This window comes from Trueperella sp. (genome assembly GCF_043424875.1).
GTDB lineage: Bacteria > Actinomycetota > Actinomycetes > Actinomycetales > Actinomycetaceae > Trueperella.
Window position 1 is genome coordinate 1 of the sequence record NZ_JBHWPL010000093.1, and the last position, 46,456, is coordinate 46,456.

Annotated in this window: 41 protein-coding genes and 1 tRNA gene; 5 read left to right on the forward strand and 37 right to left on the reverse strand. The window is 62.9% G+C overall.

The annotated features are described in order from the left end of the window. Nucleotides 1-62: 62 nt before the first annotated feature. From ACHFFR_RS07985 to ACHFFR_RS07995, 3 genes are all read right to left on the reverse strand, one after another. Nucleotides 63-965, reverse strand: coding sequence for a sugar ABC transporter permease (locus ACHFFR_RS07985; protein ID WP_394263779.1), 903 nt, complete (start codon nt 963-965; stop codon nt 63-65). Nucleotides 966-1,012: 47 nt separating this feature from the next. Next, the gene (locus tag ACHFFR_RS07990) at nt 1,013-2,629 is read right to left on the reverse strand and encodes an ABC transporter permease subunit (RefSeq protein ID WP_394263740.1); all 1,617 of its coding nucleotides are present in this window, start codon (nt 2,627-2,629) and stop codon (nt 1,013-1,015) included. Nucleotides 2,630-2,716: 87 nt separating this feature from the next. Continuing rightward, nucleotides 2,717-3,985 (reverse strand): extracellular solute-binding protein, encoded by a 1,269-nt coding sequence (locus tag ACHFFR_RS07995; RefSeq protein WP_394263741.1) that lies wholly within the window; start codon nt 3,983-3,985, stop codon nt 2,717-2,719. Between the two features lie 292 nt (nt 3,986-4,277). On the opposite strand from ACHFFR_RS07995, the gene ACHFFR_RS08000 reads away from it, so the two are divergent. Together ACHFFR_RS08000 and ACHFFR_RS08005 are read left to right on the forward strand one after the other, a co-directional pair. Further along, nucleotides 4,278-5,288: a LacI family DNA-binding transcriptional regulator gene (locus tag ACHFFR_RS08000; RefSeq protein WP_394263742.1), complete on the forward strand. Its 1,011-nt coding sequence runs from the start codon at nt 4,278-4,280 to the stop codon at nt 5,286-5,288. 68 nt (nt 5,289-5,356) lie between these two features. Beyond that, nucleotides 5,357-7,054, forward strand: coding sequence for a glycoside hydrolase family 13 protein (locus tag ACHFFR_RS08005; RefSeq protein ID WP_394263743.1), 1,698 nt, complete (start codon nt 5,357-5,359; stop codon nt 7,052-7,054). A 47-nt stretch (nt 7,055-7,101) separates the two neighbouring features. On the opposite strand, the gene ACHFFR_RS08010 is transcribed toward ACHFFR_RS08005, so the two are convergent. Genes ACHFFR_RS08010 through ACHFFR_RS08020 form a run of 3 tightly spaced genes read right to left on the reverse strand, consistent with a single transcriptional unit; the run spans nt 7,102 to nt 10,264 of the window. Next, the gene (locus tag ACHFFR_RS08010) at nt 7,102-8,058 is read right to left on the reverse strand and encodes a co-chaperone YbbN (RefSeq protein ID WP_394263744.1); all 957 of its coding nucleotides are present in this window, start codon (nt 8,056-8,058) and stop codon (nt 7,102-7,104) included. Between the two features lie 18 nt (nt 8,059-8,076). Continuing rightward, a complete protein-coding gene (locus ACHFFR_RS08015) occupies nt 8,077-9,093 on the reverse strand; it encodes a hypothetical protein (RefSeq protein ID WP_394263745.1) in 1,017 nt (338 codons plus the stop codon). Continuing rightward, complete coding sequence (locus ACHFFR_RS08020) at nt 9,086-10,264, reverse strand: hypothetical protein (RefSeq protein WP_394263746.1); 1,179 nt, start codon at nt 10,262-10,264, stop codon at nt 9,086-9,088. The genes ACHFFR_RS08015 and ACHFFR_RS08020 overlap by 8 nt, the downstream gene beginning before the upstream one ends. A 146-nt stretch (nt 10,265-10,410) precedes the next feature. Here ACHFFR_RS08020 and ACHFFR_RS08025 point away from each other — a divergent pair, with 146 nt between their 5' ends. After that, complete coding sequence (locus tag ACHFFR_RS08025) at nt 10,411-11,538, forward strand: cell division protein DivIVA (protein ID WP_394263747.1); 1,128 nt, start codon at nt 10,411-10,413, stop codon at nt 11,536-11,538. Between the two features lie 41 nt (nt 11,539-11,579). Here the strand turns inward: ACHFFR_RS08025 and ACHFFR_RS08030 are convergent, their stop codons facing one another. The 26 genes from ACHFFR_RS08030 to ACHFFR_RS08155 all read right to left on the reverse strand — a co-directional run bounded on the left by ACHFFR_RS08030 (nt 11,580) and on the right by ACHFFR_RS08155 (nt 36,341). After that, a complete protein-coding gene (locus tag ACHFFR_RS08030; protein ID WP_394263748.1) occupies nt 11,580-12,374 on the reverse strand; it encodes an alpha/beta fold hydrolase in 795 nt (264 codons plus the stop codon). 15 nt (nt 12,375-12,389) lie between these two features. Continuing rightward, complete coding sequence (locus ACHFFR_RS08035; protein WP_394263749.1) at nt 12,390-12,701, reverse strand: ATP/GTP-binding protein; 312 nt, start codon at nt 12,699-12,701, stop codon at nt 12,390-12,392. After that, on the reverse strand, nt 12,701-13,393 hold the full coding sequence (gene nucS, locus ACHFFR_RS08040) for an endonuclease NucS (RefSeq protein WP_394263750.1): 693 nt from the start codon (nt 13,391-13,393) through the stop codon (nt 12,701-12,703). Before nucS ends, ACHFFR_RS08035 begins: the two co-directional genes overlap by 1 nt. A gap of 56 nt (nt 13,394-13,449) precedes the next feature. After that, the gene (locus ACHFFR_RS08045; RefSeq protein ID WP_394263751.1) at nt 13,450-13,851 is read right to left on the reverse strand and encodes a DUF2550 family protein; all 402 of its coding nucleotides are present in this window, start codon (nt 13,849-13,851) and stop codon (nt 13,450-13,452) included. 2 nt (nt 13,852-13,853) lie between these two features. Continuing rightward, nucleotides 13,854-14,171, reverse strand: a complete 318-nt coding sequence (gene atpC, locus ACHFFR_RS08050) for an ATP synthase F1 subunit epsilon (RefSeq protein WP_394263752.1) — start codon at nt 14,169-14,171, stop codon at nt 13,854-13,856. Continuing rightward, entirely contained in the window at nt 14,144-15,604 is a 1,461-nt protein-coding gene (atpD, locus tag ACHFFR_RS08055; RefSeq protein ID WP_394263753.1) for a F0F1 ATP synthase subunit beta, read from the reverse strand. The genes atpC and atpD overlap by 28 nt, the downstream gene beginning before the upstream one ends. A gap of 18 nt (nt 15,605-15,622) precedes the next feature. Continuing rightward, the gene (locus tag ACHFFR_RS08060; RefSeq protein ID WP_394263754.1) at nt 15,623-16,513 is read right to left on the reverse strand and encodes a F0F1 ATP synthase subunit gamma; all 891 of its coding nucleotides are present in this window, start codon (nt 16,511-16,513) and stop codon (nt 15,623-15,625) included. 2 nt (nt 16,514-16,515) lie between these two features. Beyond that, complete coding sequence (atpA, locus tag ACHFFR_RS08065) at nt 16,516-18,141, reverse strand: F0F1 ATP synthase subunit alpha (RefSeq protein ID WP_394263755.1); 1,626 nt, start codon at nt 18,139-18,141, stop codon at nt 16,516-16,518. A gap of 36 nt (nt 18,142-18,177) precedes the next feature. Then, nucleotides 18,178-18,987, reverse strand: coding sequence for a F0F1 ATP synthase subunit delta (locus tag ACHFFR_RS08070; RefSeq protein WP_394263756.1), 810 nt, complete (start codon nt 18,985-18,987; stop codon nt 18,178-18,180). Between the two features lies 1 nt (nt 18,988). Continuing rightward, the gene (gene atpF, locus ACHFFR_RS08075; protein ID WP_394263757.1) at nt 18,989-19,546 is read right to left on the reverse strand and encodes a F0F1 ATP synthase subunit B; all 558 of its coding nucleotides are present in this window, start codon (nt 19,544-19,546) and stop codon (nt 18,989-18,991) included. A 2-nt stretch (nt 19,547-19,548) separates the two neighbouring features. After that, nucleotides 19,549-19,758 carry an ATP synthase F0 subunit C gene (gene atpE / locus ACHFFR_RS08080; RefSeq protein ID WP_394263758.1) on the reverse strand — a complete coding sequence of 70 codons (210 nt, stop codon included), beginning with the start codon at nt 19,756-19,758 and terminating at the stop codon, nt 19,549-19,551. 18 nt (nt 19,759-19,776) lie between these two features. Beyond that, on the reverse strand, nt 19,777-20,475 hold the full coding sequence (gene atpB / locus ACHFFR_RS08085) for a F0F1 ATP synthase subunit A (protein ID WP_394263759.1): 699 nt from the start codon (nt 20,473-20,475) through the stop codon (nt 19,777-19,779). 304 nt (nt 20,476-20,779) lie between these two features. Further along, entirely contained in the window at nt 20,780-21,190 is a 411-nt protein-coding gene (locus ACHFFR_RS08090; RefSeq protein WP_394263760.1) for a hypothetical protein, read from the reverse strand. Continuing rightward, nucleotides 21,177-22,352: an MraY family glycosyltransferase gene (locus ACHFFR_RS08095; RefSeq protein ID WP_394263761.1), complete on the reverse strand. Its 1,176-nt coding sequence runs from the start codon at nt 22,350-22,352 to the stop codon at nt 21,177-21,179. The genes ACHFFR_RS08090 and ACHFFR_RS08095 overlap by 14 nt, the downstream gene beginning before the upstream one ends. Further along, nucleotides 22,349-22,972: an L-threonylcarbamoyladenylate synthase gene (locus ACHFFR_RS08100; RefSeq protein ID WP_394263762.1), complete on the reverse strand. Its 624-nt coding sequence runs from the start codon at nt 22,970-22,972 to the stop codon at nt 22,349-22,351. Before ACHFFR_RS08100 ends, ACHFFR_RS08095 begins: the two co-directional genes overlap by 4 nt. Continuing rightward, nucleotides 22,969-23,826 (reverse strand): peptide chain release factor N(5)-glutamine methyltransferase, encoded by an 858-nt coding sequence (prmC, locus tag ACHFFR_RS08105; RefSeq protein ID WP_394263763.1) that lies wholly within the window; start codon nt 23,824-23,826, stop codon nt 22,969-22,971. The genes ACHFFR_RS08100 and prmC overlap by 4 nt, the downstream gene beginning before the upstream one ends. Then, nucleotides 23,826-24,935 (reverse strand): peptide chain release factor 1, encoded by a 1,110-nt coding sequence (gene prfA, locus ACHFFR_RS08110; protein ID WP_394263764.1) that lies wholly within the window; start codon nt 24,933-24,935, stop codon nt 23,826-23,828. The genes prmC and prfA overlap by 1 nt, the downstream gene beginning before the upstream one ends. 281 nt (nt 24,936-25,216) lie before the next feature. Beyond that, complete coding sequence (gene rpmE / locus ACHFFR_RS08115) at nt 25,217-25,429, reverse strand: 50S ribosomal protein L31 (protein WP_394263765.1); 213 nt, start codon at nt 25,427-25,429, stop codon at nt 25,217-25,219. Nucleotides 25,430-26,165: 736 nt separating this feature from the next. Then, nucleotides 26,166-26,315, reverse strand: a complete 150-nt coding sequence (locus ACHFFR_RS08120) for a hypothetical protein (RefSeq protein ID WP_394263766.1) — start codon at nt 26,313-26,315, stop codon at nt 26,166-26,168. A 226-nt stretch (nt 26,316-26,541) separates the two neighbouring features. Further along, nucleotides 26,542-28,284, reverse strand: a complete 1,743-nt coding sequence (gene rho / locus ACHFFR_RS08125; RefSeq protein WP_394263780.1) for a transcription termination factor Rho — start codon at nt 28,282-28,284, stop codon at nt 26,542-26,544. A gap of 410 nt (nt 28,285-28,694) precedes the next feature. Next, the gene (thrB, locus tag ACHFFR_RS08130; RefSeq protein WP_394263767.1) at nt 28,695-29,588 is read right to left on the reverse strand and encodes a homoserine kinase; all 894 of its coding nucleotides are present in this window, start codon (nt 29,586-29,588) and stop codon (nt 28,695-28,697) included. Beyond that, the gene (thrC, locus tag ACHFFR_RS08135; protein ID WP_394263768.1) at nt 29,585-30,685 is read right to left on the reverse strand and encodes a threonine synthase; all 1,101 of its coding nucleotides are present in this window, start codon (nt 30,683-30,685) and stop codon (nt 29,585-29,587) included. The genes thrB and thrC overlap by 4 nt, the downstream gene beginning before the upstream one ends. Next, nucleotides 30,685-31,962 carry a homoserine dehydrogenase gene (locus tag ACHFFR_RS08140; protein WP_394263769.1) on the reverse strand — a complete coding sequence of 426 codons (1,278 nt, stop codon included), beginning with the start codon at nt 31,960-31,962 and terminating at the stop codon, nt 30,685-30,687. Before ACHFFR_RS08140 ends, thrC begins: the two co-directional genes overlap by 1 nt. A 31-nt stretch (nt 31,963-31,993) precedes the next feature. Beyond that, the gene (lysA, locus tag ACHFFR_RS08145) at nt 31,994-33,358 is read right to left on the reverse strand and encodes a diaminopimelate decarboxylase (protein WP_394263770.1); all 1,365 of its coding nucleotides are present in this window, start codon (nt 33,356-33,358) and stop codon (nt 31,994-31,996) included. Further along, nucleotides 33,358-35,037, reverse strand: coding sequence for an arginine--tRNA ligase (argS, locus tag ACHFFR_RS08150; protein ID WP_394263771.1), 1,680 nt, complete (start codon nt 35,035-35,037; stop codon nt 33,358-33,360). The genes lysA and argS overlap by 1 nt, the downstream gene beginning before the upstream one ends. Then, nucleotides 35,034-36,341: a hypothetical protein gene (locus tag ACHFFR_RS08155; RefSeq protein WP_394263772.1), complete on the reverse strand. Its 1,308-nt coding sequence runs from the start codon at nt 36,339-36,341 to the stop codon at nt 35,034-35,036. The genes argS and ACHFFR_RS08155 overlap by 4 nt, the downstream gene beginning before the upstream one ends. Nucleotides 36,342-36,508: 167 nt before the next feature. Here ACHFFR_RS08155 and ACHFFR_RS08160 point away from each other — a divergent pair. Beyond that, nucleotides 36,509-36,581, forward strand: a tRNA-Arg gene (locus ACHFFR_RS08160). A 400-nt stretch (nt 36,582-36,981) separates the two neighbouring features. On the opposite strand, the gene ACHFFR_RS08165 is transcribed toward ACHFFR_RS08160, so the two are convergent. From ACHFFR_RS08165 to ACHFFR_RS08185, 5 genes are all read right to left on the reverse strand, one after another. Further along, nucleotides 36,982-37,911, reverse strand: coding sequence for an NAD(P)-dependent oxidoreductase (locus tag ACHFFR_RS08165; protein ID WP_394263773.1), 930 nt, complete (start codon nt 37,909-37,911; stop codon nt 36,982-36,984). Continuing rightward, nucleotides 37,908-38,696, reverse strand: coding sequence for a glycerophosphodiester phosphodiesterase (locus tag ACHFFR_RS08170; protein WP_394263774.1), 789 nt, complete (start codon nt 38,694-38,696; stop codon nt 37,908-37,910). The genes ACHFFR_RS08165 and ACHFFR_RS08170 overlap by 4 nt, the downstream gene beginning before the upstream one ends. A gap of 78 nt (nt 38,697-38,774) precedes the next feature. Continuing rightward, the gene (locus ACHFFR_RS08175; RefSeq protein WP_394263775.1) at nt 38,775-39,869 is read right to left on the reverse strand and encodes a M23 family metallopeptidase; all 1,095 of its coding nucleotides are present in this window, start codon (nt 39,867-39,869) and stop codon (nt 38,775-38,777) included. Nucleotides 39,870-40,115: 246 nt separating this feature from the next. Further along, nucleotides 40,116-41,144: a hemolysin family protein gene (locus ACHFFR_RS08180; RefSeq protein ID WP_394263776.1), complete on the reverse strand. Its 1,029-nt coding sequence runs from the start codon at nt 41,142-41,144 to the stop codon at nt 40,116-40,118. Continuing rightward, nucleotides 41,141-42,451: a hemolysin family protein gene (locus ACHFFR_RS08185; protein WP_394263777.1), complete on the reverse strand. Its 1,311-nt coding sequence runs from the start codon at nt 42,449-42,451 to the stop codon at nt 41,141-41,143. The genes ACHFFR_RS08180 and ACHFFR_RS08185 overlap by 4 nt, the downstream gene beginning before the upstream one ends. 222 nt (nt 42,452-42,673) lie before the next feature. Between ACHFFR_RS08185 and ACHFFR_RS08190 the strand changes: the two genes are divergently transcribed. Continuing rightward, a complete protein-coding gene (locus ACHFFR_RS08190; RefSeq protein ID WP_394263778.1) occupies nt 42,674-46,396 on the forward strand; it encodes a multifunctional oxoglutarate decarboxylase/oxoglutarate dehydrogenase thiamine pyrophosphate-binding subunit/dihydrolipoyllysine-residue succinyltransferase subunit in 3,723 nt (1,240 codons plus the stop codon). Nucleotides 46,397-46,456: the final 60 nt, after the last annotated feature.

Sequence of the window (46,456 nt, forward strand, 5' to 3'; positions counted from 1 at the left end):
GCGTGTCCCGCCTGGCGGTACGCCAGGCGGAACCGTGGGCTAGGGCGAGGAAAGATCGAACCTTAGCCCTTGACAGCACCTCCGGTGAGACCGGAGACGATGTACTTCTGCAGGAAGAGGAACAGCAACAGAATCGGCAGCGCCGAGATCACAGATCCGGCAGCGAACCAGTCCCAGTGCTTGTCGTTTCCACCAACCCAGAGGTTCATGCCGACCGCCAGCGTCCAGTTCTGCTGGCTGGTCAGGATAGTCCTCGACAGGATGAAGTCGTTGAATGCCGAAATGAAGGACAAGAGTCCAACGACTGCGAGAATCGGGATAACCAGCGGCATGATGATTCCCCAGTAGACCTGGGCGTGGCTCGCGCCATCAATCTTTGCTGCCTCATCCAACTCGATCGGGATCGAGTTGAAGAAGCCGTACATCAGGAAGGTATTCGCACCGAGTGCGCCTCCCAAGTACACGCTGATAAGAGCAATCTTCGAATCGATACCGAGCCACGGGATGACGTCACCGAGCGTGGTCAGGAGGAGGAAGATTGCAACGAAGGTCAGCAGCTGCGGGAACATCTGGATGACCATGAGGGACATGAGCGTGACCTTGCGGCCCTGGAAGCGGTAACGCGAGAACGCGAATGCCGCAGCGGCGCCCATGAGAACGGTTCCGATCGCGGTGACGACGCCGATGATCAGCGTATTCTTCAGCCACGTCCAGAACATCGTGTCGTTCAGCTCGGTGAAGTTTTGCACCGAGACGTCCGAGAACATCTCGTTTGCACCGGTCAGGGTGGTGGAGATGTTGGGATTCAACGCGGCCGAAAGGATGTAGACGATCGGGAACGCTGCATAGACGACGGCAATGACGCCGACGACGTGCCGGAACCCGAGCTCGCGGAACCAGCGGCCAAAGGGCATCTTGTTCTCGCGAACCTTGAGCTGACCAGCGTCCACTCCGCCTGCATCCATGACGCCCGTGTGGTCCACGCTGACGTTCGCATCGACTTGCTTCTGTGTCATGATCCCAACCCTTCAAACGCGTTCGACTTCCTGAACGAGTACAGCGAGACGCTGCCCACGATGAGGAAGATGACCAGCGACATGGCGGCGGCGAGACCGTAGTTCGGTAGCGCTTCGCCCGTCAGGCCAGCGATCTTGTAGACCATCGAAATCAGGATGTCCGTGTGTCCAACTGGCACCGAGGCGTCCGCCATTGACGGCCCACCTCCGTTCAACATGTAAATCAGGTTGAAGTTGTTGAAGTTGAACGCGAAGGACGAAATCAGCAGCGGCGTCAGGGAAATCATGAGCTGCGGCAACGTGACGTTTCGCCACACCTGGAAGGTGGACGCACCGTCGATTTTCGCCGCTTCTACGATGTCACCAGGAATGGACTGCAGTGCGCCCGTGACGATGAGGAACATGTAGGGGAAGCCCATCCACAGGTTCACCAAGATCACGGAGACCTTCGCCATCGTGGGATCTGTGAGCCACGGAATCGCTGTCCCTAACATTTCGTTGAAGAAGCCGTATCTCGCGTTCATCAGACCTGCGAACAGGAAGGCCGTCATGAATGACGGGAACGCGTATGGCAACAGCATGATTGTTCGGTAGATCCGGCGGCCCTTCATGCGCTCGTCGTTCATCACCATCGCGAGGACCATACCGAGGATGAACGTCGTCAGCACCGACATCGCGGCGAAGATGACGTTCCAGATCAGCACGCTGAAGAACGGCTGCGCATAGCGCGAATCGGAGAAGCCCTGCACGAAGTTGTCGAAGCCGACGTTCACGCGCCAGCCAACTCCGAGATTTGTGCCCTCTTCCGTTTCAAAGAAGCCGGTCTCGTCGTTGGCATAGTAGATGTCGCCAGTATCGTTATTGATCATGGCGTCGCGCTCGTCGTCGTACGTGAGCGAGGACGTGAACTGGAATGCCGTCGTACCCGTTTGGGTACCGATCGAGCCGTCCTCTGGATCGTCTGTGAGCGGTACTCGTAGCTGGATGATCTCCTGCTGGCGAGCCGTAATATCCGCTCCCGTGAGCGAATCCCAGCCGTCAACAGAAACGATGCGGCCGTCTGCGACCTCCCCGTCGGCGGGCTCAAGCGGCTGCTCGGCAGTGCCAACCTGCAGCTCGTCGTCGGCGATCACGGCAAAGCCAAGTTCGCCGTCCTTCTGGACGAGCATGAGCGGGTACTGGGGCGAACCCTCGACTCGCTTAAAGTTGTTCTGGAGAAGAAGGGCGTTGATGGCCTTCGGCTTATCCAGCGTGTGCTGGTGGCCGTAATTCGTGAAGGCAATGTAGCCCGTGTACACGATTGTGAACGCCTGGAAGACCAGCAGGAACACGAGTCCCGGCGTCAGGTACTTCAGCGCGAGCGTGCGCTTGGAGAAGTACACCCAATCAATGAAAAGTAAAAGAACGACCATGAGGCCGCCGAGTAGCCAAGAACCCTGGCCAAACGCGGTGAAGATAATATAGATTCCGAGGGCATTCACCAATGCCATGAGAATGAGTTTGACAACGAAGCCGGGTCTCCAGCTCGTCGCGTGGGAATCCTTCTTGCGATTCTCTTGGCGGCGCCGTTGCCTTTTCTTACTCCCCTCGGACTGAACCGTCATCGACGACATGGTTCCTCCTCAAGTTGTGTGCTGCTGTTATTGTATAAGTGCCGGCCGGTGAAAAGACCGGCCGGCACTCATACGCTACTCAATGGTTTAGTTACCCATCTCGGTTTCGATGTCCGAGATCATCTTCTCCCAGACGCCTGCCGGATCGGCATCGCCTGCGATGATCTGTGCTTCGGTCTTGCCCCAGAAGCCCCAGACAGCACCCATCTCGGGGAGCGCCGGCATCGGGAGTGCATCTTCGCCAGCAGCGGCGAAGCCAGCCATGAGCGGATCCTGCTCGGCCGTTTCAGCCGACGCCGTCAGAGCCGGAAGACGCTGACCGATGTTGTACAGCTCGTCCTGGACTTCTTCGGAACCGACGTAGTTCACGAGGAAGTCGGTTGCGAGGAGCTGCTGAGCCGAACCACCGTTGATGAATCCGCCCTGAACGCCAAGGAACGGCGATGCCGGGTTGTCACCGGTGGTCGGGATCGGGTCAACAGCAATGTTCATGCCCTCGAAGTCGCCAATCATCCACGGGCCACCCAGGATGTAGGGGGACTGGCCGTTCTTGAATGCGTCAACTGCGATGTCGTAGGAGACGTTGGTGTCAAGAACACCGGTGCCTGCCTCGCCGTTGTCGGAGAGCCACTGCGCGAACGCGAGACCCTCTTCGCCACCGAGGTTGAGGTTGGCGGTGTAGTTGTTCTCGTCATCGAGCTCGAAGACCGGGCCCGAGAACGATGCCTCGAACGGGAACATCGTGTACGGATCGCCATCTGCACCAATCTGCATGATGAACGGGTACTCAACACCTGCGGTCTCGCCCATCGCGATCATCTCGTCGAAGGTTGCCGGGGTCTCATCAACGAGGTCGGCGTTGCGGAAAATTGCAAGGTTCTCAACTGCGTAAGGAACGCCGTAGGTGGTTCCCTCGTAGGTGAAGGCGTTGACTGCAAGCTCGTTGAAGTCGCCCGCGCGGTCGCCAAGCTCAACCGGCGCAACAAGGCCGTTGGTGACGAACTCGCCAAGCCAGTCGTGAGCGCCGAAGACGATGTCTGGGCCCTCTCCGGCGCCAGCCTGCGAAGCAAACTCAGAACGCATCTGGTCGTTTTCCTTGACGACGAGCTCGACAGTATTACCGGTGTCGGCCTCGTAGTTGTCTGCTGCAATCTGGAAGGCTGGCTCGCGGTTCGCGTCAGTCCAGATCACGAGGTTGCCGCCGCCAGCAGGTGCGTCGCCGGTATCCTCAGTAGTTCCTTCATCGGTCTGCTCAGCGGTGGTTTCGCCCGAGGTGGTCTCGGTGCCCTCATCCGAGCAGGCTGCCAACGTAAGTGCCAGACCTGCCGATGCAATAAGCGCAATGCTCCGTCGCATTTTCTCTCCTCTATGTTTTCAGAAATTGCGGCACGCACGAGAATTCAGATCTCATAAAGCTTCAATGCTCATGCGGGGTCGCGTAGTTTCGATTATATGGTTTCGGCAATGCTATGCAATGCCTTACACGCATCTTGCAAGAATCGTGAGGTGGCATTTCGCGATTTACCGGTACAAACCCATCATTGCCGTGCACGAGCCCCGCACTGTTATGCAAATTTGGCGACATTCCGGTGTAAATCATTTAAGATTTAGAAAGGCCAATGACGACCTATATTCATGGAGGAGATCCATGGCTCGACAAATTCGACTCTCAGACATCGCCGCTCAGGCCGGAGTCTCTACGGCGACTGTCTCGCGCGTACTCAATGGCAAAGATTCTGTCGCCCCCGAAACGCGTCAGGCTGTCATCGCCGCACTCGATCTCCTCGGCTACGAGCGCCCCGAGCGTCTTCGCGAGCGCAACGGCGGCCTCATCGGCTTGATCGTCCCCGAGTTGACCAACCCCATTTTCCCGTATCTCACCCAGGCGATCGCCTCGGCAATGACGCTCCAGGGCTACACTCCCCTGCTCGGCACGCAGATGGCAGGCGGCGCCACCGAGGACGCGTACGTTGACGCGATGCTCAACCATCAGGTCGCAGGTTTCATCTTCGCATCCGGCCTGCACGCGGATTCCACGGCAAATATCGAACGCTACGAACGCATCTCCGCACGTAACATCCCGTTCGTCACGATCAACGGCGCCCACCCGGCACTGTCGAATCCCGATTTCTCGACGGACGCCACGTCGGCAATCCGCCAAGCCATCCGCCATCTTGCCGCGCTCGGCCATCGCCAGATTGGTTTCGCCTCCGGTCCCCTGCGCTTCATTCCATCACGTGACAAGACCGAGGCCTACATCGAGACGATGCGGCAGATCCTGCCGAACGAGAAGCCCCGCGTCGTCCACACTCTGTACACCGTCAACGGTGGCCAGTCGGCCGCGGCGCAGCTCATCACGTCTGGCTGTACGGCGATCATCTGCGGCTCGGATATCATGGCCTTCGGCGTGATCCGGCATTGCAAGGCGGCCGGGCTGTCTGTTCCCCACGACGTCTCGGTGGTCGGCTTCGACGATTCGCCTTTCACGGGCTTCGCGGATCCGCCGCTAACCACCTTGCGCCAGCCGGTCAAGAACATGTCCGAGGCCGCGGTGACCACACTACTTGCGATGATTCAGGGAGAGCCCGCCCACGTTGGCAAGATGCGTTTCGAGCCCGAGCTCATCGTTCGCGAGTCGACAGCGGTCAGGCGCACCTGACGGCGTCGCACGTGTACGCACCCAACTAACCGCCCACCGAACACGACGACGACTAAGAAAAGGACACAATGACGGTACTGCTCCACGCCGAGACTGAACCCAGCCACTGGTGGAGAGAGGCGGTGATTTACCAGATCTACCCGCGCTCGTTTGCCTCGTCAGCTGGCCCGATCGGTGATCTGCAGGGCATCATCTCCAAGCTTGGCTACCTGCGTGATCTCGGCGTCGACGCCGTGTGGCTCTCCCCGTTCTATCTGTCCCCGCAAAAGGACGCGGGCTACGACGTCACGAACTACCGGCAGGTTGACCCGATGTTCGGTACGAATGAGGACGCCGAAGAGCTCATCACCGCAGCCCACGAGCACGGCCTGAAGATCATCGTGGATCTCGTCCCAAACCACACCTCCGACCAGCACGAATGGTTCCAGCGCGCCCTCGCCGATCCGGCCGCTCCCGAGCGTGATCTCTATTGGTTCCGCGACGGCAATGACGGTGGCGCCATCCCACCAAACGACTGGCTGTCCATCTTCGGCGGCGCGGCCTGGACGCGCGTGTGTGACCGCCCCGATGCGCCGGGCTCGGCGTGGGAGAACGATCAGCAGTGGTATCTCCATCTCTTTGATTCCACCCAGCCAGACCTCAACTGGGATCACCCGACGGTCCACGAGGAGTTCCGCAACATCTTGCGCTTCTGGCTCGATCGCGGCGTTGATGGCTTCCGCGTTGACGTGGCGCACGGCCTAGCCAAGGACCCCGAGATTCCCGATTGGCAGTTCCATTACGACATGGTCTCCGGCGGCGGCGACGCCCCCGCGAACATTCCGCCTCCCCCGCAGTGGAACCGCCCCGAAGTGCACGACATCTTCCGCGAGTGGCGCGAGGTGCTCAACGAGTACGGCGAGGACCGCGCGATGGTCGCCGAGGCGTGGGTGGATGACATCGAGGACTTGGCCAAGTACGTGCGCTCCGATGAGATGCACCAGGCGTTCAACTTCGACTTCCTCGTCGCGCCCTTCGACGTCGACGCCTACCGCACCACCATCCGCGAATCGCTCGCTGCGATGGACTCCGTCGGCGCGCCGACCACGTGGGTGCTCTCCAATCACGACGTCGTCCGCGCGGTTTCCCGGTTCGGGTTGAGTGAAACCGGCAAGGGTCCCAACGGGATAAGAGTCGACGACGAACAGCCGGATGTCCAGCTCGGTTTCGACCGCGCGATCGCGGCTCACGTCCTCCAAGCGGCCCTCCCGGGCTCGGCCTACATCTATCAGGGTGAGGAACTTGGCCTGCCCGAGCACATGGCACTACCCGACGCCGTGCGCGAGGATCCCGCCTTCTTCCGCACGCGCGGGATCGAGGCCGGGCGCGATGGATGCCGTGTTCCCATGCCGTGGTCGGCACACGAGCCGAGCTACGGTTTCTCCGCGACGGGCGAGTCCTGGCTCCCCCAGCTCGACGAGTTCGGCAAACTCGCAGCCGACCAGCAGGAGACCGACGCGTCCTCGACCCTCCACACCTTCCGGCACCTCTTTGCCGAGCGGCGCCGCCTGCAGATGGCGCGGGCCGCACTCTATGACGTCGACGAACACGGCGACCACCTGCACTACGTCTCCCGCTTAGATGGGCGCGACGACGTCCACGTGGTCCTCACCTTCGATACCGGGGCTCAGCTCCCAGAGGGAGCCGAGGTTCTCGTGTGCTCACGCGAGCTCGGCACCGACGCCGTCATCCCGCCAAATACCGCCGTGTGGTACATGCGCGGCTGAGCGATCCGCGAGCGCAGGCCGCTCGAACGCGCGCCTAGAACGTTGCTCTAAAACAGGGCGTTGGTCAGCGCCTTGCGCGCCGCGACCACGATGTCCTGCGAGGGCCCGAGGATGTCAAAGTAGGCGATCAAGCGCTGGCGGGCGGCCTCGCGGTCATCACCCGAGGTTGCACGAACGACGTCGATGAGTCGCGCGAACGCCGCATCGGGGCGCTGGAACGAAAACTCGACGTCAGCCGCGCGCAGCTGCGCCTCCAGATCCGTGATCGGAGCGTCATGCGCCGCGAGCAACACCTTCTGCGGAGCCTCCGGATCGCCATCCGGGTTGATCTTCGCGATGCGCTGGAGCAGCTCCACCTGATGGAGCGCCGTCTGCGCCTCGTCGTCGCCGGGATTCTGGGAGATCGCCTTCGTGTAGGCGGCGTGGGCGGCCTCGAGGTCGCCGTTCTCGAGCGCCTCCAAGCCTTCCTTATGCAGCGGCGGAATCTCGGGCTCGGGCGGCGTCGCGTTGGCGTCACCGTCGAGCACCGCGTTCAAGCCGTACTGCTCGCCCGCCTGCAAAATCTTCTCGATCGTTTCCGTCAGCTGCGCCTCGTCGGGAAGCCCCTGGAATAGCGGCACCGGCTGACCCTGAAGCAGCGCGGCCGCCGAGGGGACGGCGTCGGTCCCGAAGGCCTGCGCGACATCCGCGTTCTCGTCAGTATCGACCTTCGCGAGCTGGAAGCGCCCCTGGTTCGCGATGGCCAGCCGCTCGAGCTGGGTGATGAGCTTCGCCGAGTTCTCCGAGCGCGCCGAATGGAATGCCACGATGACGGGCAGCTTGCTCGAGGTGGTAATCGCGCCCTGTAGATTCTTCGAGGTCAGTTCGACGACGTAGGGTCCGGGTACGACCGTGGCTCCGCCACCGTCCGCGCCGGTTTCGCCAACCAGGCCATCGTTGGTAGGGGTTTGCTTCTGGAACGCCGACAGGTCGTAGGCGCCACCAAGCGATCCGTTGATCGACATTGTTCCTCCTTGGACGGTTTAGTCGCCCGCCACGCTCTCCACACTAATCAGGGTGGGCTGGGAAGAGCCAATCACCTCAACCACGGGATCCGCGCCAGCCGGTGGCACATAGAAGGCCACGATGGTCGCGTAGTTCGCGATCCCCTGCTGGTCGATCTCGAGCATAGCGTTATCGCCCTCTTGCTCATGAATCGCGCCGATCTGGCCGCCGATGCGCAAGGTTGCGTCCTCGTTAGTCTTGGTGATTCGGACCTGATAGGTCATCTCGCCCACAACCACGAGGCCGCCGGAGGCAGTAGACACTCCGCGCAGCCCGCCCTCTCCCACGGCGAAATCGGTGGCGGCGGTGCCGAGGTCGCCCAGCGACTCGACGAACGAATCCTGCTGCTCGGCGATCTGCGTGTAGAGCGGGTCATCCGGGGAGAACTGAATCGACTGCTGCTCGCGCGTGCCGTTATAGCGGGCGTACTGCGCGAGCACCTCGGCCGGGTCCACGGCGTAATCGGCCGCGTCCACCTCGGGGAAGCCCGCGGTGTCACTGAGCTGCGAGACAATCTCGGGCAGGTTCGACGTACCGAACAGTTCGATATCCGCCCACAGGTGGTAGTTGCCGCGCGGCCCATTCTGGCTCCACACAGACAGGGTGGCGAGGTTCTTTCCATCGCGCGGAGGCACGGTGGTCATCATCGTGCGCGGGTAGGCGGTTCCGGATACGACCGGCGAGCCTTCCGTGGCAACCAGCATCGGATCCAGCTCGTACGCGTCACCAAGTAGCGACTCGAGCTGAAGCTGCGCCGCCCGGTACGTGCGCGCGGGACCGTTCACTCGGCCAGTGAGGTCGGCCGGGTCCAAGCTTTCGTTGGCGGCCGCGATTCCCGCCTCGGTTTCGGTGGCGATCTCCGCGTACTTTTCATCGGAGACAATCGCGTGCTCGTTATTTCCCGACGTCGGCTGCGGCACGTCCTCCTGCGAGGCACACGCGCTCAGCGTCAGCGCCAGGGCCGTGCTCATCGTCAGAGCTGCAAACTTACGCATTGTTGTCATCTCCCTTCGTCCACGGGGAACCCCACGAGAAGTTCCACAGCGATCGCCAGTCCTTATCCTCCGGATCAACGACGCCGTCCGGGTCCGTTGCGTCCGGGTGCGTTGCGTCCGGGTCCGTGGCCTCAGTCTGGTCAGCGTTGGCCTGGTGGTCCTGGTCAGGTTTAGGTTGTTCAGCTTCGGATACGACGAGGCGGTCGGACTCATCCAAGTCGCGTTCGCGAATCTCGGTGTTGGCACCCGGGAGGATGCCCACGCCGAGCGCTCCGCCCGTCGTCGCGATGGCATCCTCGACGTTGCGCTCAGACGCCTGATCGGCGTTGGCCTGCTCGGCGTCAGCCTCTGGCTCGGGCAGAATCAGGCGGTCGGATTCTTCAAGCTCGCGCTCGCGGATATCCGACTTCGCGCCCGGCATGATGCCCGCCCCGAGTGCGCCGCCCGTCGTCCGCGCGGCCTCCTCACGAGAATCCCCGATGCGAGACAAAACGGTGGTGTCGGCGTCCTGACGTTCGCGGCGCTCCGCGGCGTCCTTCTTATTGACCGAGGCATCCTGACGCGAGCTGATCAACAGCAAGCCGCCAATGAGAGCCAAGAGAACTCCGATCACGACGATCGGAACCGGGTTGGACGTCACGAGAGAGCGATCCCACGTCAGCGTCATGTCTGGAGCTTGGGCCGTCGTCGTCGACACAATAAGTGACTGCTGAACCGACTGATCCGGGTCAAGAGTGAACTCGACTGTTCCCGTTCCCGTGCCGGACTCAATCCACTGATCCATCTGGGAGATGTTCCATGCGCCATCGGCGCCGGGCGTAGCGACGGCGTCCACACCTTCGGGAGTTCCGGGAAGCTCCTCATAAGTGGGCGTATCCCAATCGCTCAGGCCGGTCACCTTCACAGCCGCGGCGTCCCCGATGAAGTCTTCAACGTCCTGCGTGGAGCCGACGCCCCAGTGGATCTCCCCCTCGGGGGCGGTCAGCGAGACCTCCACCGTGTCATTAACAAGGTGGAGAACGCCGGGCGCGGTGTACATCATCTGCGCCTCGCCCGCTGGGATGGTTACCTCAACGATCGTCGAATCCTCGTTCGTGGTGCCGCGCACAATGCCAAACGTGGCAAGCGCGACGCCCAGAAAGGCAAGAAATAGTCCGCCAATCCGTTTCATACCTATAATCCTTCTCCCAGGTGCCGGAGCATTCATAACAATTGTGTAACATTACCGGGTTTTGGTAATAAGATCATCGTAGTGTGAGTGAACCGACCTCACCGAGCAGTACGCTGAAGGAAGACGGAACTTCTCAAGGAGAACAAGTGAGCGAACAATTCCCTATCGTCATGCGCGGATATGATCGCGCGCAGGTCGATGAGCGCGTGGCACAACTCGAGTCCAACCTCGCCCAGACGAGGGACCACGTCTCGCGTCTGGACGCGCAGATCCTGCAGCTGTCAGCTGACCTCTCGGAGGCTCAGGTGGCGCTTGAGGAAAACGAGCGCCCCTCGTACTCCGGACTCGGCACCCGCGTTGAAAGGCTTCTTCGCTCCACGGAAGAACAGGCCCTTGACCTCATGACGCGCGCCCGCAAGGACGCCTCCAAACTGCTCGCAGACGCACAGGCTAAGGCCGACCAACTGCGATCCTCGGCCGAGTCCGACAGTCAAAAGACCCTCGCCCGAGCCGAGAAGGAGGCCACGACGATGCGTTCCGAAGCACAGTCCGAGGCGGCAGCCCTGTCCGAAACCACTCGCCGGACCTCCGAGGAAATGGTTTCCTCTGCCGAGCGCGAGGCCAAGCGCCTGCGTTCGCAGGCAGAGTCCGATTCGACGTCCCTGCGCTCGCAGGCAGAGCACGAGGCGGCCGAACTGCGCGCCTCCGTCGAGGCCGAGATGACGAAGCTGCGCTCCGAAGTTGAGCAAGAAGTTCAGCGGATGCGCTCCGAGGCAGACAACGAGATCGCCACCAAGTCCGAAGAATCGGCTCGCACGCTCGCCGAACGCGACGCCGAGCTTCGCGACCGCGCCAACGAGATGATCAAGAGCGCCGAATCCGAGGCGCAGGATGCCGAGGCCCGCATGGTCGAGGCCACCAAGCGAGCCGAGGAACTCACGAACTCCTCACACGAGGATGCACAGACGATCCTGCAGGAAGCTCGCGACGAGGCTGCAGCGATCCTTCAAGAGGCACGCGAGGAGGCCGCGCGGATTCGGGGCGAGGCGGATCAGGAAGCGGGCGACGCCCGCAAGTCCGCCGACGAGCACGTGGAATCCCTGCGCGAACAGCGCGAGTCGCTCCAGTCCTATCTCGAGGATATGCGCGCCATGCTGACCTCATCCAAGCACTCGATCGTGCTTGATGAGATCGTGGAATCGGCGGGCTCAAAGCAGACGCCAGAGCAGGCCGACGAGCCAGATCAAACCGATATGCCAGAGCGGACCGAGTAGGAACTCACGCCTGGGCGCGGCCGCGTGGCCGCGCCCGCCCATCAGTGGCGGGTCTCCTCCCAGCGCACAGCGTGAGCGTAGAAGTCCTTGAGGATCTTCGCTAATTCGTGCGGCTTTTCATCGGCCGCGAAGTGTCCCACGCCCTCGATCTCCTTGATGCGGGGCTGATCCGTGCGTAGCGCGAGCTTCATGTATGACTCGAGCGAGGCCGTCGGATCCTCCGTACCGCGGATGAAATAGACAGGGCCCTTCACCAGCGAGACCGAGCCGGAGCGATCCTCGCGGTTCGCCATCGCGCGCTGGATCCATGCCAGTCCCTCGTTCGGCAGCGCCTTGAAACGCTCATCGAGTGAATCGCGAATCTCCTTGGGCGTGTCCGTGCCGACCATCGTGGTCGTCCAATCCTTGACGGCCTCGTATCCTTCGCCGCGGTCGGCCTGCTCGGCCACGCCCCGGCGGAAAGCCTTGCGATCGTCGTCGTCGGAATCGATGTTCGTATCCATCAGCGCGAGTCCGGCCACCATGTCCGGGTGGGCGGCGGTGAAGTCGGCTGCCACGGAGCCGCCCATGGACAGGCCACCCAGCGCGATCATCTTGATGCCGAGCTCGTCAAGGCGAGCCTTGATCGCCTCAACGAAGGTTTTGGTATTCGGTTCCCCGTCGCTCAGCTCCTCGCCGCGAGGCGACTCGCCAAAGCCAGGGGCGTCGAAGGTCAGGACGTCGATGTCTGACAGGTCGGCGCGAACCGAGTCCCACATGGTCGAATCCAGCGGGAGCGCGTGCAAAAGCACGAGGGGAAGGTCAGATTCAGGGCCAGTTCTACGGTAAGCAATCATGGTTTAACGCTACCATCACCACCCCGTCGCTTGATGCCCTTTCGCCTTCCAGCAACTCGTGTGCCAATGCCTGCGAGCCCGTTGACCAGCCTCGGCGCCGAACCAGGAATCTTCCGTCCAGGCGACGACGTGTGCTTCGCCCACGAGGATCAGCCCCTGGCACGCGGGACACACGTATTCTTTGCGACCCGCGCGAACCTGATGGACCTTGAACTCCATGCCGTTATCGGCAGTCTCGTAGCTCGTGTAGTTCATGAGCCGACTCACGTCGAGGGGCTGGTACTCCCCCGAATGCTTGCGCCCGTGGGCGCGTCTGCGCCGGGCCACTAGAACAGCCGATCCTCGGGGTTATCCACGCCGCGCATGGCGTCGTAGTCGAGCACCACGCATTCGATCCCGCGATCCTCCGCGAGCACGCGTGCCTGCGGGCGGATCTCCTGCGCCGCGAAAATACCGCGGATGGGTTGGAGCGTCGAATCGCGCTCCAGCAACGTGAGGTAGCGGGTCAGCTGCTCCACGCCGTCGATCTCGCCGCGGCGCTTGACCTCCACCGCGATATGCCCCGATCCGTCCTTAACCAGCAGGTCAACCGGGCCGATCGCCGTGGGGTACTCGCGGCGAATGAGCCGCACGTCCTTGCCCAGAATGTCAGTCTGCTCGGACAGGAGCTTTTGGAGGTGATCCTCCACGCCGTCCTTAAACAGGCCGGGCTCTTGCCCGAGGTCGAGCGTCATCTCATCGTGAATCTCGTAAATCTGGATGAGGAGCGCGTCGTCAGTCTTGTCATGATCCACGCGCCAGACCTCGCTCACGCCGCTCTCGCGTTCCTCGTCGCTCGGCTCGTCCACAGTCATCGTGCACGGCGGGGACATCCAGTTCAGCGGCTTGTAGGACCCGCCATCGGCGTGCACGAGCACCGCGCCGTCCGCCTTGATCATCAGGGCGCGCTTGGCGGGTTCAAGGTGCGCGTCAAGCCGGCCAGAATAGTCGACTGCGCACGTAGCATAAACGATTCGCACGGATATCCTTTCACACGACGTCGCCCGAAGGCGCGAATCAGCCTATCAGAGGCACATCAGGCGAGGGTCGGTTCGGCTTCCGGTGCGCCCGAGTCGATCCATGACAGGAGCGCGGAGATTTCCCCGCCGCTCGAGGCAATATCCCACCGCTCGGTGGGCAAAATCAGCGTGACGATCTGGACGCCGTCGCGCTCGGATTTCAGCTCAAACTTCATCTCATCGCGGACGGCCTGCCATGACGGACCCCAGCTCAGGGAGCGCGTTGGGTACAGGTCGAGAGTGTCGTCGCTCAGCATTGCGATGCCATTGCGCCACGGTTCATCTTGGCGCCGCAGCGCAACCTGAATCGAGCCGGGGTGGTTGAGCAGGTAGCGGATGCGCAGCAGGTACACGACCCCGAACAGCAGAACAACAAAGAGCACCGCGGCAACGCCCCAGGCGATGTTGTCCCAGTTCACGGCTATTCCTGAATACTCGCAGCCGGGTTCGAGGGATGTTGCGGATCGCGGTCCTCGTCGTAGTTTTCGACGACGACGGTGACGTGGTCCTGATCAACGGTCAGGAAACCGTCACCCACCTCCACAGACTTCTTCTCGCCATTTTCCGTGAAGCGCACGACCCCCTGCCGGACGACCGCCATGACCGGCGCTCGCCTGGGCAGGATACCCATCTCTCCGTGGAAAGCAGGCACGACGACGTCGGAGACCTCTCCTTCGAAGAGGCTTCCGGCGCGCGCGACGATCTCTAGCTTCATGACTCGGCCTGAATCTTCTGCCATGCCCGCTCGATGTCGTCGATGCCGCCGATGTTGAAGAAGGCCTGCTCCGGAATGTGGTCGTACTCGCCGTCTGCAATGCGGCGGAACGCCTCAACAGTCTCGTCGATCGGAACAGTCGAGCCCTCGACGCCCGTGAACTTCACGGCCGTGTAGGTGTTCTGCGAGAGGTACTGCTCCATGCGGCGTGCGCGCGCAACGGTGATCTTGTCCTCTTCCGACAGCTCGTCCACACCGAGAATCGAGATGATGTCCTGAAGTTCCTTGTTCTTCTGCAGGATCTGCTTGACGCGGGTGGCCACCTCGTAGTGCGCCTGGCCAACGTACTGGGCGTCGAGGATTCGCGACGACGACGCGAGCGGATCCACAGCCGGGTACAGGCCGCGCGATGCGATGTCACGCGAGAGCTCCGTCGTCGCGTCCAAGTGGGCGAAGGTCGTTGCCGGGGCCGGATCGGTGTAATCGTCGGCTGGCACGTAGATGGCCTGCAGCGAGGTGATCGAGTGACCGCGCGTGGAGGTAATGCGCTCCTGCAGGGCGCCCATCTCGTCGGCAAGCGTGGGCTGGTAGCCCACTGCGGACGGCATGCGGCCAAGCAGCGTGGAGACCTCGGAGCCCGCCTGCGTGAAGCGGAAGATGTTGTCGATGAACAGCAGCACGTCCTGGTTCTGAACGTCGCGGAAGTACTCCGCCATCGTCAGACCGGACAGCGCGATGCGAAGGCGGACGCCCGGCGGCTCATCCATCTGGCCGAAGACGAGAGCCGTCTTGTCGAGAACACCAGCGTCTTCCATTTCGAAGATGAGGTCGTTGCCCTCGCGGGTGCGCTCGCCGACGCCGGCGAACACGGACACGCCGCCGTGGTCCTGAGCCACGCGCTGGATCATTTCTTGAATAAGAACGGTCTTGCCAACGCCCGCGCCGCCGAACAGACCGATCTTGCCGCCCTGCACGTAGGGGGTCAGGAGGTCGATGACCTTGATGCCGGTCTCGAACATGCGGGTCTCGGGCTCGAGCTGATCGAAGCTCGGCGCCTGGCGGTGGATGGGCCAGCGCTCCTCGACCTCGAGGGTCTCGCCCTCGGGCAGGTTGAGCGGCTCGCCGACGACGTTGAACACCTTACCGAGGGTGACGTTGCCGACCGGCACTGAGATCGGGGCGCCGGTGTTGGTGACCTTGGCGCCGCGCACGAGGCCGTCGGTGGGCTTCATCGCAATGGTGCGCACGATGTTCTCACCAAGGTGCTGGGCGACCTCGAGGGTCATCTTGGAGGCCAGTGGCTCGCCGTCCTTATCACCAGTGGGGAGCGTAACCTCAGTTTCAAGCGCAAAGTTGATCTCCGGAAGTGCGTCCGGTGGGAACTCAACGTCCACAACTGCGCCAACCACCTGGATGATGCGGCCAGTTGCCAGCTTCTCTGACGTCTCAACTGTCATTGTTATGTCCTTGTTCGGTTACTTTCCGAGGCTATCCGCGCCGGAGATGATTTCGGTAATTTCTGTCGTGATTTCGGCCTGGCGGGCATTGTTCGCCAAGCGGGTGTAATCCTCAATGAGTTCTTGAGCGTTCTCGCTTGCGGCGTGCATTGCCTGCTGACGCGAGGCGAGCTCGGAGGCTGCGGCCATGAGGAGGACCGAGTAGATTCGCTGGTCCACGTACATGGGCAACAGCGCGTCGAACAGCTCGTGGGGCGAGGGCTCGAATTCGTAAATCGGCGCCTCTTCCTGCATGGCGGCTTCGTCCTGATCGACGACGACGAGCGGCAGCATGCGCCGCACTTCGACCGTCTGTGTGATCATGTTTTCGAAGCGGGTATACACGACGTGGAGTTCGCTGACTCCCCCGTGTTCGGCGTCTGCGAGGAACAGGTCGAGGAACTCGCTCGCGATCTCGTGTGCCGTGTCGCTCTTCGGATTATCCGATTCGCCAGTCCAGCTGTTGGCCAGTTCAACGCCGCGGAACTTGTAGTGCGAGACGCCGCGGCGGCCGAACACGTAGAGCAGCGGTTCCTTACCCTGCTCTTCGAGCTCCTGGCGCAGGCGGTCTGCCTCGCGAAGCACCGAGGCCGAGTAGGCACCTGCCATGCCGCGGTCTGACGTGACGATCAGCAGGATCACCTTGTTGGTGTCCGTGCGCTCGTTGAGGAGCGGATGATCCTCGTCGGCGTGAGCTGCCACGGTGGCGATCGAATGGGTCAGAGCGCGCGTATAGGGATCTTGGCCAAGCGCACGTTCGCGCGCGCGGCCAACGCGAGAAGCTGCAATGAGCTCCATCGCGGAGAAGACCTTTTCGAGCGTCTGAGTCGCCCTGATCTTCTGCTTGTATATACGCTGTTCGCCGGCCATTACTAGCTCCTCTTCGCCCTAACGAGCGTCTCCTGCGTCTGCTCTGCAGGCTCAACCTCGTCGGTCGGCAGATCCTGAGTTTCGTAGGCGGACGTGAACGAATCGAGGAACTTCTCGGTCGCTTCCTTGAGGGACTCTTCCGTGTCGCCGTCAAGATTGCCGGTTTCCACGATCGTGTTCAGGATGTCGGTGTTGTGCTTGAGGTAGTCGATGTAGCCGCGCTCAAACTTGGCGACGTCGGCTACCTCGATCGTATCGAGGTAGCCGTTCGTACCTGCCCACACGGACACGACCTGCTCTTCAACCGGGTACGGGGTGTACTGCGGCTGCTTGAGGAGCTCCATGAGGCGCTCACCGCGGGTGAGCTGACGGCGCGTCGTGGCATCGAGATCGGATGCGAACATCGCGAAGGCCGCCTGGGATCGGTACTGAGCAAGCGTGATCTTCAGGGTGCCCGAGACCTTCTTCATGGCCTTGATCTGCGCGTCACCGCCGACTCGCGAAACCGAAATACCCACGTCGACTGCCGGGCGCTGGTTCGAGTTAAACAGGTCCGACTGCAGGAAGATCTGGCCGTCGGTAATCGAGATGACGTTGGTCGGAATGTATGCCGACACGTCGTTCGCCTTCGTCTCGATGAGCGGCAGGCCGGTCATCGAGCCTGCACCGTACTCGTCCGAGAGCTTGGCGCAGCGCTCGAGGAGGCGGCTGTGGAGGTAGAAGACGTCGCCCGGGTATGCTTCACGGCCCGGCGGGCGGCGCAGCAGGAGCGAGACGGATCGGTAGGCTTCGGCCTGTTTCGATAGGTCGTCGAAAATGATGAGGACGTGCTTGCCCTGGTACATCCAGTGCTGGCCGATGGCCGAGCCGGTGTAGGGCGCGAGGTACTTGAAGCCGGCCGAGTCGGACGCCGGAGCGGCGACGATCGTGGTGTATTCCAGGGCACCGTTGCGCTCGAGCGTTGCGCGAACGGATGCGATGGTCGAACCCTTTTGGCCAACTGCGACGTAAATGCAGCGCACCTGCTTGTTCGGATCGCCCGACTCCCAGTTGTCCTTCTGGTTGAGCACGGCGTCGATCGCAAGCGCGGTCTTACCGGTCTTGCGGTCGCCAATGATGAGCTGGCGCTGGCCGCGGCCGATCGGGATCATGGCGTCGATTGCCTTAATGCCGGTCTGCAGCGGCTCGTGCACCGACTTACGCATCATGACGCCGGGGGCCTGCAGCTCGAGTGCACGGCGACCTTCCAGATCATGGATGTCGCCGAGGCCATCGATTGGCTGGCCAAGCGGATCAACAGTGCGACCAAGGTAGCCGTCGCCAATCGGAACGGAAAGAACTTCCCCTGTTCGGCGCACCTCCATACCTTCTTGGATATGGGAGAAGTCGCCGAGGACAACCACGCCAATTTCGCGCTCTTCGAGGTTCATTGCGAGCCCCTGAGTGCCATCCTCAAACTCCAACAGCTCATTTGCCATCGCGCCCGGCAGTCCGTCGACTCGGGCAATGCCGTCTGCTGTGAGGGTTACGTGGCCAACCTCCTCGCTGGCCGCCTTCGCGGGTTCATATGAACTCACAAAGCTGTCCAGCGCAGCCCGGATCTCCTCCGGATTGATCAGTTCAGCCATTAATCTTCCTTCGCTCGATAGCGGCTCTCGCCGCCGTTAATTCCTAAAGGCAACGCGCACGCCGTTGAGCCGGCTGGCGATGGTGCCATCAATTACGTCGTCTTTGATGTGGATCCGCAAACCGCCCATGACGGCCGTATCGATCGATACGTGGACCTGCACATCAGAGTTGTACTTTGCGGACAGAATGGCGGTGAGCCGCTCTTCCTGTTCGCGCGTCAGTGGTAGCGCACTGGTAACGGCGGCAACCAGGTGGTCGCCCATGTCGGCTGCATCCGTAATGTAGCGGCGAAGAAGAGTCGCAATGGAGTGCTCTTCGACCGCAACTGCGCGGCGCAGCAGTGCAATGGTGTAGGGATTCGCTCCGGTAAAGACCTCGTTTACGAGGTTCATCCGGTTCTCGACCGATTGGGTCACCGAGTTGAATGCCAGGCGCAGATCACGCTCGTCCACGAGGACTCGTGAGGAGTGGTAGAGCTGCTCTTCGGTTTCCCCGAGCAGATCCTCCCGGCGCGCACCGTAAAGAATGGCGTGAATGCCAAGGCTTTCCAATGCAATGGCCAGATCCCCAACTTCGGACCAGCTGTCGCGAGCCAAGCCCATGGTCAGCTCGGTGACCTCGTCAGAGACTCGGCCGCCCAGAACTGCCTGAGCTAGCTGTGCACGTTCATCCTCGAGGCGCGTGTCATCTTCCAGCGCGTTTGACAGCGCGTGGGACTTCTTGAGGATGTCGACGACGGAGAAAATCTGGAGACCCAGATTCAGCTCCTCGCCCGGCCGGTTGGCCAACAGGCCATCCCACCGATCGCGTGCACGCTCCAAGGCTGTGCGGCTACCAGAACGCATTTTAGGCCTCCGCCTCCTTGGCGTACTCGGGGGTCGTCGCTGCGAGGTCGTCGAGGAAGCGGTCAATCACGCGATGCGCGAGCCCTTCATCTTGGATTGCCTCGCCAACGATGCGGCCAGCAAGCTCGGTTGCGAGCACGCCGACGTCGCCTTCAAGGGTGCGCATGGCCGATTCGGCGTCGGCATCGATGCGGCGCTGAGCCTTGGTCAGGATGTTGTCAGCTTCGCTGTTGGCGCGGTTTTGTGCCTCTGCGACGATTGCCTGCGCATTTTCCTGAGCGAGCTCACGGATGCCAGTCGCTTCGCGCTGAGCCTCCCTGATCTCGTCCTGGATCTGCGCCCTCTGGTCAGCGATCTCTGCACGTGCTTCCTCGGCTGCCCGCAGTCCCTCGTCGATCTTTTGGGCACGCTCGTCGAGCATGCTTCTAAACGACGGCCACGCAAACTTGTAGACCGCCGTCGCGACGATAAGGAAGGCGAGAGTACCCCAGATGAGATCCGGGAGTGCCGGGACAAGGAGGTGGTAGTCAACGTCCCACGCGAGAGTCGTCTCAGTCATTGTTACGAACCGAAGACGATGCCGGCACCGAATCCAATCAGGCCGAGTGCCTCAGCGAACGCCATGGCGATCAGCATGTTGACGCGGAGGAATCCGGAAACTTCTGGCTGACGAGCGGTTGCTTCCTGGTTCTTCGCACCGATCAGGCCGATGGCGATACCAGGACCAAGCGTTGCGATGCCATAGCCAATTGTGGCGATGTTACCGATCATGTGTTCTTTCCTTTGTTATTAGTGTTCCTTGGAGATGGACAGAGAAATGTAAATCGCGGAGAGCATGGCGAAGATGTACGCCTGGAGCGCTCCGACGAAAAGTTCGAAGACGAGGAAGGCAACTCCACCGATGATGGTGAGCGTTCCCGTTGCAATACCGACCACGCCGGATAGCTGGAAATAGAGGAAGTGCGTTCCGAGGAAGAACAGCACGAGGATCAGGTGGCCCGCCACCATGTTCATCAAAAGACGGACGGTGAGCGTGAGCGGGCGGATGACGAAGTTCGAGAGGAACTCGATCGGCGTCAAGATGAAGTAGATCGGCCACGGCACACCTGCCGGCATGAGCGAATCCTTGAAGAACCGGCCAGCGCCCTTTTCACGGATGCCTGCAAAGATAAAGCCGAAGTAGGCGAACAACGCGTAGATCAGCGGCATGCCGATCAGCGACGTTCCAGCAATCTGCAGGCCGGGCACCACGCCGGTGAGGTTCATGAACAGGATGCCTAAGAAGATAGTCATCAGCATGGGCTGATACTTCTCGGCCTGATCCTTGCCAATAATCTCGTGGCCAATCTGCACGCGAGGGAAGTCGAGCAGTGCTTCAACTGCGGCCTGGCGGCGGTTGGGAACGAGCTGCTTACGCTTCGCGTACCACACAAGAATGAGCGCGAGGATGACTGCTGCAATGAGACGAATCAGGATAATTCGGTTCATCTCGAAGGGAGTTCCAGCAAAAAAGAGCGCCGGTGGATCAAATTCGTGTTCCAGCGTCGGTGGAATGAAGCCCTCACCATCTCCTGCGTGGAAGATGGGCAACGAAGCAAGCGCGTAGAAATTCACTGGTCGTTTACACCCCAACTTGTGCATCGCTCAGTACGTCCAACGCCGGTGCTTCCTGAGCCTAACTGCGTTCACTCTACATGAGGATTTGTGTTCGTTCCAAAGAATTAGAAAGGTAAAAGTAAGGCGCTCGTCACATCGTATACGATCCGGCGAAGGCAACCGCCGACCTGCGGGTTCACTCCTCCCCGATGGTGGGTCCGGGGCCCGTCGCAAGAACGAGTGTTGTCACTGCTAACGAGATCGCGATGGCGAACACGAGCGTGGCTGCCACCACCTCCATCTGCACCTGCCCGCAAGCCCTCAGGGCAAGCAGTGCGCCAGCCAGTGCGATGATCTTCACAACGTAGGAGCCAAGCGAGATTCCGGTCTTGGCACGCGGGAATCGGCTGGCCAGCGCGGCAGACGCAAGCGAGACCAGGTGCACCACAACCATGACCGCTCCACCCGCGAGGATCGAGGCTCTGTGCTGGGAAAACACAAGCGCACCCACGGCAACCAGAGCGAGGCTCGCCCCAATCGAGCCGAGGATTCCCCTGGCGTAGAGCTCGTTCGCGGTGTAGCGCTCGCCCGGTCTACGACGACGCACGGTCGGCCTTCGTCTCGCCCGCGCTCACCCGCGCCGGCTCGCGATGCTCGCGCGGCCGATCGTCGTCGTTTCCGATGGGACGGGAGCCGAACTTGACCCACGTGACCACGATGCCCACCACAACCGCGGCCGCGGAACCGACGATCACGCCGGTGGACGGGAAGATCGTGTAGGCGACCGCCGCGAACGAGGCGATGGCCGTCCACATGTACAAGATGAGCACGGCAATGGTGTGCGAGTGGCCGCGCTTGAGGAGGCGGTGGTGGAGGTGGCCGGAGTCGGCGGAGAACGGTGAGCGCCCTTGGCGCAGGCGGCGGATGACCGCCCACGTCAAGTCAACGAGCGGGATCACGAGGATGAGCAGCGGGATGAACAGCGGCATGAACGCCGGGATCGCCTGGCGGGTCTCCACGGTGGCCGGATCGATCTGCCCGGTCACGAGGATGGTGGCGCCGGCAAGGACCGTGCCCAGCATGAGGGCGCCAGAATCCCCCATAAAGATTTTCGCGGGATGGAAATTATGCGGGAGGAAGCCAATGGAGGCGCCCACGAGGGCCGCCAGCACCGTCGTCGCCACGGAAGTGTAATCGCCGGGCGAGACCTCGCGCGTCAGATAATAGGCGTAAATGAAGAACGCGAACGCGGCGATGCCCACCACGCCGGCGGCCAGCCCATCGAGGCCATCCACGAAGTTCACCGCATTCGCCACGATCACCACCGCGATGATCGTGGCGAACAGTGTCAACCGCGTGGAGCCGACAGTCAGGCCAAAGAGCGGCATCGTGACGAGCTGGACGCCCTGCCACGCCATCACCCCGGCCGCGAGCACCTCGCCGGTGAGTTTGGTGTACCAATTGAGTTCCCAGATGTCGTCGATCGCGCCGAGCAGGCACATCAGCCCACCGCCGAGCATGATCGCCCACACCCCCGAGGCGCTGGCGAACACGTCGCGCAGGTATGGGATCTGGGACGCCAGCAGCAGTGCGCCCACGAATCCTGCGAACATGGCCACCCCGCCGAGGCGTGCCACCGGCGTGCGGTGGACGTCGCGCTTACGAATCTGCGTGATCGCGCCGAGCGAGAGTGCGAGGCGCAAAACGAATGGCACGAGGAGGTAGGTCAGCACCGCGGCCAGGACCATGATGAGCAGGTAGGTTCTCACAGGCTCACCCCGAGAACTCGCTCGATCATCTCCTGGCTGATGCCTCCCTGGCGCAGGATGCGAGGGGCGGCGGTGGTATCCACGATCGTCGACGCGATCCCTTCTCCCCCGCCCACGACCCCGCCGTCGAGGTAAAGCGTGACGGCGTCGCCGAGCTGGGCCTGCGCCTCGTCCACCGTGGTGGCCGGCGGCTGGCCGTGTTGGTTCGCGCTCGTTACGGCCAGCGGGCCGACGGTCGCGAGGAGGTCCAGGGTAAGCGCGGAGTCCGGCATACGCAGGGCGACCGTCCCGTTCGTCTCGCCCAGATCCCAGCCGATCTCCTCGTTGGCAGGCACGACGATCGTCAGCGCCCCCGGCCAGAACGCCTCCATGAGTTTGAGCGCGGCCTCGGGCAGCGACGCGCTAACCGAGCGTGCCTGATCAATGCCCGTCACGAGAACCGGGGACGGATTCGCGCGAGTGCGGGATTTCGCGGTCAGAAGCCGCGTGATCGCCGTCGGCGACATCGGATCTGCGCCAATGCCGTAGACCGTGTCCGTGGGCAGGCAAATGACCACGCCCCGGCCGATCGCTCTGGCCGCGAGGTCGACGGCGAAGGAGTCTGTTGCCAGTACCTTCATGCCTTACCCTTCTGTGCGCGGAGCCAGCGATCGCGTCCCGTGAGATCTTGGCCTGTGGAGACGTTGACGAAACCACGCTCGTTCGCGGCGTCGCGAAGTGGCGCACCTTGGCCATCGCCGTGTTCCATGATGAGGATACCCCCGTCGCGGAGCAAAACGCGCGCCCGATCGATAATACTGACGGGCATGTCCAGCCCCTCGTGGCCCCCGCCGAAGAGCGCCATCTGCGGATCCTGCGCGACTTCGGGCGAGATGTCCTCATCGTCGCGTACGTACGGCGGATTACTCACGACGACGTCGACCCGGCCCTCGAGCTCGGGCAGCGCCGTCAGTGCGTCCCCGTGGACGAGGCGGACCTTGTTGCCACATGCCGCATTGTTCCTGCTCGCGGACTCAAACGCGACGTCGGAGAGCTCCACCGCCGTGACCTCGGCAGCGGACTCCGTGGCGATCGCGATGGCGATGGCGCCCGAGCCAGTACACAGATCGACGACGATCGGCCGGCTCCCGGCGCCGGGCGGCGTGGCGTTCATGTTCTCGATCTCAGCGATCACGGCCTCCGCGACCAGCTCAGTCTCTGGTCGCACAACGAACACGCCGGGGAGCGATTCGAGCTCAAGATATCGGAAGTACATGGTGCCGACGATGTGCTGGAGGGGAACCCGCGCCTCGCGTTCGGCCACGACGCGCTCGAATGCCGCGAGATCGGCGTCGTTGATGACGTCGGTGGCGCTCGGAACGGCGCCGAACACGAAGTCTGCAAGCAGGCGGACCTCGGCGTCGGGTGAGGCGACTCCCGCCGACGCGAGCTTCGCGCGCGCGGTCTCACGTGCGCGCGCCCACTTCGTGCCCACTACGCCTCCGCGTCCTCCGCAGCTGCCTGCAGGCGCTCCTCTTCGTCCATTTCGCGAAGGGAGGTGATGACGTCGTCGAGGTCGCCTGCCAGCACCGCGTCAAGGTTGTGGGCCTTGTATCCGGTGCGGTGGTCGGCGATGCGGTTCTCCGGGAAGTTATATGTGCGCACGCGCTCCGAGCGGTCGACAGTGCGGACCTGGCTGCGGCGCTGATCGGCCTCCTTGGCTGCGAGCTCCTCGAGCTGAGCCTGGCGGATGCGTGCACGCAGGATGCGCATGGCGGCCTCGCGGTTCTTGATCTGCGATTTCTCATCCTGCATCGCGACCGTGATTCCTGTGGGCAGGTGGGTGATGCGCACGGCCGAATCGGTGGTGTTGACCGACTGGCCGCCGGGGCCGGATGACCTGTAGACGTCGATGCGTAGCTCGTTGTCGTTGAGCTCGACCTCTTCGGGCTCGTCGACTTCGGCGAACACGAGCACGCCGGCCGCGGAGGTGTGCACGCGCCCTTGCGATTCGGTGACGGGCACGCGCTGGACGCGATGCACGCCTGCCTCGTACTTGAGGTGAGCCCACACGCCCTCGGCCGGATCCTCCGGGACCGACTTCGCTTTGATGGCCATCTGGACGTCCTTGTAACCGCCCATATCCGTGTCCGTCTTCGACAGGATCTGAGTGGACCAGCCCTTGTTTTCGGCGTAGCGCTGGTACATGCGCAGGAGGTCGGAGGCAAAGAGCGCCGACTCCTCGCCGCCCTCACCGGCCTTGACCTCCAAAATCACGTCACGGCTGTCATCCGGATCGCGTGGTAGGAGGGCGTCGCGCAGTTCTGCGGATGCTTCCGCTTCCTCCTTTTCAAGGCGTGGGAGCTCGTCGGCGAAGAGCTCGCCATCCTCTCCCCCAAGCTCCACGATTTCACGGGCCTCGGCCAGATCTGTGGAGACGGCCAGCCAGCGGTCGTAGCGAGACACGACTCGGCGGAGCTCGGCATAGCGCCGGCCCAGCGAGCGCAGCTTTTCTGGCTTCGCCAGCACTTCGGGCGAGGCCATCTGCATCTCGATGTCCTTGTACTCTGCAGCTGCTGCTTCCGCTGCCGGGAATTCACTCATCTATATACCTTCGTGGGTTTGGCGTCTGCGTGGACGTTAGTTTGCCATGGACGTTGGTGGTGCCGCGGCCGTTGGTGGTGCCATTGGCGTTCATGGCGCCTTGGCCGTTGCCGACCGCCGTCGTTGGCGTTTGCCGCGTGCCGACCGCCGTCGTCGTTGGCGTTCACCTCGAGGCTACCGTTGCCGACCGCCGTCGTTGACTCATACCGTTGCCATGGTACTTAACGTCGTCGTATGGCAAACGCCGGTACAGAAAACTGTACCGGCGTTTGAAAGCTCAGTTACTTCTTGCGCTTACCGTAGCGTGCCTCGAAGCGGGCGACGCGGCCACCGGTGTCAAGAATCTTCTGCTTGCCGGTGTAGAACGGGTGGCATGCGCTGCAGACGTCAACGCGGAGCGTTTCGCCTTCAAGCGTGGAACGGGTCTCGAACTCGTTACCGCACGTGCATGTAACCTTGAGGTCCGAGTAGTCGGGATGAATTCCCTGCTTCATTGTGTCTCCTTGGATCGTTTTGCGCCCTGGGTCCCCTGCGGATGACAGAGGTGAACCAGAAGCCGACGATCAATTTAACCACACGTCGCCAGCGAGGCGATAGCCCGGGGCAGGCGCGGTTGCTCACAGTTGCCTGACCTCTCCTTCGACGGCCGGCCCTGATTTAGCGTCTTCGCCCAATCGCGAGCCTCCATCGGCAGCCACCCCTGATTTAGCGTCTTCGCCCAATCGCGAGCCTCCATCGGCAGCCACCCCTGATTTAGCGTCCTACATGGAGGACCATTTGATCTACGCAGCACCATAATTGGATCCGCCCACCAACATCCAACGAATCACCGACCTCCATTCGTCTAACCGACCTCCAACGAACGAAAGGTCCTCCAATGAGCGGGATTTCAACTATGAATGTGCACTCAGCTACGCCCCTCGGCCACGTCCCATTGCCGCTAGCCTCGATTCACCGTCCCCATGGCCTCCCAGTCGGCATGTTGATCTCGCCGTGGGCAGCCACCCCTGATTTAGCGTCCTCCATGGAGGACCATTTGATCTACGCAGCACCATAATTGAATCCGCCCACCAACATTCAACGAATCACCGACCTCCATTCGTCTAACCGACCTCCAACGAACGAAAGGTCCTCCATGGAGGACCATAAGGCGCTGCCCGAATCACTGACGCCTTCGCTGGCAGCGGTTTAGGCGCTGCCCGAATCCCTGACGCCTGCGCCGGCAGTGTTTTAGGCGCCCGCCGGATCGGCTTGAACGTCACCAGGCTCGAAATAGTACGGAACGCCCACATCGGGGATCGCGTCCAGTTCTTCTTGGGTCAGAGCGCCGCCGATCCAGACGGCGTCGGCGCGGGAATCGTCCCCAAACGCGACAGTCAACTTAGCGCTCTCGAAATGAGCGGTTAGATCATCGAGTGCTTGTAGGGCTGCGCGCACTGGCAGGTACATAACCCGCCCAAGCACACATGCCCCGCCCAAGCACACATGACCCGCCCAAGCACACATGACCCGCCCAAGCACACATGACCCGCCCAGACAAAGCAACGCCCGCTGGCGGAGAGTTCCGCCAGCGGGAGCCACAGTCAGAATGTGAGCAGTCGAGCCGTTAGTCGGCGCCTTGCATTCCTCGCACGACCGACATGAGGAACTCGCCGTTCGACTCCGTCTTGCGCATGCGGCCAAGCACGTAGTCGGACGATTCCTGAATGTCGAGGTTGCCGAGCGCACGGCGCAGGTGCCACACAATCTTGAGCTCCTCAGGGCTGAACAGCAGCTCTTCGCGGCGCGTGCCGGAGGCGTTGATGTCCACAGCCGGGAAGATGCGGCGATCGGCCAGCTGGCGCGAGAGGCGCAGCTCCATGTTGCCCGTGCCCTTGAACTCCTCGAAAATGACCTCGTCCATCTTCGAACCGGTCTCGACCAGCGCCGACGCAACAATCGTCAGCGAACCGCCATTTTCGATGTTGCGGGCGGCACCGAAGAACTTCTTCGGCGGGTAGAGCGCTCCCGCGTCCACGCCACCGGAGAGAATGCGGCCCGACGCCGGCGCGGCCAGGTTGTAGGCACGCGAGAGGCGGGTGAGGGAATCAAGAAGAATGACGACGTCCTGGCCCAGCTCCACGAGACGCTTCGCGCGCTCCACAGCCAGCTCGGCAACAATCGTGTGATCGGATGCCGGGCGGTCGAAGGTCGAGGCAATGACCTCGCCCTTGACTAGGCGCTGCATGTCCGTCACTTCCTCCGGGCGCTCGTCCACGAGCACCACCATGAGGTGAACATCCGGATCATTCTTCGCAATCGCCATCGCGATCTGCTGCATGACGATCGTCTTGCCGGCCTTCGGCGGGGAAACGATCAGACCACGCTGACCCTTACCAATCGGCGACACGAGGTCAATCACGCGAGTGGTCAAAGCCTTCTGCGTGGTCTCGAGACGCAGCATCTCGTTCGGGTAGAGCGGCGTGAGCTTGTTGAACTCGGGGCGCTCCTTCGCCTCCTCCGGCGTCATGCCGTTGATCGAGGTGACCTCCACGAGCGGGTTGTACTTATGCTGGCGTCCGCGGCGGTTCGTATTCTCCGATGCATCGCGCACAGCGCCCTGGATCGCGTCGCCACGGCGCAGGCCATAGCGGCGAATGATCTGGGTGGACACGTAGGCGTCATTTTTGCCGGGCAGGTAGCCGCCCGTGCGCAGGTAGTTGTTGTTGCCATCCACATCGATGATGCCAGCAACAGGAATCAATACTTCGCCGGAGTCTTCGTTCTGGTTGCCGCGGCGATTCTGGTTCCGATCATTGCGATCTCCCCGATCATCGCGGTTGCGATCGTTGCGGTCATTGCGATCCTGACGATCCCCGCGATCCTGGCGGTCGTCATCGTTACGACGGTTGCGGTCCTGACGATCGTTGCGATCATTCCGATCCTGCCGATCCCCACGCTCTTGGCGCTCCCCGCGATCCTGACGATCATCACGGTTGCGATTGCGGTTACGGCGGCTGCGGTTGCGGCGGCTGCCGCGGTTGTCATCGTCGGTGCGCTCTTCCGCGCGACGCTCGGCGGCATCGCCAAGTGCGTCGAGGGCTGCCTTCTTCTCGTCGTCAGAAAGCTCGCGACCCGAGTCCTTCTTCTTCGCCGCCGGAAGCTCCAGTTGTTCGGTGGGCTCGCCGTGCTGGTCAGTCTTGGTCTGCTCGTCCTTCGCCGACGACGCCGAGTCCGCGGCTTGTTCCGGTGCGGCTGACGTGCCGTCACGCGCCTCGCGAATCGCTGCAATGTAATCGGGGCGGCGCGACTTGGAGGGCAGTTCGAGGCCCATCGATGCCGCGAGCTCCTTGAGATCGGCAAGACGCATCGTCGAAATAGGGCCAGATGGTGGCGTTGAGTTTTCGCTCACGAGGTTCCTTCCTCGGTTCCGGATATGCCGGACTGGGTAAAATATGTTCGTCCGCAACTAGCGCGGTGCGCAAATGTGGATGATGACAGGAAGTGCGGATTGCACGCGATTCAACAACCGCTGTGCGCATTGGCTTTAAGCCGTACTGTCACAGGCCAGCATACACGCAAGCACTCACTTTTAAAACTCGGTGTGCGCCACCGTGCTCAATTAGACATCGACGACGACGGTGCCCGGCTCCGTCCAAGCGCTGGGTATAGCACGCCCGGCATTCGACGACGACGACGCCCCGGCTCGACGAGAGCTCCGGCCGACCATGCCCGGCCGAGCGCACCCAGCATAAAGCACCTGGCATAGCGCGCCAGGCGTCAGACCTCGATAGCGTGGGCGCCCTGCACCTGCTGGGAATCCACGGTACGGAACCCCTGCTGGGCCAAGATGTTCGCCATGGCCGGGTCGATCTCGGCGAACACGAGGATCGACGGCCCTGCTCCCGAGACGATGGCGGGCCAACCCGCCTCGCGAAGTGCCGCGAGGACGGCAGCCGTGTGCGCCATGGATTCGGCGCGGTACTGCTGATGCAGCCTGTCCTCGGTGGCCGCAAACAGGAGTTCGGGATCCTGCGTCAACGCATAGACCATCAGCGCCGATCGGGAGGCGTTAAACGCCGCGTCAACCAGCGGGACCTTCTCCGGCAAAACCCCGCGCGCCGTCGTCGTGAGCAAGACTTCGTCGGGCACAAGCAGGGTGGTCTTCACGCTCTTAAGCACGGGCAGCTGCGCCGTCTTGTAACCCTCGCCCTCGCGCCACGACACGGTGGCGCCGCCGTAGATCGCGGGCGCCGCGTTGTCCGGATGCCCCTCGTATCCCGCCACGATGTTGAGCACTTCTTCTTTGGTGAACGCCTCGGGGGCGCCGAGCAGCTCACGCACGAGCATGACGCCGGCCGTGAGCGCCGCGGCCGAGGAGCCCATGCCCTTGCCGTGTGGAATATTGTTGCGGCACACGAGGTCCACGCCGGGGGTCGGCGCGCCGAGGCGCTCGAGAGTCTCGTGCATCGTCTTGACGATGAGATGCGATTCGTCCTTGGGCAGAGTCTGGTTCCCCTCGCCAAGGATCACCACGCGCGAAGCGCCCGTGGTCAACGTTGCCGAGACTTCGTCCCACACGTCGTGGGCCATGCCCATCGAGTCGAAGCCAGGCCCGAGATTTCCCGACGACGCCGGAACCTTCACCCGCGCCGCATCTTTGACGATCCTCACAGCCCTAGAACCCCCGCTGCCGCCTCCAGCGTCGGGGCGATCGGCGTCAAGTCCACGTCCGCCTCTCCCAGCGCGGTGGCCGTATCCTTCAGCCCGTTGCCCGTCACGGTGCACACGATCGTCGCACCATCCGGAACCTTGCCCTGCTCGGCGGCCTGAATGAGCCCTGCCACCGACGCCGCCGATGCGGGCTCAACGAAGATGCCCACCTCGGTGGACAGCACCTTTTGAGCCTCGAGAATCTGCTCGTCGGTGACGCGATCGATCGAGCCCTTCGAATCGTCGCGGGCCGCCTCGGCGTACTTCCACGACGCCGGGTTGCCGATGCGGATCGCGGTGGCAATCGTCTCCGGGTTCTGCACGATCTCGCCCAGAACGAGTGGCGCCGCGCCCCACGCCTGCACGCCCCACATCTGCGGGACCTTCGTGGCAACCGGCTCCATGTGGAGGGCCGAATCGTCAATCGATGCGAGGGTCGTCTTGCCCGCATACTCGTTGTAGCCCATCCAGTAGGCGGTGATGTTGCCGGCGTTGCCGACGGGCAGCACGTGGATATCGGGCGCGTCTCCCAGCGCGTCCACGATTTCGAACGCGGCGGTCTTTTGCCCCTGGAGCCGGTACGGATTGACCGAGTTCACGAGCGCAACCGGGTAGGCGTCGGTGAGCTCGCGGACGATGCGCAGGCAGTCGTCGAAGTTGCCGTCCACGGCCACGAGTTGCGCGCCGTGCACGATGGCTTGGGCGAGCTTGCCGGCCGCGATCTTCCCGGCCGGCAAAATCACGGTGCTCTTCAGGCCCGCTGCCACCGCATACGCGGCCGCCGACGCCGAGGTGTTGCCCGTCGATGCCGCGGCCACCACCTGCACGTCCGTCTGCTTGACCTGGGAGACCGCCGTCGTCATGCCGCGGTCCTTGAACGAACCCGTGGGGTTCGCGCCCTCGACCTTGATGTGAACCTCGGCGCCCACGCGCTCGGAGATCGCCCGCGCGTAGACGAGTGGCGTGCCGCCCTCACCGAGCGTCACAATCTCGTCGCCCTCGCCAAACGGCAAGCGGTCGCGGTACTCGTGAATGATTCCCTGCCACTGATGCGCCATTACTCGTCCCCTACCCTCAAGACGCGCACAACCTCAGCAGTCTGCGCCTGATTAATACTGTCGATGGTAGCCGCCACGTCGGCCGCGCGGGCGCTGTGCGTGGTGACTGTCAGCGAGACGTCGCCGTCGGCGGCGATCTCCTCCTGATGGACCGATGAAATCGAGACGCCCGCGTCCGCGAAGTAGCGCGTCAGCTCAGCGAGCACGCCCACGTGGTCCTTGACCTTCATGCGGATGAAGTACTTCGAGCACGAATCGTCGGCCGAGACGAATTCTGATTCGCCGAGCACGATCTCCTGCGGGGCACGGCCACCGACCACGCGCTTGGCAGCAGCGGCGACGACGTCGGAGAGCACGGCGGACGCCGTCGGCGCGCCACCGGCGCCGCGACCGTAGAACATGAGGCGGTCTGCCGCTTCGGCCTCGATCACGACGGCGTTAAACGAGCCGCCGATTGATGCGAGCGGGTGAGCCTCGGGCACGAGGGTCGGATTGACTCGCACGTCGATCTTCCCAGTGTCGTCCTGAGTGGCCGTGGCAATGAGCTTGATGACGTACCCGCCGGTCGTTGCGGCCGCGATGTCCTCCGCGGTGATCGAGCGGATGCCCTCAACGTGGACGTCGTCGATGTGAACGCGCTTGTGGAAGGCGAGAGATGCCAGGATCGCAATCTTCGCAGCGGCGTCGTGGCCGTCCACGTCCGCCGTGGGGTCAGCCTCCGCATAGCCGAGATCCTGAGCCACCTTGAGAACGTCCTCGAAGGCGAGCCCCTTCGTCGTCATCTCATCCAAAATGTAGTTCGTCGTGCCGTTAAGAATGCCCTGAATCGCGCGCACGGTGTCTCCCGCGAGCGACTCGCGAACGGCGTACACGACCGGAACCGCGCCTGCCACGGCGGCTTCGTAGTAGACGTCCACGTTCTTCTCTTTGGCGAGGTCGTAGATCTCGGGCCCGTGCTCGGCAAGCAGCGCCTTGTTGCCCGTCACCACCGACTTGCCCGAGCGCAGCGCGTGCAGCACAAGCTTGCGCGGCAGGTCAACGCCGCCGATGAGCTCAATAACGATGTCGGCCTTCTCGATGAGCGCCGTCGAATCCGTGGTCAGCAGATCGCGGTCGATCCACGGATCGCGCTCGGCGTCGATATTCGACACCGAAATGCCAACGAGCTCGAGCGGCGCACCGGCGCGCGCCGAGAGCAGCTCGCTTTCTTCCTTGAGCAGGCGTGCCACCTGGCTACCCACAGTCCCCGCACCGAGCAGGGCAATCTTAATCGTCATCGTTCTCTTTCTTTCGGGCGCGTGGCCCTGATCAACCAACATCGAGCGCGAGCTGATCGGCGATCGTCTCGCGGCGGACAATTTCGTACGCTTTTCCGTCATGAACAGCTACGACGCCGGGGCGCGCGAGCATGTTGTAGTTCGAGCCCATCGAGCGTCCGTAGGCGCCCGTCACGGGAACGGCGAGTAGGTCACCTGACTCGACGCCACTGGGCAGCCCGACGCCGTGGACCACGATATCGCCGGATTCGCAGTGTTTGCCGACCACCCGCGAGCGCACAATCTCCCCGTTCGCCACGCGGGAGACGATCGCCGCCGTGTACTGCGCGTCGTAGAGCGCGGGGCGCAGGTTATCGGACATCCCGCCATCAACCGACACATACCGACGCCGGCCGGTATCGGTCTGGACGTCCTTAATCGCACCGACCTCGTAGAGGGTCATCATCGCGGGGGCCACGATCGAGCGGCCCGGCTCAATCGAGATGCGCGGCGCCGGCAGGCCCGTTTCTTGGCAGTGCTCACGCACAGCCTCGCGCAGGATTGCCGCGAAGTCCGAAGGCGCCGGCGGGACGTCGTCGTCGGATGTATAGCGCACGCCGTACCCACCGCCAAAGTCGACCTCGGGGATGTCAATCCCCTGCTCGGCGGCCCACTGCCGCACGGAGAGCACCACTTTCGCGGCTTTGCCGAAGCCGTCGGTGGACAGGATTTGCGAGCCGATGTGCGAGTGCAAGCCGAGGAAGTCAAGGGATTCGCGGCGGGTGATCTCCTCGATTGCCGCCTGGGCCGCGCCCGTGGTGACGGACAGGCCAAACTTCTGGTCTTCGTGGGCGGTTTGGATGAAATCGTGGCCGCCGGCGTGCACGCCGGTCGTCAGGCGCACGTAAACGGGGGCGCGCTTGCCGCGCGCGGCCGCCAGCCTAGCCACCTGGTCCACTTCGTAGAGCGAGTCGATGACGATGTGGGCGATTCCCTCATCGAGTGCGAGCTCGATTTCGGCGTCGGACTTGTTGTTGCCGTGCAGGCCGATGCGAGCCCCGGGCACGCCCGCCGCGAGCGCCGTGCGAAGCTCACCCTCGGAGGCCGCGTCAATGTTCAGGCCCTCCTCGGCCATCCACCGGGCAACCGCCTTCGACAGGAACGCCTTGCCGGCGTAGTAGACCTCGGCGCCCGCAAGATCGGCGAATGCGTCGTCCATCGCCGTCTTCCACGCGCGGGCGCGCCCGCGAATGTCCGCCTCGTCGAGCACGTAGGTGGGCGTGCCGAACTCCCGCGCGATGTCGAGTACGCGCACACCGGCCACCTCGACGTCGCCGGCGTCGGTTCTACGCGTGTTCAGTGACCAGATGCCCTCGGTGGTGCCGTCGGGTTCGGGCGCGGGAGTCGTCTCGAGCATTACATCCTCTCCGGGGCATCCACCCCGAGCAGGCCTAGGCCGTTCTTGAGCACCTGGCCGGTGGCGTCGTTGAGCCACAGGCGGGTGCGGTGCAGGTCGGTCACGGGTTCGTCCCCGCGCGGGGTCACGCGCGAGACGCCGTACCACGAGTGGTACTTACCGGCGAGCTCTTCGAGGTAGCGGGCCACGCGGTGCGGTTCGCGAAGCTGGGCGGACTGGGCGACGATGTCCGGGTACTGCGCGAGGGCCGCGATGAGATCGCCGTCGGCCTCGCCGTCGAGCAACGCAGGATCAAACGCGTCGCGCGCCACGCCATGCTCGGCCGCGTTGCGATCCACGGAGCGGGTGCGCGCGTGAGCGTATTGCACGTAGTAGACCGGGTTCTCGTTCGTCTTCGACGTGATGACGTCCAGATCCAGATCGATCTGCGAATCCATCGCCTGACGCACGAGCGAATAGCGCGAGGCATCGACGCCAGCCGCCTCGACGAGGTCTCCGAGCACGACGATCGATCCGGCGCGCTTGGACATCTTGACCGGGTTGCCATCGCGCACGAGGTTGACCAGCTGTCCGATGAGGATTTCCAGGTTTTCGCCGACGCCGGCCGTGTCGCCGAACGCACGAGCCATGGCATACATACGGCCCACGTACCCGTGATGGTCGGCGCCCAGCATAATGATCACGTGGTCGGAGCCGCGATTGCGCTTGTCGAGGTAGTAGGCGATGTCGCCGGCAAAGTATGCCGCATCTCCATCGGACTTGATGATCACGCGATCCTTGTCATCGCCAAAGTCCGTGGTGCGAATCCACGTGGCGCCCGCGTCCTCAAAGACCACGCCCTTCTCACGCAGCGTGTCGATCGCTTCGTCCACAGCTCGGGATTCGTGGAGGGAGTCCTCGTGGAAGTAGACGTCGAACTGTACGCGGAAGTCGGCGAGCTCCTTCTTGATCGCGTCGAACATGAGGTTCACGCCGCGCTCGCGGAAGATCTCGCGCGCCTCGTCGTCGGGAAGCGTCGACGGATCGGGGCGACCAGCCGCAGTCTCGGCGTCGACCACCTGCCGCGCGATGTCCTCAATGTAGGCGCCCTCGTAGCCGTCCTCGGGAACCTCCTGGCCGCGAGCGCGCGCGAGGAGCGAGCCTGAGAAGCGGTTGATCTGCGCGCCGTGGTCGTTGAAGTAGTACTCGCGCACGACGTTCGCGCCGGAGGCCTCAAGGATGCGAGCCAAGGAATCGCCGACGGCCGCCCACCTCGCACCGCCCACGTGGATCGGGCCGGTCGGGTTGGCGGAGACGAACTCGAGGTTGACGGTCGAGCCGCCGAGCGTTGCAGTGCGCCCAAAGGTGTCCCCAGCTTCAACGACCGTGCGAACGAGCTCGCCAGCCGCCGCCTTGTTCAGCGTGATGTTCATGAAGCCCGGGCCGGCGATGTCCACGGAGGCAATCGCATCGGCGGTGGAGATCCGCGCGGCCAGAATGTCTGCGAGCGCTCGCGGATTCGTACCGGCCTTCTTTGCGTACTGCATGGCGACGTTCGTCGCCCAGTCCCCGTGCTCGCGGCTACGCGGGCGCTCCACCTTCACATCGCCGATCTCGGCAGGGTCGAGGTCAACCTCGCCCGCCACAATTGCTTCGTTCAAACACGTGCGAATAAAGGCAGAAAGTTCTTCTGGAGTCATGAATCAAAGTGTACCGGGCACGTGGTGGGCGCCAAATTTCGGTCTCTCATAATGACCGTTGCCACGTGTGCGTCGTGCGCTGGCGCCCCTGGGCTGGGCTCGAAGCGCGGGATGACGATCCGCTCATCTCCCACGCCGAAGTCCGCCACGAGATAAGAGCCGACGATCCGCGGGCGCAGCGCATCGAGATGCCACACCATCTGGCCGCCTTGGGTAACGAGGTAGATTGTGCCCCCGCGGTCATCCACCACCGCATGCTTGCCGTCCGCGCTCACGGCAACGACCACCGGCTCATTGCCCGCACCGTCGCGCTGGAAGGAGTCGAGATCGATATCGAACGACGCCGAGTTCCCACTTGCGTCAAACACCGGGCCAGCATTCGGGCTGAGATAGAGGTTGAGTGGGAAAACCGCGCCGGACGCCGTCGTCGGCACAAACTGCGCGCCCGTGAACCCCGCCTCCAAGTGCGAGACCGTGCCATCGAGCGTGACGAACGTGAACGGTTCGCCCGCCTCGGCTTGGTACATGAATCCGCCGCTCGCCGGAGTGATCGGCCTGCCGCGTGGGACGGTTGTGTCGACGACGACCTCGCCGGTCACGCCGTTGACAACCATGACCTCCTCGCGATCTTTCATGCCAAAGACGTGGCCGGTCATGAAGTTCGTCGACCACGTCCAGCCCTGCGCGGGAAGCTCCCAGCGGAGCTCGCCGGCGTCGTTCACGCCGTAGATCGAACCCTGATTGGTGAGCACCAGGATTTCGCCGGACATGCCAAGGGGTATGGGGGCCGCGGGCGATCCGGTCACGATGACTGGGATGTCGAGGATCGTCTCGCCGGTGGCGAAGTCCGCGAGCGCTGCGGCGTGGTCATCACGTGCGACCGCCGCGACGACGACGCCCTCGGCAATGGGTTGCGGCACGAAGCCATTCGTGGCGCAGGTGCTCTCATCGAGGAGCCATGCCCGCTCGTGGGTGGGCAGATAGTAGCCGTGAACGGTGCGATTGAGCCTGTTTGTTGTGACCGCGTAATCGCCATGCAGCGCGCACAGCACCTCGCCGTCGGGAATATCGAACTCGGAGGCCACGCCGTTGGCATACTCGTTGAACATCCACGCGCGAGGGCTCATGTAGCCCGCCGCGCTGATTTCGGGCGCCACATCTGCTCGCGCCGAGGCGCTCTGCTCTGTGGGAGTCGAGGCCTCGCTCTTGGCCGAGGCTCCACCCGAGCACGATGCGAGGACGAGCGCAGCGAGGGTGGCAGTGATGGTTGTGGCGAGGCCATCAGCTCTAAACCGGCGCGGCACGCATCGTCCTTTCGAGATCGAGGAGGTCGCAGGATCATCTGCGGAGGTCGCACAAATATTAACAGTGCCTACGGCGTCCGCGCCCGCTAGTACGCACCTCACACGCGATCGTCGTCGTGCTAATTCGTTCCCATGCGCGCACCGGTGTTAGACTTGCCAATCGCTGGGCCCCGATAGCTCAGGGGATAGAGCGTCTGCCTCCGGAGCAGAAGGTCGCAGGTTCGAATCCTGTTCGGGGTACTCAGAGAAAGCCCGCGTTGCGACTATTACAAGTCACAAACGCGGGCTTTGTCTTCTTCGCACTGACCCCGCTAGGCTCCGGCGGGATCCTCGACGTCGTCTATCTCGTGCAGGTAGACCCACTTGTAGCCATAGGTTTTCGTCATGTAGCTCAGCGCAGTCAGAATGCTGCTCTTGAAATTCAACATGCGAGGCTGCAGCACGAAGACTGCGCCGCGCCTGCCACCTCATGCCGGCCGCCCCATGCCGGCCGCCCCATGCCGGCCGCCCCAAGCGCGGCCTCCTTGTCGCAAACGGTGCAGGAACCAACCAAACGGGGCAGGAACTTCCTGCCCGGTTTAGCAAGAACTTGCCCGCTTTGCACATGAGGCACCGGGCGGGGCGCAGGCCACCGGGGGCGTCAGTACCAGCCGGTCAGGTCGATCTGCCCGGGCACATCCTGGCCCGCGACGATCGCGGCGTACGCGGCACGGAAGTCGTCCTCCACATCGGAGGAGCGCAACCGACCCGAGGTGTGCGGGAAGACGTCCACGGCAGGATGCTCCCATCGCCAGTCACCAGCAGGCAACGGCTCGACCTCAAACACGTCGAGGATGGCGTGCGAGACCTGGCCCGCGTCCAGAGCGGCGCGCAGCGCGTCGTGGTCCACGGTCACTCCCCTGCCCACGTTGACGAAGATCGCCTCGCTCATCTGCCCAAACACATCCGAGTCAATGACGTCCACCGTCTCGGGGGTCTTCGGAAGAACAACGACGACGATGTCTGCCTTCTCGAGCAGGTCACCCGGATCGTCCAAAGAGCGCACGACATCAAAGTCCTCGCGTGCCCGTCCGGAGCGGGAGAGTCCATCGACCCTCCCCACGAACGGCCGCAGCAGCCGCGCCGTCGCAGACCCGATCCGGCCCGTTCCAACGATGACGGCGCGCATGTCCATCAGGGTTTCGTCCTCGCCAGGTGACCACTCGGCGTCGCGCTCTTTTGTCTTGTATCGGCCAAGCTCGCGAACGTGCGCGAGTACGGTTGCCACCACGAACTCGCCGATCCGATGCGGCATCGTGCCCACGGTGTGCGTGAGCCGGGAGCCGCTCGCCGCCAGATCCTGAAACAGGGGGTGAAAGAGGTCGACGCCCACGGTCCCCGCATGGAACCAGCGAATGTTCGACGCGGCGGGGCTGATCGGCGGGCGCGTGCCCACCCAGGAGTCGGCCCAGGCCAGATCCTCCAGCCGCAGCTCTTTGTAGGGCACGTAGCGGGTGTCGAGGATGTCGCTGAGAGACTCGGCCAGGAACGCGTAGCGGGCCTCTGTGATGAGGAGGTGGCGCGGCTTCACCGGCACCCAAATTTCTCTTCGATGACGTTCTGAGCGAGGGTCGGCTCGTCGGTGATCAGGCCGTCGACCCCGAGGTCGAGGAGTTTGACCATGTCCGGCTCCTCATTCACAGTCCACACGTGAACAGCGAGCCCGCGCGAATGCGCGAGGCCGATGAACGCCTCATTAATGATCTCGATGTTCTTGAAGAACTCCGGCACTTGAACGGCTTCCACGCCGCGCTCGGGCCCGGGCAGGCGATGCAGCGCTGCCCGGCGGATCGCCGTCGGGCCGTTGGCGGCAACCACGAGCCGCCCGATCGTGGACGTACCCATCGAGGAACGAACGCCCGGCAACTTGCGGCGCATGTAGGCAAGGCGGGTCTCGCTGAAGCTCGCCAGCGACACGCGCTCAAGCGCGTTGTGGCGAATAATCGTCTGGGCCATGGGTTTGGCGACGCCGTTGTGCTTGGCATCCAAATTGAACACGATGTCGGGGAACTCTTCCAAGAGCTCGTCGAGGAGCACGATGCGGTTACCGGAATGGTCCTTGACGTCCTTCAAGTCCGACCACGTCCAGTCCGAGATCTTCCCGGCAGCTTCAGTCACGCGGTCCAGGATCGGATCGTGGAAGACGATCACGGTTCCGTCAGCGGTGGAGTGGCAGTCGGTTTCGATGTAGCGAAACCCGCGATCTCGCATCATTCGAAATGCTTGGATCGAGTTTTCTGGAACCTCGTTTCCACCGCCACGATGGGCGAGGACAACGGGTTTCTCACCTATTTTCCACAGTCGTTCACGAACCATTACACCAGCCTAACAGAGGCGCACAAAGGCTAACGGGCGTAGCGAGAAACGCTGGTGGGCACGCGGTGAAACGGCCGCTTAGCAGAGCTCCGACACATCGACGGCGCCGAGGGCCGCGAGGGTCGGGAGCGGGTTAAGAATGTGATCCGTCGAGCCATCTTCCGAGGACAGTCCATGGCCCTTGTGAAGCTCAAAGTGCAGATGCGGACCCGTGGAGCGGCCCTTCGAGCCGACGTCGCCAATATGCTGGCCAGCCTTGACCTGATCGCCCAGCTCGACGTGCACGCCGTCGTCGTACATGTGGACGTACCACGAGCTGTACTTTTCGCCGCTGATCTCATGCGCGACGACGATGAGGTTCGACGAGCGCCCGTCAATACCCTCGCCCACGTGGATCACGGTGCCGTCGGCGATCGAGTAGATCGGGGTACCAACTGGTGCTGCGAAGTCTTGACCGAGGTGCTGGGAGGGCAGGCGTGTGAACGGATCGTAACGCCAGCCGAAGTTCGACGAGAGGCTGTAGGAGTCGCCACCCATGGGGTTGACCACGTACGTCTCGTCCTCAACAAAGGCCGAGACCAGCGAGTTCGCGCCGCCTCGCACATCGCACTGCACGGTTGCGCCAGACAGTTCGCGCTCGAGGCCGAAGTAGCGAGCGGAATCCGCAGCGCCGTCGGTCTTCTTCAACGAATCTGGCACGGTGGGCTCGATGGTGGCAGCCGCTACCTGCTCGGGCTGCGCGTCTCCAGGAACTGCAAGAGCCCCGGTCACGCCAGACACCGTAAGCACGGATGCGGCCGCGCCGATCATCGCGAACGTGGCGAAGCTGGCGGCGGTGGACAGGAGCTTGCCGCGCGAGGGGCGCGCCAACGGCGGCCATGCCAAGCGGGACTTTAACGACGGCGATTCCTCGCACACGATGGGTTCGATCTCGGCAGTCGGCGTCTTGTCTGCGACGGTCTCCGAAGCAACAACTGGTGCTTCCTGAGCCTGCGCTACCTCAACTTGAGCTTCCTCAACCGGCGCAACCTGATCCTGAATATCAGCCTGATCCTGAACGACAGCGGCGTCGTGATCTGCCTGAGACTCGGCGGTGATGCGGGCGCGTTCGGCGGCCTCGCGCTGGAGTCGGAGTTCTCTACGGGACGGAAGCGTCTTCGTGGTGCTTGACAAGCGCGCGTTCCCCTTCCCGCTAGCCGGTTGCATCAGTGCGTGCGTGTGTACGGCCGGTTCGCCCGGCACGCCATCAACCATAACGGTTTGATAACAATCGCGCTACTCTTGTGTTACACAGGTAACGCCTGAGCGATGTGAAACACCTCATGGTCAGCGCCGACGGCGCCCGAGCCGCCAGGAAAGTATCGGCGACGCCGTCTGGTCACCATTCGCCTGACCTGCGCGGATGTCCGACTTTGCGGGCTACTTTTGCATCGCGTCGCGGACTTCACCAACGAGTTCTTCGAGGATGTCCTCGAGGAAGAGAACGCCTTGAACCGTCCCGTTAACCGAGACAGCCGCCAGGTGCGTACCGTCCTTTTGCATCGATCGCAGCGCCGTTTCGACCTCGTCCTGCGAGTCCACGAGCGACATCTTGCGGATCTTCCACGGCGCCAACGGCTCGTTGCGCCGGTCCTCGGAGACGTCGATGATGTCCTTGAGGTGGATGTATCCGACCATCTCGTTTTGAACCTCGACCGGGTATCGGGAGAAGCCCGTGCGCGCGATCTCGAGTTCGACCTCGGCGGGAGTCGTGATCGGACTGACCGTCACGAGTTCCGACGTCGGAACCATGAGGTGGCAGGCGCTGTACTCGGAGAATTCCAGCGCCGAGGAGATGAGGCCGACATCGGCGTCAAGCACGCCGGCCTTCTTCGACGCATCGACGATGGAGGCAACCTCGTCCACGGTGAACGCGGCGCCCACTTCGTCTTTCGGCTCGAAACCGAACAGCGAAATGATGTGGTTGGCGAACCAGTTCAACGAGTGCACGATCGGTAGGAAGATCTTCGAGACGATCACCAGCGGCGGCACCAGGATGTAGGAGACCTTCTCCGGCGTCGTCACGGCCAGGTTCTTCGGAACCATCTCGCCCAGCACGACGTGCAGGTAAACCACAAGCACGAGCGCGATGACGATCGCGATCGGATGGACCATGGCCTGCGGGACTCCGAGCGACATGAGCGGACCCTCGATCCAGTGCGCGATCGCCGGCTCGGAAATCGCGCCGAGCGCGACCGAACACACGGTGATGCCCAGCTGGCAGGTCGCCAGCATGAGGGTCACGTTTTCGAGTGCATACAAAGTGGTCTGCGCGGACTTCTTGCCCTGTTCAGCAAGCGGCTCCACGCGCGAGCGGCGCGCGCCCATGACGGCGAACTCCGCGCCCACGAAGAACGCGTTAATGGCAAGAAGCGCGAAGGTGATCAGCAGTGCGGTTCCGATTGTCATGACTCATCAACCCCAGAGATACGGATCTGCTCGATGCGGCGCCCGTCCATGGCCTCCACGACCGCGCGAACCCCGTTTTCGACGTATGCGTCGCCAACTTCTGGCATGCGCCCGAGGCGAGCCATCATCCAGCCTCCCACGGTTTCCCACGGGCCCTCTTCTGGAATATCAAGGCCCATCTCGCGCGCGACCTCATCGGGGCGCATCGATCCCGGAATCATCCACTCACCTCCCGCAACGATGCGGGTGCGGGCGCGGCGGCGATCGTGTTCATCAGCCACGTCCCCAACAATTTCTTCCACGGCATCTTCGAGCGTGACGATGCCGGAGGTTCCGCCGTATTCGTCCACGACGACGGCCATCTGCAACCCCTCGGCGCGCAGCTGCACGAGTAGCGGGGCAAGTTCGATCGTCTCGGGTACCTGCGTGGCTTCCACGAGCAACGACGACGACGTGACCGGCACGTCCTTGCGCGATTCGTAGGGCACTGCGACAGCGCGTCGCAGGTGAACGAAGCCGCGAATGTCGTCCATGTCCTCGCCGATGACGGGGAAGCGCGAGTGACCCGTCTGACGGGCGAGCGCGACGACGTCGGCTGCCGAGGCGTCCGCGGGCAGGACCGCGGCGCGGGTGCGATCGGTCATGACGTCGACGGCGGTGAGGGCGCCGATGTCAATCGAGCGCACGAGCAGTCGAGCGGTGGAAACATCCAGCGTACCCTCATCGGCAGAACGGCGGACGAGGGCCGACAGCTCGGTGGCCGAGCGCGCGCCCGAGAGCTCCTCGGCCGGCTCGATTCCGAACCGGCGCAAGATCCAGTTCGCCGTCTCGTTGAGCACGACGATGAGTGGCTTAAAGACCGTCGTGAAAATACGCAGCGGGAGCGACACCAGTGCGGCCGTGCTCAGCGGCTCCGCGAGCGCCATATTCTTCGGGATCAGCTCGCCAAACAGCATCGATGAGAGGTTCGTGATGACGAATGCCAAGGTGGCAGCGGCGCCCACCGAGGCGGCGGTTGCCATGCCTTGATTCGAAAACACTCGCTCGAATAGTTGCTGAAGCGGAGCCTGCGCAACGTAGCCCAGCAAGATCGTGGTCAGGGTGATTCCCACCTGGCACGAGGAGAGCTGGAGAGAAAGATTGTGCAGCGCCTTGTTCACGGATTGCGCTTTGGTATCTCCGGCTCTGGCGCGGTCATCGATCGTTGCCGGATCGAGGGCGACGAGCGAAAATTCGGCGGCAACGAATAGTGCGTTTCCTAGGATAAGAATGAGGCCGATGCCAAGCAGAATGATCTCAGTGGCCAAGGCATCCCCTACGTTGTCGTCCTTTCATGCGCTCATCGTAACCTAACTGCTCGCCAACTCGATAGAAAGTCTTGACACATTGGTTAAATTATCTTGACGATAAGACATTTCTCTCGGGCTATTAGCCGAATTTCAAGCAAAAATTCGAGTCAATCGCCCGCAACGAAGCGAACCTCACTAAGCTTGATACGAAGTTGTTTCTTTACGAAGTGAGGCAAGACAGTGTCGTCAACGAACTCCGATGATTTTGGGCCGAACCAGGGATTTGTGGAAGATCTCTACGCGGCGTTCCTCGATAACCAAGAAGGCGTCGGGCCGCAGTGGTCGGAAATGTTTAAGCAGTGGAAGGCCGAGGGCCGCGAGCCGATTACCGAGGGTCAAGAGGATCGCGAGCCACCGCAGGGCATTAGCGCCGCACAGCGCAAGGTGCACTCCAGCTCGGATCGTGCCTCAACGCCGTCGACGAACGTTACCCGCTCGGATCTGCCGCCGCAGCCGCGTGTGGGTGCCGAGCCGGCTCTGACCCCCTACGCAAAGACGTACAGCCTCGCTCCGTCCGAGGCGCCGGAGGATATGAATCCGACCGATAAGGACGTCTCGGTGCTCAAGGGCGGCGATCGCGGTCTGGCCAAGAACATGGACAGCTCGCTGACCATCCCCACGGCAACCTCGATTCGTGCGCTGCCGGCGCGCGTCATGTTCGACAACCGCATGGTCATCAACAAGTACCTTGCCGGCACCCGCGGCGGAAAGATCTCCTTCACCCACCTCATCGCCTACGCAATGGTGGAGGCGCTCGCGGAGATGCCGGAGATGAACGTCTCGTACAAGCTTGAGGACGGCAAGCCGGCCCTCGTGGAGCCCAAGCATGTGAATCTTGGCCTCGCGATCGACGTCGTGAAGGCAGACGGAAGCCGCACCCTCGTGGTCCCCTCGATCAAGGCCGCCGAAACGAAGACTTTCTCGGAATTCGTCTCCGCCTACGAAGACATGGTCGACCGTGGGCGCGATAACAAGCTGACGATGGACGACTACCAGGGCACCACCGCCACGCTGACGAACCCGGGCGGTCTTGGCACCACCCACTCGATCCCGCGCCTCATGAACGGCCAGGGCCTCATCGTCGGCGTTGGCTCGATGACGTACCCGGCGGAGTTCCAGGGCACGGCCGATGAGCAGCTCGCTCGCCTTGGCGTGTCGAAGGTCGTCCACATCGGATCCACCTACGATCACCGCGTCATTCAGGGCGCCACCTCGGGCCGCTTCCTGCGCCTCATGGAAAACAAGCTCCTGGGACTGGACGGGTTCTACGACCGCGTCTACGTGTCGCTGCGCGTGCCCTACACCCCGATCGTGTGGGAAAAGGACGTGGAGTACGACGCCGAACGAGAGCTCGGCAAGCCCGCACGCATTGCGGAGCTCATCCACGCCTACCGCTCGCGCGGACACCTCATCGCGGATACCGATCCGCTCTCATTCCATCTACGCCGCCACCCGGATCTGGAGATCTCCTCCTACGGCCTCACGCTGTGGGATCTGGACCGCTCCTTCCCCACCGGCGGCTTCGCGGCCACGAGTCACCTCACGCTGCGCGAGATTCTCGGGCAGTTGCGCGATGCCTACTGCCGCACAGTCGGCATTGAATACATGCACATTCAGGATCCGGCGCAGCGCAAGTGGTTCCAGGAGCGCTTGGAGCGCCCGGCCACCCCGGTCACGGCCGAGCAGCGCCTGCAGATCCTCAAGAAGCTCAACGAGGCCGAAGCCTTCGAGACCTTCCTTCAGACGAAGTACGTGGGCCAAAAGCGCTTCTCGCTCGAGGGCGGCGAATCGCTCATCCCGGCACTCGACGCGATTTTGGACGGAGCCGCCGACGACGGCCTGCACGAGGTCGCCATCGGCATGGCTCATCGTGGCCGCCTCAACGTGCTGACGAACATCGCGGGCAAGTCCTACTCTCAGGTGTTCTCCGAGTTCGACGGCGTGATCGATCCGAACAAGCCGGGCTCGGGTGACGTCAAGTACCACCTTGGCACCGAGGGCACGTACGTGTCCGACAAGGGCGAAGAGGTGGGCGTCTACTTGGCCGCCAACCCCTCGCACCTTGAGGCTGCCGACGGCGTCCTCGAGGGCGTCGTGCGCGGCATGCAGGATCAGTTGGATCTCGACGACGACGGCGCGGCCGTCATGCCGTTGCTCATTCACGGCGACGCGGCGTTCTCCGGTCAGGGCGTGGTGACCGAGGTGCTGAACCTCAGCCAGCTGCCCGCCTACCGCACCGGCGGCACCGTGCACATCATCGTCAACAACCAGATCGGTTTTACCACGGCGCCCTCGAGCTCACGCTCCTCGCGCTACACCACGGACATCACGAAGGGTCTGCAGCTGCCGATCTTCCATGTCAACGGTGATGATCCGGAGGCCGTTGCCCGCATGGCGCGCATGGCCTACGAGTTCCGCATGGAATTTAAGAAGGACGTCATCCTCGACATCATGTGCTACCGCAAGCGCGGCCACAACGAGGGCGATGATCCGTCGATGACCCAGCCGATCATGTACTCACTCGTCGATGAGAAGCGCTCCACGCGTCAGCTCTACCAAGAGGCGCTGCTCGGTCGCGGCGATATCTCCGACGAAGAGGCGGCCGCCGTCGAGCAAGACTTCAAGGACACCCTCGAAAAGGCATTCGACGAAGTGCGCGAGGCCGAGATGAGCGAGGAACGTGACGAAAAGGACGCCTCGCACGCCCTTGGCGTTCCGCAGTCGCAGGAAGAGGATGCCGGCACGATGGTCGGCTGGACAACGGCGGTCTCGCCGGAGGTTCTCCAGCGCATCGGCCAGGCGCACACCGCTCCGCCGGAGGGCTTCAACCCCCACCGCAAGGTCACCCAGCTGTTCGACCGTCGCAACAAGATGGCGCACGACGGCGGAATTGACTGGGGCTTTGGCGAGCTCCTCGCCTTCGGTTCGCTGCTCATTGAGGGCGTGCCGGTGCGCATGTCTGGCCAAGACACGAGGCGCGGAACGTTTACGCAGCGCCACGCCGTGGCTCACGACTACCTCACGGGTGAGGAGTGGACGCCGCTCATGGGTCTGACCGAGGATCAGGCGCGGTTGAAGATCTTCGATTCGGCCCTCTCGGAGTACGCCGTGCTCGCCTTTGAGTACGGTTACTCGGTGCAGCGCCCGGACGCGCTCGTTCTGTGGGAGGCGCAGTTCGGCGACTTCGTTAACGGCGCCCAGATCGTGACGGACGAGTTCATCACCTCGGCCGAGCAGAAGTGGAACCAGAGCTCCTCGCTCGTCGTTCTCCTTCCGCACGGTTACGAAGGTCAGGGTCCGGATCACTCCTCCGCCCGCATCGAGCGTTTCTTGCAGATGAGCGCGGAGGACAACATGATCGTTGTGCAGCCCTCCACGCCGGCGAACTACTTCCACATGCTGCGCCAGCAGGCCTACAACCGCCCGCGTAAGCCGATGATTGTGTTCTCGCCCAAGCAGCTGCTGCGTCGCAAGGCCGCCAAGTCGCAGGTGGAGGACTTCACGTCGGGCACCGTCCAGAAGGTCATTGGCGAGCACCGCAGCCTTGGCGACGTCGATCGGGTTCTGCTGTGTACCGGCAGGATCTACTACGACCTCGTTGAGAAGGCGGAGAAGGACGGCGACGATCGCACCGCGATCATCCGCATCGAGCAGCTCTACCCGAACCCGGTGGACGAGGTCCGCGCCGAACTCGACAAGTACCCGAACGCTCAGGTGTTCTGGGTGCAGGACGAGCCGGCCAACCAGGGCGCGTGGGGTCATTTCGCGCTCGGCATGTTCAACGAGCTTGGCCGCGATGTCACGCGCATCTCGCGGCGGGCAGCGGCGTCGACTGCCGCAGGCATGACATCCATGCACGCGGTCGAAGCCGAAGAGCTCATGAAGGCGGCATTCGAGAGGTAATCTGCTCGGCGTCGCACGAGGTAAATGCACAGGGGCGCTCCCACCGATCGGTGGGAGAAG

What these genes read in the sequence shown, in the direction of transcription:
- ACHFFR_RS07985 (WP_394263779.1), bottom strand. Translation starts at nt 965, where the DNA reads ATGGATGCAGGCGGAGTGGACGCTGGTCAGCTCAAGGTTCGCGAGAAC.
- ACHFFR_RS07990 (WP_394263740.1), bottom strand. Translation starts at nt 2,629, where the DNA reads ATGTCGTCGATGACGGTTCAGTCCGAGGGGAGTAAGAAAAGGCAACGG.
- ACHFFR_RS07995 (WP_394263741.1), bottom strand. Translation starts at nt 3,985, where the DNA reads ATGCGACGGAGCATTGCGCTTATTGCATCGGCAGGTCTGGCACTTACG.
- ACHFFR_RS08000 (WP_394263742.1), top strand. Translation starts at nt 4,278, where the DNA reads ATGGCTCGACAAATTCGACTCTCAGACATCGCCGCTCAGGCCGGAGTC.
- ACHFFR_RS08005 (WP_394263743.1), top strand. Translation starts at nt 5,357, where the DNA reads ATGACGGTACTGCTCCACGCCGAGACTGAACCCAGCCACTGGTGGAGA.
- ACHFFR_RS08010 (WP_394263744.1), bottom strand. Translation starts at nt 8,058, where the DNA reads ATGTCGATCAACGGATCGCTTGGTGGCGCCTACGACCTGTCGGCGTTC.
- ACHFFR_RS08015 (WP_394263745.1), bottom strand. Translation starts at nt 9,093, where the DNA reads ATGCGTAAGTTTGCAGCTCTGACGATGAGCACGGCCCTGGCGCTGACG.
- ACHFFR_RS08020 (WP_394263746.1), bottom strand. Translation starts at nt 10,264, where the DNA reads ATGAAACGGATTGGCGGACTATTTCTTGCCTTTCTGGGCGTCGCGCTT.
- ACHFFR_RS08030 (WP_394263748.1), bottom strand. Translation starts at nt 12,374, where the DNA reads ATGATTGCTTACCGTAGAACTGGCCCTGAATCTGACCTTCCCCTCGTG.
- atpC (WP_394263752.1), bottom strand. Translation starts at nt 14,171, where the DNA reads ATGGCAGAAGATTCAGGCCGAGTCATGAAGCTAGAGATCGTCGCGCGC.
- atpD (WP_394263753.1), bottom strand. Translation starts at nt 15,604, where the DNA reads ATGACAGTTGAGACGTCAGAGAAGCTGGCAACTGGCCGCATCATCCAG.
- ACHFFR_RS08060 (WP_394263754.1), bottom strand. Translation starts at nt 16,513, where the DNA reads ATGGCCGGCGAACAGCGTATATACAAGCAGAAGATCAGGGCGACTCAG.
- atpA (WP_394263755.1), bottom strand. Translation starts at nt 18,141, where the DNA reads ATGGCTGAACTGATCAATCCGGAGGAGATCCGGGCTGCGCTGGACAGC.
- ACHFFR_RS08070 (WP_394263756.1), bottom strand. Translation starts at nt 18,987, where the DNA reads ATGCGTTCTGGTAGCCGCACAGCCTTGGAGCGTGCACGCGATCGGTGG.
- atpF (WP_394263757.1), bottom strand. Translation starts at nt 19,546, where the DNA reads ATGACTGAGACGACTCTCGCGTGGGACGTTGACTACCACCTCCTTGTC.
- atpE (WP_394263758.1), bottom strand. Translation starts at nt 19,758, where the DNA reads ATGATCGGTAACATCGCCACAATTGGCTATGGCATCGCAACGCTTGGT.
- atpB (WP_394263759.1), bottom strand. Translation starts at nt 20,475, where the DNA reads ATGAACCGAATTATCCTGATTCGTCTCATTGCAGCAGTCATCCTCGCG.
- ACHFFR_RS08100 (WP_394263762.1), bottom strand. Translation starts at nt 22,972, where the DNA reads ATGAAGGTACTGGCAACAGACTCCTTCGCCGTCGACCTCGCGGCCAGA.
- prfA (WP_394263764.1), bottom strand. Translation starts at nt 24,935, where the DNA reads ATGAGTGAATTCCCGGCAGCGGAAGCAGCAGCTGCAGAGTACAAGGAC.
- rpmE (WP_394263765.1), bottom strand. Translation starts at nt 25,429, where the DNA reads ATGAAGCAGGGAATTCATCCCGACTACTCGGACCTCAAGGTTACATGC.
- rho (WP_394263780.1), bottom strand. Translation starts at nt 28,284, where the DNA reads ATGCGTCTTGCCGATCTCAAGGAGCTCGCGGCATCGATGGGCCTCGAA.
- thrC (WP_394263768.1), bottom strand. Translation starts at nt 30,685, where the DNA reads ATGGCGCATCAGTGGCAGGGAATCATTCACGAGTACCGCGACCGCTTG.
- ACHFFR_RS08140 (WP_394263769.1), bottom strand. Translation starts at nt 31,962, where the DNA reads ATGACGATTAAGATTGCCCTGCTCGGTGCGGGGACTGTGGGTAGCCAG.
- lysA (WP_394263770.1), bottom strand. Translation starts at nt 33,358, where the DNA reads ATGCTCGAGACGACTCCCGCGCCCGAACCCGACGGCACCACCGAGGGC.
- argS (WP_394263771.1), bottom strand. Translation starts at nt 35,037, where the DNA reads ATGACTCCAGAAGAACTTTCTGCCTTTATTCGCACGTGTTTGAACGAA.
- ACHFFR_RS08170 (WP_394263774.1), bottom strand. Translation starts at nt 38,696, where the DNA reads ATGGTTCGTGAACGACTGTGGAAAATAGGTGAGAAACCCGTTGTCCTC.
- ACHFFR_RS08180 (WP_394263776.1), bottom strand. Translation starts at nt 41,144, where the DNA reads ATGACAATCGGAACCGCACTGCTGATCACCTTCGCGCTTCTTGCCATT.